Raw genomic sequence first — 57,671 nt, forward strand, 5'->3', positions numbered from 1 at the left:
TCATCTTTGGCTTTTCCCATAACTGAATCCTCTCCCTTATTTCCATTGTAAATCCTTGTAGGGGAGGACTCCAGTTTATTTAGGGGGCCTTAGGGCTTTTGCATTTGATCCCACGAAAAAGCCGGTTTTCCACACAATTGAAATGTACTTTTGCAGTTAGAACATCAATTTTAGAAAGCACAGGCATTAATGCCGCTCGAGCCGGCCTTCTTTTTGGTCCTCCAACGCCATGTTTCTGACGATAAAATGACGCTTTTTCCCCGTTGCCGTATACGGCAGCTCATCGATAAATCGATAGAAGCGGGGCCGCTTGTAAGCCGCCAACATTGGATGCTCGCTGCAATATTTATGCAATTCTTTGGCGGTTAGCGATTCGTCGTTTTTAATCACGTAGGCGACGACGGATTCGCCGCGCAGCTCATCCGGCACGCCGACAACCACCGTTTCTTTCACCTTCGGATGCTGGTTGAGAACATCCTCAATTTGCACCGGGTGAATATTTTCGCCAGACGACACGATCATATCGTTTTTGCGGCCGGCGATGGTGACAAACTCGTTTTCGTCCCATGTTCCCATATCGCCGATATAGATCCAGCCTTTGTAGAAGACCTTCTCGCTTTCACCGGGATTATTGATGTAGGAGTACGTTGTTTTCCCGGGGGCTTTCACGATAATTTCGCCCACTTCGGTGCCATCCTTGGCGACATGTTCATGCGGCTCTGCTCGGCGGTCCGGGAACACTTTCACCACGGCGACTTCGTCGTCGGTGCAGGCGCGTCCGGCAGAACCGGCCATTTCCGGCAAGTCGTAAGGGCGCAGGAACGTATTCCAGAACGCTTCCGAAGTACCGTAGCCGTTAAAGATGTTCTTCGTCAGCACCTGCTGATATTTAATGCAATCCGCCCCGGACAACGGCGCCCCCATCGTGACAATGCCTTTGAGCCCGGACAGATCGGCATTCTCTTTCAGTTGCGTATCATGCAGCATCTTCAGCATTGGCGGTGCCCCGATCAGGAAGGTCAGTCCGTATTTGGCCACGTACTCCAGCACCGTTTTCGGATGGAAGTAGCGGAGAATGACCATTTCGCCCCCGACATACAGCGTTGGTGTTGGTCCGCCGGAATGCAGGCCGCCGCGGTGGAACCACGGGCTCATATTCATCGTTTTGTCGACCGGGCTGAGTGGAAAGTGCATCGCGACATCATGAGCCGAGAGCACTTCGTTGATATTGTTCATCGGTACGCCCTTTGGCATCCCCGTCGTCCCGGAGGTATACAAGCGGGTGACCTCATCATAAATATGCGAAGGCCGTTCGATCGGCGGATTTTCCACAGGCTGCTGCTTCACGTAATCCGAATATAAAATATGACCCTGCGGCGCTGTTTTCGTGCCGGTATAATCGACCATGATAATCCGGCGCGGCCGATGGCGGGCCATTTCCAGCGCCCGTTCGGCGGTTTCTTGAATTTCTGCGTCATAGATATATACTTGAGGTTTGCTGTCATCGAGGATATGGGCAGTTTCGCCGGGGGACAGTTTAAAGTTGATCGGGCAATTGATCGCGCCCAGCTTTTGCGGAGCCAGATAGCTGAACACGAATTCCGCTGAATTCAACAGCTGATACAAGACCACATCGTTTTTGCCGATGCCGTCCCCGATCAGCGCATGGGCGAGACGATTGACCTCCTCGTTCAGCTCTGTATAAGTCCAGGTCCGTTCTCGCAGCGGACAAGTTAATGCCGGACGGGTCGCGAACCGGTGCACGTTCCGCATAAAACCGTTGATATAAGTGAACTCATGTTCAAACGTATCTTTAAACATCCGTACATCGTACGTAAATTGGTTGATCGTCTCCATCGATGGATCCTCCCTATCTTCGTGGATTTGCACTTCCGTTATATTCGCCCACAATGAGCGACGAGTTCTGGCCGCCAAAACCAAAGGCGTTCGACATCGCCATCCGTACCCGGGCGGCTCGTGGCCGGTTCGGAACATAATCAAGATCGCATTCCGGATCCGGATGCTCGTAATTTAACGTTGGCGGCACGATACCTTCCCGAATCGCACCGATGCAAGCAATCAGCTCCGTCACTCCGCCGGCGCCCATTAGATGCCCGGTCGCTCCCTTGGTCGAACTAACAGGAATTTGTCCAGCGTGTTCACCAAAGACTGCCTTCAACGATTCCGTTTCAATCCGATCACCGAGTGGAGTTGAAGTGCCATGCGCGTTGATGTAATCGATATCGGTTGCGCCGACTCCGGCCTGATCCAGCGCCATGCGCAAACAACGAATTTGTCCGCTGCCGCTTGGTTCCGGCGAGGTGACATGGTAAGCATCTGAACTGTTGGCGTAGCCGAGCAGCTCGGCTTGAATCTCAGCGTCCCGCGCTTCGGCATGCTCCAGCGTCTCCAGCAGCACCGCGCCGGCGCCTTCGCCCATCACGAACCCGTCACGGTCCCGCTCGAATGGTCGGCTGGCCCGAGACGGCTCTTCATTCCGTGTAGACAACGCCCGTGCTGCGGACAAGCCCGCCCCCATCAGCGCGGACAAAATCGACTCCGCACCAACAGCCAGCACGGCATCAGCTTGTCCCGAGAGCAGCAGCATCCGCGCCATACCAATCGCGTCTGCCCCGGAGGAGCAGGCGGTGTTGACGGTGAGGCTTGGCCCTTGGATGCCATGCATGATGGAGATGTGCGCCGCCGCAATATTGCCCAATATCTTCGGCACCAGATGAGGCGACACCCGATAGCTGCCGCTGCTAGTGATATGCTCCTGCGCCTGCGCCGCCGAGGAAATGCCGCCCAGCGCCGTACCTACCACGATGCCAATCCGTTCGGGGCGCGCCTTCAGCCGGCTGTTTTCCAGCGCTTCTTGCGCCGCAGCAAAGGCAAACTGCATAAAAATATCCGATTGTCCGACCAGCTTCCGCGGCATAAAGTCGGCCGGGTTAAAATCCTTCACTTCTGCGGCAATTTTCACGGGCATCGCTTCCGCGTCATATCGCGTAATCGCTGCCACGCCGCTTACTCCCGCAAGCAGTCCTTGCCAGTAGGCCGGAACGCCGATACCCACCGGCGTCACCGCGCCAGAGCCGGTAATCACTACTCTGCCGCTACGCATGGGTCGACCCTCCGCCCTCACGAACTTGTTCACTGCGTTGCCGGTGGGTTTCGGTTAACTGATTCCACAGCTCCGGATGCCGCTTCTCCAGGTTGACGGGCTGCCCATGCTCGTCCACATACGCATGGGTCGTCATCCCCTCAGCAGCCAGCACCCCGCCTTCCTTATACAGCTGATAGGAAAAAGCCATTCGACTTCGGGTCAATGAGCTGATCCAAGTGCTGAGCGTCACTCTTTCTTCGGGACGCAGCATTTTCTTATATTGGCAATCTGCCGTCAAGCAGACAAGCGAAATCCCTTGATGGTGAAAGGCGCTCATATAAGGCAGCCCATAAGACTCGAGCAATCTCATGCGTCCATTCGTAAACCAGTCAAAATTTTTCGCGTAATAGGAAATCCCCGCCGCATCGCAATCTCCCCAGGTCACAATCATGTCCAGGTCGTATCGCGCCTCTGTGCGAATCATTGTCATCCCTTCTTCCTAACGAAAAGTAAGTTAACCACCATAATTCTACTCCCATCGAACAAAGTTGAAAATATTAAAAAAATGTATTCCTTCCATATCCTTGAATCCTTGGATTCAACTCCATTCCTCGCACCTAAGAAAAAAGAACCTGAGGTTCTCACCTCAAGCTCTCGGTTAACTCACGGTACGCGGTCGCTCCAATCGGCTGATGCCGGGGATATGCAACGTGGCCCACTCTGGCTGCATATGGTCGATATTCGCCACAACTACGGTCATATCATCATGAATGACGTTCTTCTGATACCGGATAACGGACTCCAGCAGACAATCGGCGATCTCTTGCGGATCCTCGGCCTGGATCTCTTGGATCAGCCGCTTGATCCACAGCTCCTTGTTCACCGCAGGGCCCGGCGCATCGTAGATGCCGTCCGTCATCATGATCAAGGTATCTTCCGGATAGAGCTGAACGGACACCAGATCAACCTCGATATCCTGGATGATGCCGATCGGCAGGTTGCTGGCCGTCACCGGGATGACCTCTGAACCTCGCTTGATGAAGCTAGGGGAGGAGCCGATCTTCATAAACGTTGTCCGCGCCGTATATTGATCAATCAGCGCCATGTCCACCGTCGCGTACACCTCATCGGGCGAACGCAGCATGAGAATTGAGTTCACCGATTTAATTGCCAGCGTCTCCTCCATGCCGGACTGCAACAGCTGCTCGAGGATGTTCAGCGCCGTACTGCTCTCCAGCCGCGCTCGCTCCCCGTTGCCCATCCCATCGCTGATCGCCACAGCGAACGTGCCGTTGCCCAGCTCCTTGGCGCTAAAGCTGTCACCGGAGAGCATGTCCCCGCCTTTCGCGGTGCCGGCAACCCCGGTCGTGATCTCAAATGCTTTCGCCGAGCCGAAGGTGACGGTCGCCAGGCCTTCTCTGCCTCCATGATGAATTTCATTCATGACTGCGATATGCTCGCCGAGGATATCGGACAGCAGCGGAGCAATAATCTTCCGGCATTCATCAAAACCTCGGGTGTACGCATGTACAATTTCGATCTCCACATTCCCGTGATCCAGACTCACAATGTCGATGCTATGAATAGACAAGCCCATTTTCTCTAACGCTTCGCGGATTTGCTCTTCTTGCTTGTACATGGCTTGTCCTTCCCGTTGGATCTCCCGGGCCAGGTCCTCCATCACCTGCGAGACGCCCGAGAGTTGCTCGGCCACCAACTGGCGACTGTCGTAGATTTGCCGTTTCCAATGCAAATCGTGCTGATACAGATCGTACTCGTGTTTCATAATGTCCAACACCTGGTCGGTTTTCGCGCACATCTTCAACCATCTGGCCGGCAGCTCGTCCGGGGTAATGTCTGGCTTCTCCTCAATCGCGGTCATCATCTCCGTCATCAGCTTGTACGTCTGATAGAATCGACCCTCCCAGCAAGTATTCTTGCGGAAGCAAGTCGCGCAAGCGCCCTGGGTCACCGCGTTCATGAAATGGTCAATCTCCTCGCCGCGCTTTGCGATTTCCCCAGTGCTGGATACTTGTCCGAAGCTGCGCGCCAGCTGCTTGAAGACTTGGGAGAACTGCGCCACCCGGCCAGCTGTGATATCGCGTACCCGTTTGGCGTATTCATGCTGCGTTTTAGCATGCTCCTGTGTGCCGGGCACGTATTTGGCAATCACTTGAACCGTCTTTTTGGGGGTCAGCAGGAAGAACAGAACTGCGACGCAGCTCTCCCAAGTGGAGGACATCACATCCGCCGGGCCGGCAATATAGATGGACAGAATGGACGAACCGAGCAGCATGCCGAATCCGACCGCCCATTTCCGTCCTTCCCGGAGCATCCCGGCCAGCATCCCGGAGAACGCCAGCAAGCTCATTTGGTACAAGGCCGATGTATCAGCAAGGCTGAGAATCAAGCCGGTGATGACGCCAACCGAAGCGCCTAAAGGGGCACCGCCTGCCAAGGCGAACAGCAGGATCAGGTACCTCGACAACACGTGCTCCGCCGATAATCCTTGAATCTCCCATCCAACCGTACCGGTCATCACGGAAGCCAGCAGAATCACGAGGCACAAAATTTCCTCCCCGCGCAGTTGGTAATGCTTCTTCCGGTAAGTAAACACCGGGACCGCCTGAATGAAGACCAGCGTCAGTACGAAGCTGAGCAGCGCATCCATTACGGTCATCGCAAGTGCGTACCAAGTCAGGGAAGGGCCAATCACCGCCCCGAACATCCCAACGAAGAACGTACTCGTAAATACCATAATCGGCGCATAGGAGAGATCCGCCCGTTCAAAAGACTCCAGTCCCTTTTGTAACAAGGCGAAGATCAACAGCTCCACGGCGATTTCTATCGCATGAAGATGAGCCCCCGGCGTCAACAACGCTCCGCCGACCATCGCCGCCCCCGCGAACCACGCGATATCCCGCCGCATGAAGCGAATCACCGCAAAGAAAGCGACGGCAAAAGGAGCCAGCTCGTCCAAGATCGTCGCCCGGCCCAGCAGGAAGCTCATCGCTAGAAGCAGTCCGGTCCACTTGTTGACTGCGAACAGCCGCCCAGCCCGCTGGATGATTGGCTGGTCTAGCAGCATCTTCCGCATCGCTCCCTTGTCCCATGCCTTCGCCTTTCTCATCCCTGGAAACAGGGTGACATTCCACTTATTCAACATCCTGGCACCGCCTTTTCCAAATTAGTAAGGTATGTCCCATTATAGGAGGCTAGAACCGGAAAGTTTGTCAGATACCGGAGCCGGTGCCAAAGAAATTTCCGACAAATTGAGAGAGAACGCCGACACCGCGCGAATCCAGGCCCCCCATAGCGATGGACCGCATCAGGGGTTTCTATGTTCGCATGGGAAATCCCAGGCTGTGTCTATGAACAAAGGCTATTTGAACGCGCTCCTCGTAAAAAACCGTAAGAACCTGTCGGCAAAAAGCCCAGAGGCGACAAAACCTGTTTAATCGCATAGGCAAAAGTCAACTTATGAAGATTGGGGCACGAAAGCAAACAAAAAACCGCAGGCGAGCGATTCGCCTACGGTGGGTTTGAGTAGTTAAATTTTCAGGGATTACATTCGTTTGGCTCCGCGACCTCCGCGTTTGCCTTCCGTATTCTTCTTCAACGAAGAAATGCGCTCCTCGCTGTCCTTCAGGAAACGAGAAACTTTGTCTTCGAATGAGGATTTGCTGGCTGGGGGCTTAAAAGAGCGTCCTCCCCGGTCCCGGTTAAATCCGCCGCCAGGACGGTCACCTCCGATTGGCCGGTCCGTTCTCGGTGCACGAGGCGGTCTGGCTTCGGCCGGTTTGTCAACAGCCTGCTTGATGGAAAGTCCGATCTTACCGTCCTTATCGACATTGATTACCTTAACGGTAACCGTATCGCCGATTTTCAGATGATCGTTAACGTCTTTCACGTAATTATCGGCGATCTCCGAAATATGAACGAGACCCGTGACACCTCCTGACAGATCCACAAATGCTCCGAAATGCGTGATGCCTGTCACTTTTCCTTCTAACTTGGTGCCCACTTCAATTGCCATAAAATAAAATGATCCTCCCTTAAAAATATACAGCCAGGCCTCGAAATCTTGACTGCGGTGATTTGATTATACCGAATGACTGAAACAAGGTCAACAGACGGATGTCCCGTCAACCCGCATGGGGTCAGTCATTTCCGGCTTCGGACTCGGATACCCGGACAGGGATTTCACCCGGTTTGTACAGACCATATTTCTTCATGGCAATTTGTCCAATGTATTCGGGGTCATTCAAACGGTCAATCTCATATTTGAGCTGGTTCAAGCTCTGCTCACTGGCTGCCTTGGCGGCTTGCCGCTCCGCCAGCTCTTGCGATTTGCTGCCGATCTCCCCGGCTTGCGAGATGTACGTATATCCGGCCCAGCTTAAAAACAGGACCATAAATCCCATCCAGATCCGCAACCTGCGCTTAGCGAAAGCAGATCCGTTTCCGGAAGATGAAGTTTTGTTCGATGGTTTCGGATTTGTCGACACTTCGCGCACCAAGGCACACCTCCCAGCCTTATTCCTTGTAGAACCAGCGTAATAGACGCAAAATGCGCTCTCGCCACACGACCGCTGAGCGCCGAATCTTGTCCACCCCTTGCGGAATCCGAAGTCTTGTCCATATAGGTCTAAGCACCCATACGAGCAGCTTCCAAATCGGCAACAAGGTGATCCGGCCTAGGAACAGCAGCACGATCCAAACGAATCCGAGCAGAACGCGGATCATTTTGACCAACCATTGTAACGGAGCGATGATGAAAATCTCGATCGTTCGTACGATAAACCGATAAAATTTGTTAGCTATCCTCATTAACATTAACACAAAACGCTCGGTGAGAGAACTAAGGAACAAAAAATAAATCCAAATACCTAAAAAAAGTCCTAAAAAAACATAGAACCTTAGTTCTCCATGGTTGCTGTGATACAACGTACGAAAGACGAATAAGGCGGCAGCCAACCAGTAGAGCAAATCGAGGGCATGGACACTCCAGCGGGGAAACCGGAGTTGTCCCGAGACGACGCGATAGCTGTCAAAGGCGATGCCCATGATCCCCCCGGATGCCAGCATCCAGAGCAGGGTCGCCCATTGTGTCTCCAAATTCATCGGAACAGCTTGCCGAGCAGGCCCTTACTGGACGAATTGGACCCCGGGTCCAAATACGAAAGCGAGTTCACCGTACCTTCGATGCTGACCAGTCCCTGCTCCAGGTTCAGGTTTTTGATATGTAAATTATGCCCTCGGATCGTCATCGCACCAAGTTCGGTTTGAAGTAAAAACTCCTCGCTGTCGAAGCTCTCCACATTGAGGACCCCTGTAATATCCAGCAGCTTGCGATTCAGCAAGTGCAGCTCCTGATGCTTGGCTTTATTTGGTTCGACCATGGCATGTACCCCTCCTTCTTATCCCTAGCTTATGGACGAAAAACCGTCTTTAGAACAAGTTCCTTCTAGGCTTTAGCGTGATCTTCTTTACTGTTTTCCGAAATCGCTTTCAACTACGATGGAGAGGAAGAGATTGACATTTGTCGGAGGCGAACCCCAATGCGTCAACCATTCTCAAATGAACCCGATTCGGATCCAAAATATCGCATGGAGACCGACGCGCTAGGCCCCAAAGCGATCCCGGCAGAAGTCTATTACGGCATTCATACGGCGCGAGCGATCGAGAATTTTCCGGTCAGCGGGCGGCCCGTCCATCCCCGGCTGATCGAAGCGATCGCCGTGGTCAAGAAAGCGGCGGCGCGAGTGAACGGCCGGCTCGGCTTGATCCCGGCTGATGTGGCTTCGGCGATTGAGTGGGCATGCGACAAGATTGCGGGCGGTGCCTTGGCCGATCAATTCGTCGTGGATGCCCTGCAGGGCGGCGCGGGCACGTCCACGCATATGAACGTCAACGAGGTGGTCGCCAATTTAGCGATTGAACGGCTGGGCGGGACCAAAGGCGACTACCACCTGGTCCATCCGTTGGACCACGTCAACCGATGTCAATCGACCAACGACGTGTACCCCACCGCGCTCCGAATCGCGGCGATCCGGCTGCTGCGCCCGCTCAGCGACGCGTACGCCTCCCTGCAGGAGGCACTGCAGGAGAAGGAGCGGGAATTCGCGGATGTGCTGAAGCTCGGGCGCACGCAGCTGATGGATGCCCTGCCGATGATGGCCGGCCAGGGGTTTGGCGCATACGCCAAGGCGGTCGCCCGCGACCGATGGCGGCTGTACAAAGCCGAAGAGCGGCTGCGCGAGATTCATCTCGGCGGCACAGCGATCGGCACGGGACTCGACGCTCCGCGCGCTTACATTTTCCAGGTCACCGACACGCTGCAGGAGTTGACCGGGCTGGGCCTGGCGCGCAGCGAATTTCCGATGGACGGGACGCAGAATATGGACGTCTTCGTCGAGGTGTCCGGGCTGCTGAAAGCGGCAGCCGTGACGCTGTTCAAGATCGCCGGCGACCTGCGGTTGCTGGCGTCCGGCCCCGCCGGGGGCATCGGCGAGTACACGCTGCCCGCCGTCCAGGCCGGCTCGTCGATCATGCCGGGGAAGGTGAACCCCGTCATGGCGGAAATGGCCGGCCAAGCGGCCATGCGCGTGATCGCGAACGATGCTGCGATCACTTGGGCCGCCGCGGGCGGCCAGCTCGAACTGAACGCGTACGGCCCGCTGATCGCCGATTCCCTGCTGGAATCGCTGGAGATTCTGGGGCGGGCCATGCCGCTGTTCGAGCAGCGCTGCATTCGCGGCATCGCCGTCAACGAGGGCGTATGCCGCGAGCATCTGCGGCGCTCCACCGTGCTCGCCACCGCGCTGGTCCCGCATCTCGGCTACGAGGCGGCTGCCGAGATTGCCGGGATCGCCCGGCGCGAGGGGCTGTCGGTGGAGCAGGTCGCTGTGAGCGGCGGCTGGCTGACCGCCGAACGCGCCGCGGACATCCTGAATCCGCTGCAAGTCACGAAGCCGGGCATCCCCGGCGAATAAAAGGGGGATGGTTTAGATGAGCCTGAACGCAACACCGCGCGGGGAGCGAATCCATATCGCCGTCTTCGGCCGAACGAATGTGGGGAAATCGAGTGTGGTGAACGCTTTGACGGGCCAGGAGACAGCGGTCGTCTCGCCGGTGCGGGGGACGACTACCGACCCGGTGTACAAAGCGATGGAGCTGCTGCCGCTGGGACCGGTGGTGCTGATCGATACCGCTGGCTTAGACGACGAAGGCGCGTTAGGTGAGCTGCGCAAGCGAAAAACACGAGAGCTGATCCACCGCGCCGACCTTGCCTTGCTGGTAATCGATGCGTTGGCGGGTCCCGATGATTTTTATCGGGGGCTACTGGCCGAGCTGAGGCAACGGAAGATCCCTGTCGTCGGCGTGGTGAATAAAGTCGACGCGCTGCTGGATGACGACGCGAGATCGGCTGCACTTAGCGATGTGAAGGTTATGCTCGGCCTTGAATGTGTTGCGTTCAGCGCGTTGAGTGGCCGCGGCGTGCCAGAGCTGAAGCGGGCCATCGTTGCGGCGCTGCCGCACGAAGAGGAACGCTTCCGGCTCGTCGGCGACCTCGTGGCGCCGGGTGATCTGGTCGTGCTGGTCGTGCCGATCGACAAAGCCGCGCCCAAAGGCCGGCTGATCTTGCCGCAGCAGCAGACGATCCGCGACCTGCTCGAGAGCGATGCCATCGCCGTCGTGACGAAGGAGCACGAGCTCCGGACGACACTGGATCGGCTCGGGTCCAAGCCGCGGCTCGTCATCACCGACTCGCAGGTCTTCCTCAAGGTCGCCGCCGATACGCCGCGGGACGTGCCGCTGACCTCGTTCTCCATCTTGTTCGCCCGCCATAAAGGCGACCTTAACGAGCTCGTCCGGGGCGCACGGGCCGTGGAGAACCTCCGGGACGGCGACCGGGTGCTGATCGCAGAGGCCTGTACGCACCATCAGCAGTCCGACGACATCGGCACCGTCAAAATCCCACGCTGGCTCCTCCAAATTACGGGCAAGCAGCTGCAGATTGAGCACGTCTCCGGCTACAGCTATCCGCCGGATCTGTCCCGCTACGCGCTGATCGTGCATTGCGGAGCCTGCATGCTCAACCGCCGCGCTATGCTGCACCGCCTCAGCGAAGCCAAAGCTGCCGGCGTCCCGATCGTCAACTACGGCGTGCTGATCGCCTACCTGCACGGCGTGTTCCCTCGCGCGATTGAGCTCTTCCCCTCCGCCATGATGGCGTGGGAGGAGGCAGCTCGGGAGACGTAGGCGCGGTAAGCAAATCGCGGTTGTGGTGAACGAGTCACTGTAACGGGGAGGGTGCCTCAGCTTCGCTGCCAGTGAAGGCCCGTGGTCGCTGTTGAAGCCAAGCTGGGTTTCTAACACTTGCCAGCAACGCTTTTGGGCTCAACCACGGTCCCGGAACTCTAACGCTTGTCAGCAACGCTATTGGGTAACCACGCCACAGCGCGCCACCTCTAACGCTTACCAGCAACACTATTTCGCCCAAAACGGGGGATTTGAGAATCTAACGCTTATGCGAGAGCTTATTTGCCCGATTCGCCCTCGAAATGAGGTCATTTTACACAAATAAGCTTCCTGACAAGCGTTAGAATTGAAATTTCCCTCTTTTCGCCCTAATAAGCGCTCTGGCAAGCGTTAGCCAAGGGGAGCAGCAGACGAAAGCAAGCGAACAAGCAAAATAGTTACTCCGAAAGCAAGATATGCAGGAGCCCCAGACGTCGCAGCTCTGTAATGTGTATTAGGAGTTAGGTAGAGTTAGGCAGAGTTAGGCACATTAGGCGCAGTTTGGACCGGTTTAGCATGATTGGTGACGCAAGTAAGAGGAAACAGAAGCTTGGAGCAGTTATTAGTAGTTTCTGGACTCTGGAAGTTAGTGTCTTTTAGGCGCGCAATTAGGAGCAGCTAGACGCATTTAGGAGGAAATCGAACCAATAAGAGCAGTCGGGCACAGTTAGGAGCAGTTAGGAGCAGTTGCAGCTAGTAGTAGTTGTAATTAGTAATAGTTATCCGTAGTAATTAGTATCTGCAAAAAGTAACTTACGCGACGTCGGCGTCAATCATTGGCATAGAGAAATTCGCGGAGTAACTACAGAGTAACTACATTAGCATTAGCAACAACAGGGACACACGGGAAGAGCAACGGTAGAAACAGCAGCAATGACAGTAGTAACAGCGGTGGTGAAGGTAGAGACTATAGTGAGGGTAACTAGTGTAACGAATTTGGAGTCCGTTAGCGACAGTAGTAGCGAAATAGCAACAACGGTAGCGACAACAGAAGCACCAAAGCAGAGACAACAGCACCATAGACAGCGGGCGGGTCACTAACAACCACGGCCCCGGAACTCTAACGCTTGTCAGCAACGCTATTGGGGTAACCACAGCGCACCTCACCTCTAACGCTTACCAGCAACGCTATTTCGCCCAAAACAAGGGATTTGAGAATCTAACGCTTGTGAGAGTGCTTATTTGCCGGTCTCGCCCTCGAAATGAGGTCATTTGACGCAAATAAGCTTCCTGACAAGCGTTAGAATTGAAATTTCCCTCTTTTCTCCCAAATAAGCGTTCTAACAAGCGTTAGCCAGGGGAGAGCCCGGCGCAATAAACGTGTCAACCGTGAGCAACAGGCGGAAGGCGTTCGCCGCACGCTGTCAGCTGCTTCTAGCGTTAGCTGAAAGGCAGCAGGCGATAGCCACTAACGCCCGCCCACTAGCAGCACACCTCATAAAGCATCAGCCGGGGCTCTTACGCAGCTGATCCGCCCTTAGCGCCAAAAAACCTTCAACGCCATCCGCTAAGGTGGCATTGAAGGTTTTGGTTTTCCTAAAGGCCGAGCAGCTAGAAGTACAAATCCCGCTCGCCTTCCTTAAGGCGTTGCAGGCGGTTGAGGGTCGCATCGCGGGCGGAGGTTTTAGGGATGCGGCGAAGATTGTTTTTGATGAGCGTTGCGCCCATCTCCCGGGCCTCATCATCGCCGTAATCCAGCAAATACTCCTGCAAGGTGAGCAGTGCGTTCGGATGGCAGATGTTGTGAATTTGGCCCGATTTGGCCAGTCGCATGAAACGGTCGCCCGTCCGCCCTTCCCGATAACAAGCGGTGCAGTAGCTCGGAATATAGCCATCCCGGCACAGCGACTTGATCATCTCCAGCGGCGAGCGGTGATCGCCCACCTCGAACTGGGCGGTATCGCCGCATGTCCTTCCTTGGCCCTCGCCGCCGTACGTGCTCGTATAGCCGCCGACGCCAGTGCACGAGCCTGCGCTGATCTGGGAGATGCCCAGCTTAATGACTTCGTCGCGGAATTTCGAATCCTCGCGGGTAGACAAGATCATGCCGGCATAAGGCACCGCGAGCCGTAACACAGCCACGATCTTCTTGAACTCATGATCGCTCACCAGATACGGGAAGCTGTTCAGATCTACGCCCTCCGCCGCCCGCAGGCGAGGGACAGAAACCGTGTGAGGCCCGCAGCCATACGTGGCTTCCAGATGCTCGGCATGCATCAACATCGCGATCGTCTCGTATTTGTAATCATACAGCCCGTACAGTACTCCAACGCCAACATCATCGATCCCAGCTTGCATCGCGCGGTCCATCGCCGTCGTGTGCCAGTCGTAGTCGCGTTTTGGCCCTTTGGGGTGCATGCGGCTGTAGGTTGGACGGTGGTACGTCTCCTGGAATAGGATATACGTGCCGATTCCGACGTTCGCCAGCTTGCGATAATTCTCCACCGTCGTCGCGGCGATATTGACATTAACTCGGCGAATACTCCCGTTATCGACTTTCACGGAGTAGATCGTTTCAATACATTCCAGGATGTAATCGATAGGGCAATGCTCCGGATCCTCCCCGGCCTCCAGCGCCAGCCGCTTATGCCCCAGTTGCTGCAGCACTTCGACTTCCCGAATCAGCTCCTCCCGGTTTAACCGCCGCCGAACCATATCCTTATTCGACTGCTTATAGCCGCAATACTCGCAGTTATTGACGCAATAGTTGCTGACGTATAAAGGAGCGAACAAGACGATCCGATTCCCGTAAATGCGTTCCTTCACCTCACGAGCCGCATGGTAGATCTCCTCTAGCAACACATCGTCCTCTACATTTAACAGCACAGCGGCTTCGTCCGCGCAGATGCCTTTGGCAGTCCGGGCACGCTCCAGAATCGCCAGCACCTTCTTACGGTCGCGGGCTAGCCTTGACCCGTATGCGAGCGCTGACACAATGGTCTCATCCCGGATGAAGTCCGCCGCCTGTTTTTGCTCTGACCTGCTCATCCCCATCCCTCCCTGTAAGATGCCAAAATCACTTCTGAATCCCTTAATAACGGGAGCGCACCAAATAGTGCGTGTGCAAATACTGATGGCTCTTGTGACTGTTCGGCTCCTCCAAAAACTCCCGATAAATCTGCTGGATATACGGGTTCTTATGCGATTTGCGCACCGTGGACGCTTCGTCCTCATCATAAATCGCCTTGGCACGGGCAGCCTTCACGTCGAGAGTATCCCGCAGGCTCGCGCCAACGATCGGCTGCCCGCCGCCGCAGATACAACCGCCCGGACAAGCCATCACTTCGATAAATTCGTATTGGCGCTGACCGGACTGGATCATCGACATCAGCTTGCGGGCATTGCCAAGCCCGTGCACTACCGCCGTGCGGATCATCCGCCCGTCCGGCAGCTCCACTGTCGCCTCCTTAATGCCGTCCATCCCGCGCACAGCGGTATATTCCACCGTCTCCAGCTCTTCGCCGGCAATCAGCTCGAACACGGTGCGAAGCGCCGCTTCGGCCACCCCGCCGGTGGCACCGAAGATCACGCCAGCTCCCGAGGCTTCGCCAAACGGATTGTCGAATGTTTCACCCTTCAGGTTCACAAAATCGATCCCCGCCTCTTTGATCATCCGCGCAAGCTCCCGGGTTGTCAGCACGTAATCGACGTCCGGGAACGACTCGTGAGCCAGCTCCTCGCGCTGCGCCTCGAACTTCTTCGCCGTACACGGCATGATCGACACCACCACGAGGTTCCCCGGATCGATCCCCATCATTTGGGCGAAATAGCTCTTGATCATTGCCCCTTCCATCTCATGCGGCGATTTGCAGCTCGAGAGGTTCTCCCTCATATCCGGAAAGAAATGCTCCACAAATTTCACCCAGCCTGGGCAACAGGAGGTCATCAGCGGCAAGTTCTCCCCGGTGGCCAACCGATGCATCAGCTCGGTGCCCTCCTCCATAATCGTTAAGTCGGCTGCAAAATCGGTATCAAACACCTTATTGAAGCCCAGCCGGCGCAATGCGGCGACCATCTTGCCTGTCACCCGCGTGCCGATCGGCATCCCAAACTCCTCGCCCAAGGCAACGCGTACCGCCGGCGCCGTCTGCACAACGACGAATTTATGCGGATCAGCAATCGCCTGCCATACATCGCCCACATTCTCCCGTTCCTGCAACGCGCCAACCGGACAAGCCATGATGCATTGACCGCAGTTGACGCAGACCGATTCGCCGATCGGCCGCCCCAAAGCCGGCCCAATCACCGTATTGAACCCGCGGTTCATGAATCCGATGGCCCCCACAGTCTGCACCTCGCTGCACACCGAGACGCACCGGCCGCACAGCAAGCATTTGGATGTGTCGCGCACGATCGACGGCGACGAGAAATCAACCGTCGACCGTGCTTGGCCTCCCGCATATCGCACATCACGCACCCCAATCTGATTCGCCACCTCCTGCAGCTCGCAGGTTCCGCTGCGCAGGCAGGTGAGGCATTCCCGATGGTGATCCGACAGAATCAGCTCAACCGTCGTTTTGCGGGCTTTCCGCACCCGCGGTGTATTCGTCCGAATCCGCATGCCGTCCTCGGCCACCAGCGTACACGAAGCGATCAGGCGGGGGCCCGATTCCACCAAGCAGACGCGGCAACTGGACGGATGGTTCATGCCCTGCAGATGACAAAGGGTAGGAATATGAATGCCTAATCCGCGGGCAGCTTGAAGCACCGTCGTGCCCTTCGGCACTTCCGTTTCAATATCGTCAATCCACAATTTCACCGTATCCATGCTCGAACTCTCCCCCTTTCAGCTCTTATAGATCGCTTCAAATTTGCAGCTGTCGAAGCAAATTCCGCATTTGATGCACAGCTGCGGATCGATGACATGCGGCTCTTTCATCTCGCCCGAGATCGCTTCCGCTGGACATTTCCGGGCGCAGAGGGTGCAGCCGCGGCACTTCTCCTCATCGATTGTGTACGTAATCAGCGAGCGGCACACACCGGCAGGGCACTTCTTATCGACCACATGGGCAAGATATTCCTCGCGAAAATACTTCAGCGTGGACAGCACCGGATTCGGCGCCGTTTGGCCAAGCCCGCACAGCGAAGCCGCCTTAATTTGCTCGGACAGGTCCTCTAACGCATCCAGATCCTCACTCGTCCCTTTGCCCTCTGTGATTTTCTCCAAAATCTCCAGCAGGCGTTTGGTGCCAATCCGACAAGGCGCGCACTTCCCACACGATTCGTCCCGCGTAAAATCAAGGTAATATCGGGCCACGTCGACCATACACGTCTCTTCGTCCATCACGAGCATGCCGCCCGAGCCCATCATCGACCCCAAGCTCAGCAGCGTATCGTAATCGATCGGCCGATCGAGATGCTCGCTCGTTAAGCAACCGCCGGACGGCCCCCCGGTCTGCACCGCCTTAAACGCTTTGCCGCCGGGAATCCCCCCGCCGATTTCGTAAATCACATCGCGCAGCGTAACTCCCATCGGCACCTCTACCAGCCCGGTGTTGACGACTTTGCCGCCCAAGGCGAAGACCTTGGTGCCTTTGCTTTTTTCCGTCCCGATGCTCGCATACCACGAAGCGCCCTCGAGCAGAATGATCGGCACGTTGGCTAGCGTCTCCACATTGTTGATCACCGTTGGCTGCCCCCATAACCCGCTGACGGCCGGAAACGGCGGTTTTGGATTTGGCATACCTCGCTTGCCTTCGACGGAGTTCATCAGCGCGGTCTCTTCCCCGCAGACAAACGCCCCGGCTCCCAGACGAACGCTAATGTCGAAAGAAAAGCCGCTTCCAAACAAGTCATCGCCCAGCAACCCGTAATCCCGGGCCTGCTTAATCGCCGCCTGCACCCGGCGCACGGCGATCGGATATTCCGCCCGGACGTAGATGAAGCCATGATTCGCCCCGATGGCGTAGCCGGCGATCGCCATGCCCTCCAGCACAGAGTGCGGATCGCCCTCCAGGATCGAGCGGTCCATAAACGCGCCCGGGTCGCCTTCGTCGGCGTTGCAGATCACATATTTTTGCCCCGTTCGCTGCTTCGCCGCCGTCTCCCACTTCACCCCGGTCGGAAACCCGCCGCCCCCGCGTCCGCGAAGCCCAGCTTCCTTCACCTCGGCCACGACCTCTACCGGCTCCATGGTCGTCAGAACCTTATGCAGCGCCTTATATCCATTCATGGCGATATATTCATCAATGTCCTCCGGATCAATCGTCCCGCAGTTCCGCAGCGCAATCCGCTGCTGTTTGCGGAAGAAATCAACCTCATGCAATGGTTTGATCCGCCCGTCTTTCTCCAACGACTGTGAGTACACAAGGCGATTGACGATTTTGCCCTGAAGCAGATGCTTGTCGACGATCTCTGCCACATCCTTCACCTTCACCCGGTTGTAGAACACCTCCTCCGGGTAAATGATCACGACCGGCCCCAGCTCGCACAGCCCAAAGCAGCCCGTCCGGACAATCTCAATTTTGTCCTGAATCCCTTGGGCAGCCACCGCTTGCTCGAAGGCTTCCGCGATGAACATCGAGTCCGAAGAGGTACAGCCGGTGCCGCCGCATATCATAACGGAACGCTCGGCAACGCCTCCGTCGACCGCCTCAACCTTCCCAAGCTTCCGTCGCACCAGGCGGTGAAGCTGCGCCGTTCGAATGCCTTCGAGATCCAACAACGTTTTCATCGTTCCACCATCCCTTCTAATGCGTCTGTACAGGCGTGCGCATTTGCTTCAGTATTTTCGGTATTTCGTTGGGGGCCAGCCGGCCATGCACCTTCTCTCCGATGGTCATGACCGGGGCTAAACCGCAAGCTCCCAGACAACGGGTGGCTTCCAACGTGAATTTTCCGTCGGCCGTTGTCCCTTGAACCGGAACGTTCAACTCCTGACTCAGGCGATCCAGTACGCCTTGTGCGCCCTTAATGTAACAAGCTGTCCCCATGCAGACGCGGATGATATGCTCTCCCTTGGGCTCCAGCGAGAAAAACGAGTAAAACGTCGCCACCCCGTAAATCTCAGCCATCGACATGCCCAGCTCCCGCGATACGATCTGCAGCGCTTCCTCCGGCAGATAGCCGTACATATCCTGAATCTCATGGAGCACCGGAATCAACGCACCCGGCAGCTGGCGGAACTGATTGATGATTTCCTCCACCCGTTGCAGCCGCTCCTCGTCCTTCGCACAACGACAAGTCTCTTCCATCCTCGCTTACTCTCCCTTCATCAAACGAATGCTGACCTTAAAGCAGCGGGCTTTCGTGCTTCAGCTTAAGCCGTTCCCAACGCCGGTTAACCTCTTCCTCAAAGGCATCGAGCAGCTCCTGGTCATGCAGCATGTGCTTCGTTTTGCCCATCAGCTTCAACCATTCCTGCGGTGAGATCCGCTTGTTCTTCGCCTCCGGATTGTAGGTAATGTTCGTAACGCCATGCTCGATTTCGTACAGCGGGAAGAAGCAGGAGTCTACCGCCGTTTGCAGGATTTTCGTCCCGAGCTGATCTTCAGACCGCCAGTTGAGCGGGCAGGTACTGAGCACTTTTCCATAAACCAAGCCTTCATGTTGTGCATACCACTGCGCCTTGGCTGCCTTCATAATCAAGTCCTGCGGGAAGGCTTCCGCCCCGGTGAACACGTACGGGATATTGGTCGCCGCCATGATCTGCGGAGTGTCTTTGTGATGGAACGCTTTCCCTTTCTGTGCCTTGCCTACGCCGGACGTGCTGGTCTGATGCCCCAGCGGCGTGGAGTAGGAGAGCTGCGAGCCCGTATTCATGTACCCTTCATTGTCGTATTCCAAAATAATCATCTTGTGGTTCCGCAGCGCCGAGCCGATCGCCGGCCCCATACCGATGTCCATCCCGCCGTCACCGGTCACCATGACGAAGGTCACGTTATCCGAAACATCGATCTCCCCGCGGCGCTTCCGCTCCCAGAACGCCTCTACGACGCCAGCCACGGTGGCAGCCCCGTTCTGGAACAGGTTGTGGATGAACGTTTGCTTATGCGAGGTATAAGGATAGCCAGCCGTCACAACGTACGAGCAACCGGTCTGGAACAACGTAACGACATCGCCTTCAATCCCTTTGAAAAACAGCTCCAACGAAGAGATCGCGCTGCAACCCGGACATGCCCCATGGCCCGGCGCCAGCCGCTTCGGCTTCGCTGTCAGACTGCGCAGCGGCGGCACCTTCACCTTCAGCTTGCCGGTCGCCTCATCCGGCGTCACTTGAATCAGCCCGCTGTTAAAGGCATCGCCATGCTGCGGCGTCAAGATCGGTCTGAGTTCGTGCACCGGATCGCCGGGGACCTGCCCGAAATAATCAAACGGTACCGCGGCTTCGCCTCGGTTCATCGCCTCCATAGCCAGGTTGAAGAACGCTTCCGCTTCATCCGGATAGAAGTCTTTGCCGCCCAGACCAAACACGCGGGACAACACAATCGTTTGATTCGCCGGATCCAACTTCAGCGCGGAGCGGATTTCATGCGTCATATTGCCGCCTTTACCGCCGTAGGAATCAGCGCGTTCGCCCACCAGCAGCGCTTTGACGCCCCGCAGCGCGGTGCGGATCTCCTCCGCCGGGAAGGGCCGAATGACGTTGGGCCGAATGAGCCCCGCCTTAACCCCCTGCGCCCGCAGCTTGTCAACGATCATCTTGGCCGTTTCCGCCGCCGAGTTCAGCAGAAATAAAGCGACCTCCGCATCTTCCATTTGATACAGTTCGAGCACCGGGTAGTCACGTCCCGACATCGCCTTAAATTCAGCAGCGATTTGTTGATACACTTCGGCCGCCCGCTCCTGAGCCAAGTGCAGCTGGTAGTGGTTATTCAACAGGTCGTCGCCGTTCATATGCGCACCAACCGAAATCGGCTGCGCCGGATCAACGACGTGATCAAATCCAACCGGCGGTGTATCCCCTACGAACGCCCGAACCGTCTTGGCGTCTTTGAAATAACTTAATTTCCGTTTCTGATGGGACGTAAAGAACCCGTCATAGGCAACGATCACTGGCAGCCGAACCTCTGGATGTTCCGACCACTTCAGCGCCATGATGTTCATGTCGTAGGCTGCTTGCGGGGTGCTCGCCGTCAGGATCAACCAGCCGGTGTTCAGCGCAAAATACAAATCGGAGTGGTCACCGCGAATGTCCAGCGGACCGCTGATCGAACGCGTCACCAAGTTCAGCACCATCGGGAACCGCGTTCCGGACTGGACCGGCAGCTGTTCGAGCATGTACATGAACCCGTTGGCGCTGGTCGCATTGAGCACCCGAGCCCCAGCGAGCGCGGCCCCATAACAGATCCCCGCCGAGCCGTGCTCCCCATCCGCCGCAATCAGTTGGATATCATGCAAGCCTTGCGCCTTTTTCTGGTCTAGAATTTGGGCAATCTCCGTGGACGGGGTGATCGGAAAATACCCCATCACATGGTAGTTGATCTGAGCCGCCGCCATAGCTGCCGCCTCATTGCCTGATTCGAAGGCCGTCGTTTGTTCCGCCAGCGTCATTTTTGTGATTTTCTCTTCGGTTATAGACATCGATAAAGTCCTCCTTTAGGCTCTTCTGCGAGTTCCATACACCTTGACCTTGGAAAAAACTCTACTGAAAGACGTGAGCAACGCGGTGGCTGTCGGCATATCCCGGCTCCTCCCGACGCATGCTAAGCGCCCCCGTTGGGCAGATTTCCACGCATTTCAGACAACCTTTGCAATATTGATAGTCGATGCCGCTCAAGAACATTTGCGGACGCCCCTTCTTGTCCTCCCCGGTCTCCCACACGAAACACAGATCAGGACAAACCGAGTCGCAGTTGGCACAATGGATGCAGCTGTCTGGATCCAACTCCGGTACAAACCCCTGCCGGGACCCGCTCAAATCCTTCAGCAGACTATTGCCTTGCGCCCGAATGATGCCGCCCAGAGCCTGCGTCTTATAACCGAGCAGCGGCTGCGGCCGTTCGAATTGCATCCCTTGTACCCCTTCGGGAGCCGGGATCGTCTGGAAACGCACTTCATGATATCCCCGGTCAAATGTGCGCAAATTGGGTTCCACCAAGTGCGGGTATTTTTTCTGGAACGTATGCTTAATCACTTCGCGCATCGAATCCGGATCGAGAAAATCGCATATCCGGAACAACGCCCCCAGCATTGAGGTGTTCACCTTCGTATGTTCGTCGATGGCGATCCCCATTGCGTCCACCACCGCCAGTGTCCCGTAAGGAAACTTCAGATCGCGCCGTATTTCCTCAAAATCGCGGGTCGAGTTCACCAGCGCGATCCCGTCAGGCTTTAAGCCGCTTAGAACATTGACCGTCTTGTGCAGCGCTTCATGGAACACGCCAATGACGTGGGGTTCCTCGATCGGGCTGTGATCATGAATCTCCACGTCCGGCTCACAGAAGCGGATGAAGCTCTTCACCGGGGAACCCTTCTTCTCCGAACCATAGGACGAGAAGCTGGCACCGTTGAGGCCAAGCCCCAGCACCCCGGATTCCGCCAGCATCTTCCCAGCCAGGTTGGCGCCGAGCCCGCCGATGGATTCCAGCCGAATTTCAAAAAAGCCAAGGTCATTGGTTTTAGTCAAAATGCTCATTCGCCACGTCTCCTCTACGTTTTGTTGTGAAATATTTCACGAATAATAACAAAATGAAACTGCCGCCTTTCTTTGACTCAATCGACTGCTTGGCAAACGATGGACTACGCATGATGGCGGCTTGCCAGCGCCTTCAAGCTGTCCCCCCTTCCCATATCTACGGAAAAGCCTGCGGCTTCAATCCGCAGCTCAAGGCAATGCCTGCACTGGGCGGATTCATCCCCCGTGCAGATTTTGTTGTTGTACAAGGCGTATTTCTTGCGGACGGCAACGGGTGACAGATTGGGCATGACCACATTGGCCCCGGCCTTCAGCGCCAACTCCCTGCCTTGCGGGTGTAACGTACCGAGCGCAGTCGTCGCGGGTATTAAGGCTTCGGGAAGGAATAGGCGGGCCAGCGCGACCATCACCAGCGTATCCTCCAGCGACCCGGCCTTCGCCTGAGCAAGCGGCGTCTTGTCATGGGGAATAAACGGGCCGATGCCAATCATGTCCGGGTTGAGCGCTAGGAGATAGATTAAGTCCTCCGCTAAATCCTCCGCCGTCTGGCCGGGCAATCCGACCATAAAGCCTGCACCCACTTGATAGCCGATCGATTGCAGTGTCTCCAAACATTGGCGCCGGTGATCAAAGGACATCGAAGGATGCAGTTCCTGGTACAACCTCCGGGAAGCGGTTTCATGACGCATCAAAAAGCGATCCGCCCCCGCTTCATACAGCAATCGGTAGGTGTCCGCCTCCCGCTCGCCGATGGATAAGGTGATGGCTGCATCCGGAAATTCGCCCTTGATGTCCCGAATTAAGGATGCCAGCAGATCGGCTGTATACCAGGGGTCTTCCCCGCTCTGGAGCACAAACGTGCGAAAGCCCAGCTCGTATCCTTCCCGGCAGCACTCGAGAATCTCTTCTGGGCTGAGCCGATAACGTTCCGCCTCACGATTCCCCGCCCGCAGTCCGCAATACAAGCAGTTCCGCCGACAGTAGCTCGAAAATTCAATCAAACCGCGCAAATACACCTTGTCCCCATAAGCCTGTTCCCGCCTGAGGCGGGCCAAGCGGAAGAGCTCGTTGCGCGTTTCCACATCCATATGCTCCAGTAGATCGACGAGCTCCACCTTGGAGAGCTCCCCCCGCGCATAGAGCTTGTGCACGAGCTGTTTCATCAGGCAATCATCCTTTGGAAAGACTGGATTATGGACCTTGGTATACCCTATGGCTGTCGTGAAAAATGATGAACGAAATAATTGTGAATATTTTCACTTTGTAAGCGTTTTAAATTGTCTTCGTTGATTGAATCACCCCGATTTCTTCATAGTGAGCTGCGACCTTAAGCGACGATAGGTCTGTTGTTAAGTGGGATGGTTACAGCGTCTGTTGGTGGCTTGATGATCCGAAGATGGTTAGTTCGATGGTTCGTTCAATGGAAAGTTGCTTGATCGTTAGGTGCGATTGTGATTCGTGGATGTGTGCCGCGTGCGCAGCGTCGATGATTTCGACATGAGGTTGACACAGAGGAGTTTTCTAAGAAGTGTATTTACTATATTACCATGAATTCACAGTTTGACTAGGACTTTTTTTACACTCTTGTGAGGTAAAAAAAAGAGCATGCCCCGAAGAAACGGAGCACGCTCTGAGCGTCACTATGTCAGGACCAGTCCAGACCGGTCTCTTTGGCGATCGGCTCTTCCTTGATTAAGGTATACATCGAAGCAGCTTCTTCCTTACGAGTCGTTTCGACCAGACGTTCGACGCGCACGGTCACCAGCTTCTGGCCGAATTGAACCGTAATTTCGTCGCCCACCTTCACCGTACTGCTCGGTTTGGATTCGCGCCCGTTGATCAGAACTCTGCCTTGTTCGGAGACGTCCTTCGCCACGGTGCGCCGCTTGATCAACCGCGATACCTTCAGGAATTTATCGAGACGCATTATTTTACAGCTTCTTTAAGTTTGTTGCCTGCTTTGAATGCTGGAACAGTGGAAGCTGGGATTTCGATTGTTTTGCCGGTTTGCGGGTTACGGCCCGTACGACCGGAGCGTTTGCGAGTTTCGAACGTACCGAAGCCGATCAGTTGAACTTTGTCACCGCTAGCCAGTGCATCGGTAATTTCACCGAGAAAACCATTCAATACGGATTCAACGTCTTTTTTCGTCAAACCGCTTTTGCTGGAAATGTTGTTGATCAGATCTGTTTTGTTCATTAATAATGCCTCCCAATAATTAAAGAAATAGGTGATACCTTGGCACTATAGGCTTCAGGCCTGCCTTCAAGCCTACCAAGCACCAGATGGTTATCTTTGTAAGAGTATTCTTGCTTGATTTGAAAAATCCTGCACTCTCAGGGAACTTTTTTTGCTTTTTTCGCAAAAAAACTGAAATTTAGTCCTTTTCTCCCATCATTCCCGTTCTTTCGACTTAGCTTCGTCCCATAATTTGTCCATTTCAGCTAATGTGCTGTCGCCAGGTGTTTTGCCCAGATCACGAAGCCGATCCTCCACATAATGGAACCGCTCCGTGAATTTGCGGATCGTCCGCGAGAGGGCTTGCTCCGGATCCACCCCGATATAGCGAGCCACATTCACCACCGAGAACAATACGTCGCCCAATTCCATCTCCTGCGCCTCGGCATCTTGCTTCTGCGCGACGGCTTCCCTCAGCTCGCGGATCTCTTCCTCCAGCTTAGACCATACCCCGTCGATGTCCTCCCAGTCGAATCCGGCCTTGGCCGCCTTCTTCTGAAGCTTGTACGCCTTCATCAAAGCCGGCAAATCGCGCGGCACCCCGCTGATGACTGATTGGCGTTCCGGCTGGATGCCTTTGCGTTTCTTCTCCTCGGCCTTCATCGCTTCCCAGTTGTTTAGCGCTGCCTCAGCATCCTCGGCACTCAAATTGCCGAAGACATGCGGATGACGGTAAATGAGCTTCTCATTTAGCTCCTGGATGACGTCATACACCGTAAAGGTGCCCGTCTCCTCCTCCATCTGAGAGTGGAGCATAATTTGCAGCAGCAGATCGCCAAGCTCCTCGCGCATGTGGTCGGGATCGTCGTCGTCGATCGTCTCCAGCACCTCGTAGGTTTCTTCGATGAGATTTTTGCGGATCGATTCATGCGTCTGCTCGCGATCCCATGGGCATCCGCCCGGGCTGCGCAATATCGACACGATCTCATGAAGCCGCTGGAAGCTGCGGTTACGCAGCGTATCGTCCTCGCTGGCTGGGACATAGACCAGGGACAGGTTCCCGTAACCCGTAATCCGATCCAGCTCAAACAGCGGAACGCGCTCGATCCGCTCTTGGCCCGCTACCCCAAGGGCATGTCCCACAACGACCGGATAATCGTCAGGCAGCAGCTCCATCAGCCCCAGCTTGACTTCTGAAGCGGTGATCTGGTCATAGACTTGTCCAATTAGCGTATGCCGTCTTGGGTCAATCGCTTCCCCTCGAACCTCCGAGGCGTCTACCAGGAGGAATCCTTCGATCGGATCAAAGCCCAGGCGAACAAAAGCCTCGTCCAGAAAGCTCTCCCCGCCGATGATATCGAGCGAGATTCCCTGCTCCGGACAGCGCTCCCGCAACAGCTTCACCGTCGCTTCGGCCACCTGGGGATGCCCGGGAACGGCGTACACGATATGCTCTCCCTCCTGACCTGCTTTGGCCCGCGCCAACAGTCTGGAGGCAATCTCCTCATAAACGGAAGGAAAATCGTCCTTCGCTTCGTACACCTCGTCAAACGAAGTAAAATGAACGCCCGTCTCCTCCAGCCAATCCACCACCGGATGGTCCTTCGTCCGGACGTAACGTTCTCCCGCCTCCTGCAGCCGCTTCAGGCTGCCTAAGGTCAGCCGGTCGGGATCTCCCGAGCCGAGGCCGACTACCGTAATGGTTGCGCTCATGTTATGCCTTTCACTCCCTGTCCGTTCAGCATGTTATTACTATACCATTGCTGGCGGTCAAACTGAAATTTTCTGCGCCACATCCGCGAAGTTCAACTTCGTACGGCCCTTGCGCCAAGGCGAAGCGCTATGGCAGCAGCCGCAGCTTTCGAAGCAGCGTCAGCAGCTTCGGGCCAACCCGCGGCAGGGCGCTCAGCTCTGCCGCGCTCAGCAGCCGGGTGCGCAGCACGGCTGCGACGAACACCGCTGCGCCAAGCAGCACGCCGAGCAGGCTCACCGCCGCGGCAACCCCGCGGCCCATCGGCAGCTCGGCGGCGGCGAGGCGCAGCGCCAGCACCGCGGCGGCCATCGCCAGCGCGGCCGCCGCCGGGCGCCCCAGCGCGTCCCGCAGGCGCGGACGCAGCTGGACCCGGCGCAGCAGCAGCGCGGCGTTCAACGCCGCTGCTGCGCCGTACGCGGCGACGCCGGCGATGGCGGCGCCGGTGATGCCAAGCTGCGGCACGAGCACCGCGTTGAACGCGGTCTTGAGCAATGCCGCAGCGAGCAGGTGCAGCGCCGGGGCGCGCACGTGGCCGAGGCCCTGGAGCAGGGCACTCGTCGCCGCGACCAGCGCGCCGGGCGCCGCCGTCCAGGCCACCCAAGCCAGGGTGGCCGATCCCGCCGCATCCTCGTACAGCATGACGTTGATAGGCGCTGCCAGCAAGGCCAGGCCCAGCGAAGCCGCAAGGCCGATCAGCCAGAACCAGCGCAAAGCCAGCTGCACCTGACGCCGAATCGCTTCGGTGTCTCCCTTCATCTGCAGCTCAGCCATCGCAGGCACAAACAACACCGACAGCGACGTCGCCAACATCGTGACGAGCTGAACCAACGGGATACCGCGGTTGTATATCCCGACCTGGGCCATGATCCGCAGCTCTTCCCCATGGGCGGAGAGCAGCCGCGGCAGCGTGAACGTATCCACCAGGCTGATCAGCGGCACCCCCAGCGAAGCCAAGCTGATCGGCAGCCCAACCTTGAGGAGCTTGGACCATTGCTGCCCTTTAGTCTGAGGCAACGGCGGATCGACCTCCGCCGAGGATTCAGCTTGCCGCCGCTGCCGTGAAGCACGGGTATAGCCCCGCCAATACAGCAGCATCACGGCAAGCCCTGCAGCTGCCCCTGCGGAGGAGCCGGCCAGTGCCCCGCCGGCAAGATCCGCATCAGCGGCTCCCACCCGGCTTAACGCCAGCAACAGGACGATCATCACCGTGACCCGAATGGCTTGCTCCACCACCTGAGAGACCGCCGTTGGCGTCATATTTTGATGTCCCTGAAAATATCCACGCAGCGCCGCAGCCACCGGAATGAGCAGCAGCGCGGGCGCCGCTCCGCGAAAAGCCGGAATCAACAAGCTGCTTCCGATGAGCTGCGATAAGATCGGAGCGCCAAAATAAAGCAACACCGCAAAGGCAACCCCCAACCCCAGCATCGTTGCCGATGCCAGTCGCAGCACCTCATTACGCTCCCTTTCCCATCCAGGGGCCTGGCGTTCCGCGATAAATTTGGCTACCGCCGCCTGAAATCCCGAGGTCGTGAGCGTAACTAACAGCGTGTACAAAGGGTAAACCGTATTATAAATGCCAAATACGCCGTCTCCCCCGATATTTTGCAGCGGGATCTTCTGCAGCATTCCAAGCAGCTTGGTAATCAGCGCCGCCGCGCTCAGAACGGCCGCTCCCTTGAGCAGCTTGGAGGATAGGCTTTCCTTCATTTCCATCATGGCAACCTACTTTGCTTTAACAGTCATCAGCATGTTTTAAAGCTAACAGGTTCCATTATAAGACGAAACGGAGGCTATCGCCATTTCCTAAGTTCAACACAAAAAAACTTACACATCCCTCTACGTTTCGGACGGACGGCGTCCGCCCCAAACAGCGGTGTGTGTAAGTTCCTCCATGCGTCTTGCAAATATTTTGCGTTCTTTCTACTGCTCCATCTGTTTTGCGAGAAAACCGGCAGCGGTCTCTGCCATTTTCGATTCCAAATCGGACATTTTTACAGCATCGTCCTTGTTCACAAGCACCACCGTCCCAATTGGGTCCCCGCCGGCAATAATTGGCGCTATTACAAACGAAGAGATGTTCTCTGGATGATCCTTCGTAATTTCGTACGACCCCGACTCGGTTTCCATGATAATCTTGCGGCCATCCATACTGCTTTCCAGCAAAGAGCTGATCTGCTTGTCCAGGTACTCCTTCTTGGAAGCGCCTGCGACAGCAATGATGGTATCCCGGTCAGAGATTAAGGTAATATGGCTGGTGCTCTCATACAGCGACTCCGCATATTCCTTGGCAAAATCGCCCAATTCTCCAATTGGCGAATATTTCTTCAAAATCACTTCTCCATCCCGGTCCACGAAAATTTCGAGCGGATCTCCTTCCCGAATCCGCAACGTCCGGCGGATTTCCTTAGGAATAACAACACGGCCTAAATCATCGATACGGCGTACAATACCAGTAGCTTTCATTTCACTTGATGCCCCGCTTTCTTAGAAGTTTTGAACTACGGCTTGATTTTTTAAAGCTTCACCTAATCGGACTTTATACGTAATCTGCGGCTTACGCAGATGTATGCGCCATAAGCTTCGCCAAAACGAGCGGCCGAAGGTGGGGACAGGGATGGCTTGTTCTGTGATTCTGACCATAGTATTCATCCCGGGCGAACACCTTATTCATCATAATGAACCATGATTTTTAACCGTTGGATGTGTATAAGGAGCCGCAAGGCCGTCCGCACAAAGAAGCAGCACGGACCTCCCCGCGCTGCTTCTAAGCTCTGCTTTATTTGCTCGTATTCCCGCTATTGGAACCGGCATTGTTGGCAGCTCCGTTGCTGTCCGTTCCGGCATTCGTACCTTCATTCGTTCCTGCATTGGTGCCATTGCCCGCATTGGTGTCTGTTCCCGCGCCATTTTCGCCGGTATTCGTCTCCACTTTAGGCAATTCGATCTTCTTGATGATCTTCTTCTCCAGATCCCCTGCCATGAACTCGTCCAATTTGTTCGAAGCCAGCGTCGTTTGGATCATGTCCTTCTCTTCTTGGGTCAGATCCTCGAATTTCTTCTCGGTCCGAGATTCCACGCGGATGATGTGGTACCCGTATTCGGTCTTCACAGGATCGCCGATTTCGTTCAGCGGTTGGGTCAAAGCCGCTTGTTTGAAAGCTTCTACCCAGTTGCTCACTTCCACGTTCTCGTACAATCCGCCGTTATCCTTGGAGCCTGGATCTTCGGAGTACTGTTTCGCCAACGCAGCGAAATCTTCACCCTTGTCCAGTTTCGCTTTGACTTCCTTCGCCAGCTTGAGCGTTTCCTCTTCCGTCCGCTCTTTGCCGTCTGGATCAGTGAAGTTAATCAGGATATGACGAACGGAAGCCGTCGTATAATCCTGTTTCGTCGCTTCGAATTCCTTCTTCACGTCATCTTCAGAGATCTTCTGCATTTCGCCTTCCATCACGGTATAAATCCGAACCATGTAGTCCTTGAATTCGGCCTCGGATACCTTCTGGGCGTCCAGCATTTTCTTAAAGTTATCTTCGCCGTAGGACGATTTCATCAAATCAAATTGCTCCTCGGCTTTCTTCTTACCGGCTTCCTTCGTCTTCGCGTCGGCTTTGGCTTCAAGATACTCATAGGCGATCTCTTGCTTCACCAAATATTGACGGAAGTCTTCCATCTGCATGAATTGTTCCATTTGCGGCTGAAGGGCAAGCACGATCCGCTGCTCGCGGTCGAATTCGTTCTCCGTAATTTCGCCGCCATCGTACGTCGCAATCACCTTACTCGTATCGTTTCCTCCCGAGCTTGCATCCTTCTTGCCGCATCCCGCCATAACGGAAAAAGCCAATACCGCTACAAGCCCAATCAGCAGCATTCTCCATGAGCGCCTTTTACTTTGAAACATTCTGTAGTTCCCCTTTCGCTTTGAACGCATCCTTCAGGGCGCCGAGAAACTGCTCCAGCAAGCCCATCATTTCTTTGTCGTCCATTCCCTTGGTATTTATCCGGATAAGCATCACGGATCCTTGACTAAATTGTACACGTCTTCCGAACAGATTGCCAACTTCGGCAAGCTTGCTTGGAACGATGGCTTGTTCCTGACCCTCGTAGAACTTGATCGTCACTTCTTCGCCCCGCAGTGTCATCGACTCGATGCCATACTGCTTGCCATACAGCTTGACGCGGGCAACCGCCAGGAGATTCTGCACGGCGTCCGGCAGTTCCCCGAACCGGTCGAGCAACTCGTCCTCCAACTCGGCCACGTCGTCAAACGTCTGCACCGAGGCGGTCTTCTTGTAGATCTCGATCTTCTGAATGCTGTCGTAGATGTAATCCGACGGCAAATACGCGTCGATGCCCAAATCGATCGTGGTGTTCCAAGTCGCCTCTGCCGGCGGCGTCTCTCCGAGCATCGTAATTTTCCGCTTCTGAATTTCTTCCGCCAGCATCTGCGAATACAGATCAAAACCGACAGAAGCGATGAAGCCGTGCTGTTCCGCACCCAGCAAGTTCCCGGCACCGCGGATGGCTAAGTCGCGCATCGCAATTTTGAAGCCGGAACCGAGCTCCGTAAATTCCTTAATCGATTGCAGCCGCTTCTCCGCTACTTCCGTTAAGGACTTATCCTTTTGATAAGTAAAATAAGCATAAGCGATCCGGTTGGACCGTCCGACACGGCCGCGCAGCTGATACAGCTGGGACAAGCCCATCTTGTCAGCATCATGCACGATCAGCGTATTGACGTTCGGAATGTCCACCCCGGTTTCTATGATACTGGTGCTGACCAAGACATCGTATTCCCCGTCAAGAAAATCGAGAATCGTCTTCTCCAGCTCCTGCTCCGACATCTGACCATGACCCACAACCACTCGCGCTTCCGGCACGAGCATCGAGATTTGGGCAGCAATTTCATGAATCCCCTGCACGCGGTTATACAGGTAATAAATCTGGCCGCCCCGCGCCATCTCCCGTTCGATCGCTTCGCGCACGAGCGATTGACTGTGCTCGACGACATACGTCTGCACCGGGAACCGGTTTTCCGGCGGTGTTTCAATTACCGACAGATCCCGTACGCCCAGCATGGACATATGCAGCGTTCTCGGAATCGGAGTTGCCGTCAGCGTCAGCACGTCCACGTTGGTTTTCAGTTTCTTTAACTTCTCTTTATGGGTAACGCCAAACCGTTGCTCTTCGTCCACGATCAGCAGTCCCAAGTCTTTAAAGACCAGATCCTGCGACAAAATGCGGTGGGTTCCGATGACGATATCCACCGTGCCTTGACGAATCCCTTTGATGGTTTCGTTCTGCTCCTTGCGGCTGCGGAAACGGCTAAGCGTCTGAATGTTGATCGGATAGCCGGCAAACCGCTCCCGGAACGTCTCATAGTGCTGCTGTGCCAGAATCGTCGTTGGGACAAGCACCGCAACCTGCTTGCCTTCAATCGCTGCCTTAAAGGCCGCGCGAATGGCAACTTCGGTCTTGCCATAACCAACGTCACCGCACAGCAGACGGTCCATCGGACGGCTTTGCTCCATATCTTTCTTGATTTCCTGAATGGCTCGCAGCTGGTCTGGAGTCTCCTCATATGGGAACATCGCTTCGAATTCCTGTTGCTCCGGCGTGTCCTTCTCAAAAGCATACCCCGGAGCTGCTTGCCGTTCTGCATACAGCTTAATCAAATCGTCGGCAATATTTTGGACGGAGGAACGGACTTTGTTCTTGACGCGATTCCATTCGTTACCGCCCAGCTTGTAGATCTTCGGTTCCTTGTCCTCAGAACCTACATATTTCTGAATCATGTCGATCTGTTCGATCGGCACCGACAGCTTGTCACCGCCGGCATAGAGGATATGCATGTAATCCTTGTGAATGCCGCCGACCTCCAGCGTACCGATGCCCATGTATTTCCCGATCCCGTGGTTCTGGTGAACGACGTAATCGCCAACCTTCAGCTCGGTATAGCTCTTGATCCGTTCGGCATTGTCCATGCTCTTGACGACACGGCGCGCTTTGCGCTGCTTCTGGGAGAACATCTCGCCTTCAGTTATCACAACGAGGTGTACCGAAGGCAGTTCGAAGCCGGACTGCAGGTTGCCTTGCAGCAATTGAGGTTCTTCAATGCCGTAATCCTGCAGTACCCGCCGCATCCGATCCATGCGCTCTTCGGTGCTGGCCAGCATGATGACATGAGCACCGCTCTTTTTCCAACGCTCCATCTCCGCCTTCAGGACATTCATTTGCCCATGGAAATCCTGCATCGCCCGCGTCACGAAATTCACGATATTCTGCGGCTGGGAATGCGGGACTTGACGCAGGAACAGCGACAAGAACAACGTCTGGAACGGACGATGGTAGATCAGATGATCTACGTCCACCGCAAGCGGCAGGTCAGGCAGACTCTTCCCGTTTTGGTATAGGTGCAGATTCCATTCCGCCTCATCGCGTTCCAGCTGCTTGGCCGTCTCCAGCAGGCGCGACGGTTCGTCCAGCAGAAGCAGCGTATCTTCTGGCATGTAGTCATACAACGTTTTTCGCTCTGGATAGATCAAAGAAATATATTTATAAATTTCCGAAAAATAAACATGCTCGCGCAGCATTTCGATTTCTTTGTACATCTCTTCGCGGAGACGGTTCTTGGCCTGGCGATCGGTCATCTTGTCCAGCTGGATCTCCAGCTTCTCCGAGAGCGCCTGCGCTGCCTGGCTCATCCGTTCCTTCGTTGCAATCAGTTCCTTGCAAGGTGGAATGAACACTTCCTTAATCTGGTCCACCGATCGCTGATCCGCCGGATCAAAGGTCCGGATCGAATCCACTTCATCATCAAACAGCTCCACCCGGTAAGCCATGGACGCTGTGAGCGGATAGAAGTCGATAATCCCCCCGCGCAGGCTCATTTCGCCGCGGGATTCCACCCGTTCGACCCGCTCATAGCCTAGCTCGACCATTTGCGTCATGAACCGCTCCAGTTCCAGCGTGCCTCCGAGCCGGACGGTCAGTCCTGCTTCGGCCATAGCTTCCGGCGTAGGGATATAGCGGCGAATACCGGAATAAGGCACCACCACAATGCCTCGGAATCCCCGGGAGCATTGCAGCAGCACCTCGATCCGCTGGGCCAGCGTTTCCGGGCTGGATACCGCCGATTCGGCAGCAACCAGCTCATTCGCCGGGTACATCAGCACCTGATCCGGTGATAGCGCTTCCTGTAAATCTTCATACATTTTCTGTGCGGAGAACATATTGTGGGTCACGACGAGAAGCGGTCGCTTCGTTTCCTGATGCAGCGCGGCTAGCATCACTTGCCTGGATGAACCCGACAAGCCGGAAATCAACTGCTCCTTCATGCCCGACTGAATGCCCGCAACCGTTGAAGCAAAATCGGTATCGCGTGAAAAAGCTTGAATAAGTGCTTGTAGCAAATGAGGCACCTCTCTTACTGCTGATGGATAGAAATCTATGGCTAGACGAAAAAGGGTAAGTCCAGCTTACCCGAACCAAAAAGGAGCCTCAGCAACGTGCCAAGGCTCTATAACCGTATATTCCGGTAAATTTGTCCGTGTTCCTCGTAGCTTGTAATTTACTGCAAAGGATTCGTGAGCAGCATCAGTTCCGGGTTATGATCAAAGGCTTCCTTGCAATAGTCGCAAGTCACCCGGACCGTCATTTCGCCATTTGAATCATACGCTATTATATCTCTCCGCTCATCGGGGGTCAAGGAATGCAAGCCTAATTGGGCTTCTGTGACTTGAGGCGATTCGATTCTACCAATCACCGTCCGGCAGTGCCGACAAACATAGTTTACAGCCATCTATATGCCTCCTGAAGATTCTTTATGTCTCCAGTATGCCCAAGCAGACGGCTTTTAGCCTATCGGCCTTTGAAAGATTAACCCCTTTAGCCGTTGAACTTCGCCATCGTTTGTTCGAACGTATGATCCAGGCTGTATTCCAACGCATCGCAGGCCGCTTGAATGGACTGATCGAGCAGCGGCTTATCTTTCTTCGCAAAAGGCGACAGGACATAGTCCACGATCGCATACCCGGGTTCCGGCCGCGAAATGCCCATCCGGATTCGGTTAAACGTCTGCGTGCCGATATGTTGAATGATCGACTTGATGCCGTTATGCCCGCCGGCACTGCCTTGATATCTCAGACGATTGCGTCCCAACTCAGTATCGAGGTCGTCGTACACCACGATCAGATCTTCGATCGACGCCTTATAGTAGTCCATATAAGCGCGCACCGCTTCGCCGGATAAATTCATGTAAGTCATCGGCTTAATCAGCACGACTTTCCCGCCTGGCAGCATCCCTTCTCCAATCAAAGCCTTGCATTTACTCTGCTTGATCTCGATGCCATGCCGGCGCGCCAGCTCATCCACGGCCATAAAGCCGATATTGTGCCGGGTTTTCTCATATTGGGCTCCCGGATTGCCGAGCCCTACGATCCACTTCATGGGTCATGTCCCTCCAAACTCCAACATATCTATAACAATAGACCGCTTCTGGTGCTTGATTGTTCATAAAACTAATTATACTTTAAGAAAGATGCGAATTAGCTGGAAAAAGTACCGTTAATTTCGACGTAAACTGGCTTTTTGAGCAACTAACGGTAAAACCTGCCGTTAATTTCAGCGTAATTGCTGCTTTAGCTGAAAATCCCCAAAATTAACTATACATTTTCACCTGAAACCTTCGTTTCCGCCAAAATTAACGGTAGAAATTCCAGTTAGTTTGTATTTTTCGACGGGGAGTGCCCCTAAAGGGGAAGCGTCGCCCTCGTAAGAACATTTCTACACGGATGCTTGCTTTCGCCCAACGCTAACGCTCAACCAAGTCCGCGCAACTCCGTTTTCCCCAGCTTCTCCATCGGCCCGCCAATACACCGATAGGGGTTACGTCCCCGATTGGGAGGACGCAACCCCTGGTGTGGCAGTGACCATTTTATTCGATCTCGAACAGCTTGCTGATCGACAGCTCCTCGTGCACGCGAATAATCGCTTCGCCCATCAGCGGAGCGACAGACAGCACTTTGAGCTTGCTTGTCGGATTCGGATGTGTGATCGGGATCGTATCGGTCACGATCACTTCCTTCAGCGGAGAGTTTTCCAGACGTTCCATCGCCGGACCGGACAAGACAGGGTGCGTACAGCAAGCGTACACTTCTTCTACCCCGCCTTCCTTGAGCGCGTTGGCACCAAGGACAATCGTACCGGCGGTATCGATGATGTCGTCGACGAGAATCGCAGTTTTCCCTTCGATGTTCCCGATAATGTTCATGACTTCGCTGACATTCGGTTCTGGACGGCGCTTGTCGATGATCGCCAGCGGAGCGTTCAGGAAATCCGCCAGCTTACGGGCACGTACCACCCCGCCATGGTCAGGCGAGACGACAACCGGATTCGCGATATGCTTGGAACGGAAATACTGGGCCAAGATCGGCACGCCTAGCATATGATCCACCGGGATATCGAAGAAGCCTTGGATCTGCATCGCATGAAGGTCCATCGTAATGACCCGATGTGCGCCGGCTTTCTCGATCAGATTGGCAACCAGCTTCGCCGTGATCGGATCGCGCGAACGGGCTTTCCGGTCTTGGCGGGCGTAACCGTAATACGGGATAACGACATTAATGCTCTTGGCCGAAGCTCTTTTCAAAGCATCCACCATCACGAGGAGCTCCATCAAGTTATCGTTGACAGGTGCGCAAGTCGATTGCACCACATAGACGTGGCAGCCCCGAACGCTTTCGGACAGCTTGACCTGTATTTCGCCGTCACTAAAGCTCGTCGTCTCCGATTCGCCCATCGGAATGCCGATATAGTCAGCGATTTGATGAGCCAATTTCGGATTGGAGTTACAGGTGAATATCTTTAATTTAGAATCACAATAAGTCATAAAATTAAAACCCTCCGTGCTGTGTAGATAGCGTCAGGGAGTCTCTTAAACAACCCGCCTTCACAGCTACCCCGTCTATTCAAATGGTCACTGCAGATCACTGCATTTGAAATTAAGATTGTTGCTGTCTTTCCTTCTTCGCTTTCGCCCGGGCACGAATCTTCTCGGCATAGCCGGGTTTATTCTCCTGCCGGGTTCTGGCAATAGCAAGATCATTGTCCGGAACCGATTGCGTAATCGTGGATCCGGCAACGACATAAGCGCCTTTGCCCACCTTCACCGGAGCGATCAAGTTGACGTTACTGCCGACAAAGGCATCGTCCTCAATCTCCGTAATGGACTTATTATAACCATCATAGTTCACTGTTATCGCGCCGCAGCCAATATTCACGTTCTTACCAACCTTCGCATCGCCGATATAGCTGAGGTGCGAGACTTTGGAGCCTTCATCGAGGGTTGCATTTTTGATTTCAACAAAATCGCCAACCTTCACATGTGCTCCGAGCTTCGCCCCTGGACGCAAATAAGCGAAAGGACCAACTGTCGTCTCCTGGCCGACTTCCGCCTGGCTCAGCACCGACTGTTTCACCTTCGCGCCGTTTTGGATCACGCTATCTTCGATTTCTGCAGCTGGCCCAATCACGCAATCTTCGCCGATGGATGTTTTCCCGGATAGAACGGTACCTGGATAAATTACGGTATCCGCTCCAATGGTAACATCGGCCCCGATGTACGTAGAAGCTGGATCAATCACCGTTACACCGTTCAGCATATGGCCCCGCACGATGCGTTCCCGCATGACGGCTTCGGCCTCCGCCAAGGCCACTCGGTCATTGACGCCAATCGATTCGCGTACGTCAGCTACCGCATAACCTTCGACGACTTCGTTCGCCTGCACCAAAATGCCGATCACATCGGTAAGATAATACTCCTGCTGCGCGTTGTTGTTCGTTACTTTCTCCAGTGCAGCAAACAATTTGGCATTATCAAAGCAATAAGTGCCTGTGTTAATTTCCTGCACGGCGGCTTCCTCCGGCGAGCAGTCCTTCTGTTCGACGATCCGTTCAACCGTTCCGTTAGCTCCGCGGATTACTCGACCGTAACCATACGGTTGTTCCATCACCGCTGTCAGTACGGTTGCTGCCGCTCCCTTACGTTGATGAAGTTCGAAAAGAGCTTCCAGTGTTTCCGCCGTAACCAAAGGGGTATCGCCACAAATAACCAGTGTGACTCCTTCTTCTCCCGCCAATAATGGCCCGGCCTGCTTGACGGCATGTCCGGTTCCCAGCTGTTGCTCCTGCAACACGTATTCCGCCGATGAACCCAAATAGGATTTTACAGCTTCAGCTCCATGGCCTACAACGACGATGCTGCGTTCGCAACCTGCTTCTTGAACCGCATTCAGTACATGCCCAACCATCGGTTTGCCGCAAACGGGGTGAAGCACCTTATAGAGCTTGGACTTCATCCGTTTCCCTTGGCCTGCGGCAAGAACGATCGCTAATCTCTTCAAGTCCCCGGCCTCCTTCTCACTTTTAAAAAAAAGAAGTATTTCTCTCTCTCTCATTAAAACTCATTACTGAATATATCTCATTTAGGGCAAAAAGAAAAGGGAGCCATGCGGACATGGCTCCCTTTTCCTCGAACCCCAATTGATCGATAAATCAAATAAATGCGACTTACGCCCCTTCTTCAATCGCTTCCTCTTGTTCGGCGGCACGCTCGTACTCAGCCAGAACTGCGGCTTGAATCTTCTCGCGAGTACCGGAGGAAATCGGATGAGCGATATCCCGGAACTCCCCGTCCGGCGTGCGCTTGCTAGGCATTGCTACGAACATCCCATTGTTCCCATCGATGACGCGAATGTCATGAACAACAAATTCGTTATCGATGGTAATGGATGCGATGGCCTTCATTCTGCCCTCAGAGCTGACTCGGCGGAGTCTTACATCCGTAATTTGCATATGTGTTCACCACCTTTTTCCATCAGAGACTTGGTGTATTATTCCACATAGCAAACCGAAATCCTTTTTTTTTGATCAACAAAATGGCCTAAAATCACGATTTTTTTTGATAAAACGGGGTTTTCGACATGTTTCGTCGAGAATTCTTACAATTTGAGGAGATCTCGACATAGTTCTTATTGTTCAAATTTCGAAAAATAATTCCCAGGTTCTACTGAAATCTCCTTCTCCTTGGGATCAACCGCCCGAAGTGTAGCCAGGGAAACGTAATCATGTAACAGACGCTGTTCGCTGGCAACTTCACCTGATTCAACCAGAACCCCGACTCCGGCAACCTCCGCGTTAAACTCAGCCAGCAGGTCAACCATCCCTTGAATCGTACCTCCCGCCTTCATAAAGTCATCGACGATCAAGACGCGAGAGTGTTCCTTCAATGCCCGGCGCGACAGCGTCATCGTATGCAGGCTCTTGTGAGAGCCCGATACGTAATTAATGCTAACGGCGGAGCCTTCCGTCACCTGATGGTCGCGACGAACCAGGACGACGGGCAAATTCAGTTCCGCCCCCGTTGCATAAGCGAGAGGGATCCCCTTCGTTTCCACGGTCATGATGCAGTCGATCTCCAAATCACCGAACACGGTGGCAAACAACTTGCCCGCCTCATTCATCAACGCCGGTTGTCCCAAGAGATCCGACATATACAAATATCCGCCCGGTAAAATTCGGTCTGGCTGCGCCAGCTTCTCACAGAGCTGCTGGATAAAAGCGTTCGCTTGCTCCCGTCCGACCCGGGGAATGTATTTCACGCCGCCGGCCGCCCCGGCAAGCGTCAGCAATTCCCCCATGCCTTCACCTTCAAACACTTCTTTAATAATCCCCAGATCCTCGCTGATGGACGACTTGGCCGCCCCATACCGTTGCGCAAAGGTAGTCAGCGGGATTAAATGGTGTGGTCTAGACAACAGATAATGGGTCATCTCCACCAAACGAGCGCTTCTTTTTAATTTCTTCACGAAGTACCCCTCGCTAAATCCGAATATTTTAATGAAACTATAACACTTTTGTACGGATTTGTCCAAGCCTTGGAACGAGGAAGGAGTACCCGGCTCCAGTTCCGCAGCCGAGCTTCAAGTCAACAGCCGTACGGCGTAAACCTCTTTGCAGAACCCGCGCAATCCGTTATAGATGCGGGACACCTTCGATTCTTTCGAGACGAGCCCAAATACCGTAGGCCCGCTGCCCGACATTAACACGCCGTCCGCGCCAAGACGCAGCATCGCCTCTTTCAGTTGCGCTACCTCTGGATGAAACTCCAGCGTCACCTGCTCCAGCACGTTACCGAGCGCTTGGCATACCTCCGTGAATGAGCGTCTCTCCAGCGCCTCCCGCATCCGGATTGCCGACGGATGATCGGTAATTTGCTCCGCCTTCAGGCGCCCATACACCTCGGCCGTCGACACGTTGATCGGAGGCTTCGCTAACACCACCCAGCATTGCGGCGGATTCACCAGCGGCGTCAGCACTTCGCCTCGCCCTGTCGCCAGCGCCGTCCCGCCCGTCACGCAAAACGGCACATCTGAACCCAGCTCCGCCCCCAGCTCCTTGAGCTCCTCTTCGGGAATGCCAAGCTCCCATAAACGGTTTAAGCCCCGCAGCGTCGCCGCAGCGTCGCTGCTGCCGCCGGCAAGGCCAGCAGCGACCGGTATTTTCTTATCGAGGTGGATATAAACCCCGCTCCGCACGTTGTAGCGTTCCTTGATCAGCTTCGCCGCCTGAAACGCCAAGTTCTTCTCATCCAGCGGAATATATCCGGCCTGGCTCGAAATAATGATTGTATCCCGCGGAAGAGCGCTCATTTCCAAACGGTCCGCCAGATCCACCATCGTCATGATCATCTCGACCTCATGGTATCCGTCGGGACGTTTATGTAACACGTCGAGCATTAAGTTAATTTTGGCCGGTGCTTTTTCGTAAATTTTCATGCCGCTTCCCCACCTCAGCAATTCCGTGGAATATCCGCATCCATCCGGTCTTATTAGCACATTCTTTTATTCTAAAAAAACGTTGCCTCCACGTCTATGTATGAAAGACATTTTTTTCTCCCTCTATCTTACTTCATCCAACGAAAAAAACGAAGCTCCCTGAAAGGGACGCTTCGCTGTGGCAGAGGTTATTGCTGTTTCGCGGCTGCCTTCTCGGCAAGCTCAATCGCCCGCTTCACCATATTGCCCGCATCTTTGGCCTTGATGCCGCCCCAGCCCTCCTGCTGGACGGTATCGTAAAATCCCAGATCCTTCGCTAATTCGACCTTCAAGTTCTCCGACATCACGCTGCGTCTTCTTCGCGACATGGTCAGTCTCCTCCTTTTGGCCATGGATATAGGAACGATGGTTAGTATACGCGAGCACCGATGCGAGCATACACCGAGATTTTGTCCATCTAAAGTGAACACCGGCAACCTTGGTGGATGAACCCATTACCCGTAAAAAAGAAAAAAACGGCCTCACCCGAAGGCGAGAACCGTTTGCGGTTTGATTCATGATGTTCACGGTTTAATATACGAAATCCGCATCCCATCGTTGTCGTCATAAACCATGACTTCAACAGATTCGGTCAGTATATCGGCATAACTGTAAGACACACGCTTAAAGGTTTGCTGCTCTTGATCCAGCTTCACAATGAAGACCGAAGGATAGGTCTCCTCTAACACTCCAGTGCGTTCGACGGTCTTCCGGCGACCACCGTTAGCCCGGAGCATAATTTTCTGTCCTACATGGGCGTCGAGACTATGCTTTATTTCCGACAGCGCATTTTTAGCCATTGCCTGTGACCACCTTCTTTCTTTGTCCATTATACAGGAAAGTCACAAACTTGTCAAATCGAAATAAATAATTATATCAGCAGCAAAAAAGATGTGTCAACGATTATTTTTCGACATTTTCTTTTGCCTGGTGGCTCAAGAGCTAAATGCTAAAAAAATAACCGAAAGGTCCTGGGACACTAGCCTCAGTTCCTTCCGGCAACCTTTCACATGGACGGCACCACTTTGAGCGTCGACAAGTCCTTCAGTTTAGGCAACCCGATTCGGTAACTGCCACGAGTCTCGATCCCGCCAACCCCCTGGGCGCCGCTGATCGTATGATTCAGCACGTCAGTAATCTGGATCGTATCCCGAATCGAGGTGAGCGACGCTTTCGCAGCGATATACACCGGATCCAGCGCATGGATCAGCACCCGGCCGGGTGAACTCGCAAAATTAGCCCCCGCCTGCAGCAACGCCTCAAAATGCGACTGGCAAGCGCCGGCCACAATCGTTAACGTATCGAAATTCCGTTCGTATTGCCGAGCCATTTGAATGGCCTCCACGAAATACTTGGAATTTTTATAGCTGGTCAAATTATAAAGGTCGCTGGTGGGACGCGATTTCAACACGCCGTCATGACCGGTAATCACAACGATATCCGGCTTGACCACAGGCAGCAGACGGTACAGCGCACTCGCCATTTGCGATTCCGTGACATAGTATCCCTGAACCGGAACACGCAGCTTCTGATACAGGCTTAGGCTCTTTTGTAAATAGCGTTCATCCCCATCTAAATGCAGGACCTTCCCTGGGACCTCAAAATAGGCCGTCTCTCCTTGCCCATACAGATCCCGTCCAATCACCATTCGATTGCGTTCTGCCAATTCCTTGCGGTCTTGCGTTAACCGCTTCAGCGATTCCGTCGCCTTAATGCGGGCCCGCTGCGTCGTCTCTCCTGGGGAAGCCGGGTCTACCCTGACCAAATCGGTTAAGGGCGCATCCGCCAGCAGCCGGAATTCCGTTCCTTTAATAATCGCTTCACTCCGCACAATCTGTTCGATTCGGAACGTAACATCTCCACCGTATGATTTGCGGACGACCAAGTCTCCCAAATTCGCCAAATCCATCACCTCTATCCCATCGTATGGGCGATAAGAGGGAATGGTTACACGCGGAGTTCCTTCACGCCGGCATTCAGCAGCGTATCGCTCAGCTTGGCGAACTCCTCCAGGCTTAAGGTCTCCGCTCGCCGGGAAGGCTGAATCCCGGCTTCCTCCAGCAGTTGCTCCAGTCTCTCGCGCCCTTCCTTCGGGAAGAAGCGGCTTTTCAGATTGTTGGAAATCGTCTTGCGTCTCTGGGCAAAAGAGGCCTGTACCACCTCGAAGAAAAAGGCCTCATCCTGAACCGCCACCGCTGGCGTCTCCCGCACGGTTAAGCGAATCACGGCAGACTCTACATTCGGCTGCGGAATAAACACGCTGTGCGGCACCGTACAGATCATCTCCGGGATGCTGTAGTACTGCACGGCGATGCTGAGGCTGCCGTAATCCTTGCCGCCAGGAGCCGCGGCCATACGCTCAGCCACTTCCTTCTGGATCATGACGACGATATTTCTCAGCGGGAGCTTCTCTTCCAGCAGCTTCATCATGATGGGAGTCGTCACGTAGTAAGGCAGATTGGCAACGACGCTGACGCCGCTCACTTCACTGAACTCAGCCGCAAATAAAGCCTGCAGGTCCAGCTTTAACACGTCGCCATGGATCACATGGACGTGCGGGTACGGCTCCAGCACCTCCTGCAGAATCGGGATCAGTCGCTGGTCGATCTCGACCGCGGCCACCTTGCCCGCCTCCTGCGCCAGCTTCTCCGTTAACGCGCCGATTCCGGGTCCGATTTCGAGTGCCCCCTGGCTCTCGTCCAATTCGGCGGCGGCAACGATTTTACCGAGGATGTTCTGGTCGATCAGAAAGTTTTGCCCCAGGCTCTTTTTGAACGAAAAACCGTGCCGCTGGATGATCTCCTTCGTCCGGCGCGGTGTGGATACGTCTTCCCTTATGCTCATGGTTCTTAAACTCCTTTGCTTTCCAACTCGGCTAACGCAGCTGCAAACTCCTCGCGGCTGATCCGGAACACGGTTAACCGCTTGTAGAGCTGCTTTCCGTTACAATATCCGATACCCAGCAGCTCGCCCAGCGCTTTTCGCCGCGCCGCCGCTTGCGGGTGCACGATTAACCCTGCGTTTATCAAGTCTTCCCAGGTGATCGCGGCCTCTACTCCAGGCGCTTCGCTGCGAACCCGGGATAACGCGGCGCGAATCGCCTCCGGCGAGGCGTTCTCCACCCCGATGTCGCCTCGCTTCGTCGCCTCCGCCTCCGGCAGGAAAGCGTGCTTGCAGCCCGGCACCCGCGCAGCCACAATCTTGCGAATCCGCTCCCCGGCATGGTCGGGATCCGTAAAAATAATCACGCCCCGGCGTTCCTGCGCCAAAGCGATTTTCTTGAGCACGGCTTCGCCGATCGCCGAACCTCCGGTCTCGATTGTATCCGCCTCTACGGCGCGCTTTATGGCCACGGTGTCGTCTCGACCCTCCACCACGATGACCTCTTTGATCATGAATCTGTCTTCCTTCCTGTTCTTGCTTGTCTCCACCAGAATAACAAAAAGAAGAGGATCATATCATCCTCTTCTAATCCACTGTCTTATTCATCATCCTAATACTATCTTATTCCCTTCGCATTGTAAAACGAAAGAGAACGAGAACTTAGTTCAATTCCGGCTTCGTCGGACCGATCACGTAGACGGTGCGGCCCTTCTTGCGGCCGAATTTCTTCGCATCCTTCAAACTATCAAAATACACATCCATCTTATGGCCATCGATGGCCCCGCCGGTATCCTCTGCCTTACGGAAGCCGATTCCTTCGATGTATACCCACCAACCAAGCGGAACGACGTCTTTATCCACCGCAATCGTTCTGCCTTCTGTCACGCGGGTACCCGAAGCCGTGCGGGTGCCAATTCCGTCTTCTTCCGCCGAATACGCGGTTAACGTAACATTTTTCAAGACTTTTTTATATTTGAATGAGACGCCACCTTTGGTCGTCGTTCCGCTGATGTTCACCGTATTTCCCTTACGGCTGATGCTGGCCGACAGAACCTCGGTAGGTTTCTTCGTACCGACTGCGATCACCTTCGGCTGAGCTTCCTTGGAGACCTCTTTGCCGAGCCAACGCTTCGCCACGAATTTTCCGTCTTCGTAAGTTTTCTCAATGTTGTGAATGACCAGACCTTCGGAACCTTCCTGGATCACTTTCGTGGTGCCTTTCAGCAGCTTGTCGTCCGACGTTTTGACCACGCTAAAGGGCACGGCCTCCTTCGTCTGCACCGTTTGCTTGCTGACCCGAACGACCTTCACATTCAGGTTCTCGGTAACTTTACTGTCCAATGTCGGTGTCACCTTGTCGTCTTCACCCAAAGTGATGCCGAGCTCGGACAATACGCCCTCGACTTTGCTTTGCGTCGTGAAGTGGACTTTCGTATTGCCGTCCGCAGTCACATTGACCGGCTTCGCGCGTACTATGACAATGCGGTCACCGTTCTTCAGCGAGCTTTCCAGCGGGAGGGATACTGAATCCTTCGCACTGAGCTTAATCGATTGTTCCTCCAGCAGATGAGCTACACTGGATTGGGTTGTCTCCACAGACTGGACATTCCCGTCCACAATCAGGGATACTTCCTTCTGTGCCTGGCTATACAGCCAGATTAGGATGATGATGATTCCCGCGATGGCCAGAACGCCGACGAGCGCTATCTGACGTAAATTCTCATGCTTCCATCGCATTGCGTAAGACATGCTGGATGAGCGTGATTCATGGGTCTCCTCTTTGCGGAAAATGCCCATTTCTTCCGTCCTCCTTCATAGTCCCGCCGTCTAGGTCGATGCATGATAACGATTGACGCGACTACAGTTACTTTTTACAAAACGCGCAGCGGCTTGCTTAAATTTCAAATCTAAAAGTGTGGTTCATAAGATGACTTCTTGACTACCTTAGCGCGTTTTGCATCCTTGACCAGTCTCTCCTGCTTGTCGTCACCTCCTGTTTTCCAACAGTATGACGACCCTATTACTTTTATTCAAAACAAAAGAAGCCGGGAGAAAGAGTTAGAGGAACTCCTTCGTGGCTTCTTGAATGTCTTGGGTGTAATAGCTGCACGAGTGACCTCTCTTATTCGCTTACGAGGTTAGCTGTCGGGTTCGGGCGAAAGAGAGCCGCCCTTTCTCAGTACATTCGCTCATGGCGCAATGACCTTGAATTCACCCCATAGACCCTGGAAAGAAATCGAATACGAACGCATACAGGCTATCGCCAACTGCAATCCGTATTGGTTCCCCCGTTCTCCGTCATAGGAGATTCAGCGAGACTGGTTCATGGAACCAAGCATCGTACGGTTCAAAACGAACCGAATCGATACTGAAAAGATTCTATCCTGTTTCGATGCAGGTTGTAAAGGACGAATCAACCACGTTTTTTTAAAAAAATGGTTAAAAAAATGTAATGACCTTGTTTTTGAGGGTTAAAAAGCATTAATCTTTCCGAAATCCTCTTTATTTCATCCGTTTTGCTCTCAAATACTCGGGATTCCAAATCGTTCCAATGCGTTTCGGGTGGTAATTTCCGCGATTTCCTCAAAAGTGACCCCTTTGAGCTCGGCTGCCATTTCTGCAACCAAGCGGACATGAGCGGACTCATTCCGTTTACCACGATATGGATGCGGCGTTAAATAAGGGGAATCCGTTTCGATCAGCAATCGATCCATCGGCGTCTTGGCCAACACTTCTTTTGGCTGTTTTGCATTTTTAAACGTAATCGGCCCGCCAAACGACAAATGAAATCCCAAATCTAGACACATTTTGGCAATTTCCCAACTGCCGGAGAAGGAGTGCATCACACCTCCAACCTCGTGGGCTTTCTCTTCCCGAAGGATGCGCACCACGTCTTCGTGAGCGTCCCGATTATGAATGGAAATCGGCATGCCTAAGCTGCGAGCCAGTCCAATTTGCTGGCGAAAAACCTTATGTTGAACGTCCTTAGGGGACGTATCCCAATAATAATCCAGCCCAATTTCTCCGATGGCGACGACCTTCTCATGCTTGCACAATTCTGCAATCCAGTCCAAATCGCCCTCTTGCATCGTAATCGCGTCTTGCGGATGCCATCCGACCGCGGCATAAATGAAGTCATAGGTCTCTGCCAGCTTCATGGTCGAAGGGATTGTCTCACGGTTAAATCCGATGTTGATCATCCGCGTAACCCCTTGTTCCACAGCGCGCGCGATCACTTTCTCGCGGTCCTCGTCAAATTGGGGAGCATCCAAATGCGTATGCGTATCAAATAACATAAACTTGTCATCCTCCTATTTCCGTTGCTCGAAAATGCGGGCTACCGGGCGAGGCAGCCGATCCATTACAGCACACAATTTATTATCCGGATAGTACAAATGCGTCTTCCCGCGGTGTAATCCGCTGATTGATCGTACGATATCCGAGACTTCCGAAATTTCCCGCAGCCGCTCCTGCCGGTCCAACAACAAAATTTGCTTCTGCCGAACCCCGCCGTCCGGACGGAACACATCATACGGCAGATCCGTCGGAAAATCAATTTCCATGTCGTATTCAGGTTCAAGCCCGACTTGTCTGAAGGCGTTCCGAATCTCGTCCAGCATTTCCAGCTCCGGTGAATCTAATTCTACATATTTATACAGCTTACGATTCAAAAACCGAGAACATAAATCGCTTAACCGCTCGTCGTCTTCTCTCGTCCACTGCATGAAGGTCGTTTGCATCAGCGCCTCGTCCAGCTGCAAATAATCGGTTACGCTGATATCCCCATGAAATAAGTTCGGCAACGGATGCGGCAAGAAGCAAAAAGAATGCCCACTTCGGTATAATTCCTTAGCCCGACGCAAAATTTGCCGAAGAATGATCTCCGAGCTCCGCGTCACCGGGTGGAAATAGACCTGCCAATACATCTGATACCGCGACATCAAATAGTCTTCCACCGCATGCATCCCTGATTCTTTGACCACAACCCGCCCTTGAAATGGTCGAAGCATCCGCAAAATCCGGTCCATGTCAATCGTCCCGTAGTTTACACCGGTAAAATAAGCATCCCGCAGCAAATAATCCATCCGATCCGCATCCAGCGGGCTAGACACCAAATTCACCACAATCGGATTGTCATAATCCTTCCGGATCACCGCAGCCACCTTGTCTGGAAAATCCGGTGAAATCTCGCGCAGGACGTTCCCCACCTCAGTTTCTCCCAATAGGATTTTGCAGGTCCAATCCTCGTGATGCATTTGAAAAGCTTCTTCTATAGAATGGGAAAACGGACCATGCCCGAGGTCATGCAGCAGCGCCGCACACAAGGCGACCATTTTCTCGCTGCGAGGCCAATCCGTGTAGCCGCTTCGCTCAAATTGCGAAATAATCCGCCGCGTAATCTCGTAAACGCCAAGCGAATGGGAAAAACGGCTGTGCTCGGCACCATGAAAGGTCAAATAGGAAGTCCCGAGCTGTCGAATCCGGCGAAGCCGCTGAAATTCCGGCGTATTAATGAGCGACCAGATCACTTCGTCCTGTACATGAATATAATTATGTACGGGGTCTTTGAACACTTTCTCTTCGCTAAGCCGACGATGCATGAACCAACACTCCCTTTTTCATAAAATTTGGTGGGTTACCGCGTAGATACGACAAGAAATGTCGAATTATGTCGCAAAATGACTGGATGACGATTTCCAAAATGTCGAAATATAGATTATTGTGAACTTACTAGATTCCGTAAAGGTTCTCGGTGTCAAGTATCCGAATTTATTAGAAATAATGTTGAACTATACCATAAATAGGTTGACTAATCTGGCAATGGTTGGTATTATAAAAATCAGAAAAGATAGAATGATGTCGAATAATGACAATTCCAAAATTATAGCGAGAGGGGCAATCATCCTATGATGAAATCCACTGGTATTGTAAGAAAAGTAGACGAATTAGGCCGTGTTGTTATTCCAATTGAATTGCGCCGCACTCTGGGGATCGGAGAAAAAGATGCGCTCGAAATTTATGTAGATGGTGAACGGATTATGCTCAAGAAATATGAGCCGGCTTGCATCTTCTGCGGTAATGCAGAGAACGTAACTTACTTCAAAGGCAAAATTGTTTGCCATGAATGCATTACGGAGCTTCCTACCCCTGTGACAAATTAAGAAATATAGTATATAATAGATTTACTGAAACTGTTAATTCTAACCTTTTTCATATCTCCTTGGCGCCTTCCTAGGCTTGAACCCGGCCTAGCGAAGGCCCCTTTTTTGGCTGGATTGGATAATATTTCATGATTTCGGAGAGAAGTGGGGCTACAATAATTGATTGTAGATATCCCGCTTAGCAACCCCCCGGTCGGCCGCGGTTTTTTTCATGGCTTCCTTCCGCGACAACCCTTCTTCCGTTTCGTAATGTCGGACATGCTCCTCCACCGTTAGCGCTTGCCACCAAGCATCCCGCTTCTCCTTCACCTGGTCGGGATGGGCTCCTTCCACCACGAGGCAATATTCGCCCAGCGGCGGATGCTCCTGCAGCCAAGCCAAGCAATCATGAATCGTCCCCCGAGCCATTTCCTCATAACGCTTCGTTAACTCTCTCGCTAGTACAATACGCCGGTCTCCCCAAACCTCGAGCAGAGACTCCAACGTTTTGATCAATCGATGCGGTGATTCGTACAGCAACATCGTTCCCTCTTGATCCTCAAGCGCCTTCAACAACCGTTCCCGATCTTTATGATCTCTTGGCAAAAATCCTAGGAACGTAAATCGATCCGTGGGCAAACCGGAAACGATGAGCGCCGATAACGCCGCGTTGGCTCCCGGCACGGGAACGACTGCAATCCCTGCCTCCAGCGCCAGCTTCACAAGATCACTCCCGGGGTCGGAAATCGCCGGCAGACCGGCATCGCTGACTAACGCTAAATTTTTTCCTTCTATTATAAAACGAATTAATTCTGGGCCACTGGCGGCCTTATTATGTTCGTGATAGCTTAGCAATTTGCCCGGAGAAATGTCGAAATGCGTTAACAGCTTACGTGTCTGCCGTGTATCCTCCGCCGCGATAATGTCCACCTCTTGCAAGGTACGCACGGCCCGGTAGGTCATATCCTCCAAATTCCCGATGGGCGTCCCCACCAGGAACAACTTGCCGCTGCCCACCGCTGTATTTTCAAAGCTCTTCTGTACTTGAACGTTCATGCTCTACCCTCTTTTGGCCCGTAATAGATATTCATGATTTCTTCGCAGTATTCCCCGTTTTCATTATATACGATCAATGGCGGCAGTACCCGCACATCCGGCTTGCCGTCCCGCAGCGCCTCGATCAGCACCATGTTCGCTTCCGCTCCCGCTCTTGGATGCACAAACCGGATCACCTTCGGCTCTAGTCGATATTGGCGCAGCAACGTCATAATTTCCCCTAATCGCTGCGGTCTGTGAACCATCGACACCTTGCCTCCGGGCCGAACCAGCCGCATCGACGCAGCCGCCACTTCCTCCAAACTGCAGTGAATCTCATGCCGAGCGATCGCCTGATACGAATTCAGCTTCGCCTCGCCGCTGGTCACCGGCATATACGGCGGGTTTACCGTAATGGCATCGTACGCCCCGTGCCCCGTCACCTTCACCAGCTCCCGTAAATCCCCTTCGCGAATTTCGATCCGGTGTGTCAGCCCGTTCATTTCTACACTGCGGCGAGCCATATCAGCAAGCCGCGGCTGGATCTCGATCCCCTCGATCTTCGCTTCCGTCCGCGTGGAGAGCAGCAACGGGATTACCCCATTGCCGGTGCATAGATCGAGGATTTTACCGTATTTCGGCACTGGTGCGAACCGTGCCAACAACACGGCATCCATCGAGAAGCTAAACACCTCGTCGCTTTGAATGATATGTAAATCATGGGTCAGCAGGTCGTCAATCCGTTCCTGCTCATAAATAGGTACTTGGTTCATTGATTTGGAACTCCATCCTTTTTGTAGCCTAAATTTAAAAAAAACCGCAGGGACACCCCCACGGTTCATTATTTATTCAAAAACGACAAGCAGAACAGGCAGTCACCTTCGGTGCGCAGATGCCCGTAATAAACATTGCAAATATGAAAGCCCTCATGATAAAGACGTGCTAAGTTATCGTAGCCTTCACCGACGACGTCAATCGCTTCTTTGCCAGCCGGAACCGGACTATCGGTTCTGACCGACGCCGGCATGGGCAGCGGCCCTTCGGTGCTCTCCCGCTTTAATATTTTGCGCAGCTGTTCATTCTCAAGGCGAAGCCGCTGGTTCTCTTCCACCAGCTTCTTGACCTCCAACATGAGGCTGCTCAAATCGCCGTGTACTTTTCCCATTTGCGTTTCCAGCGCCTGCATACTTGTGAAAATGTCCTTGTTCTCCAAGTTCCCACCCCAGAGTCATCTCTAGAATCTATCTTGAAAAAGATCTTCTTTTATTTCAGGACGACATCGTCCAGCGGAAGCTCCTTCACTTTCCCAATTTCGAACAACTGTACATGTACGGTTCGGCTACCGGCGTTGAGTCCAACGACCTTACCGTCACCCAGCGAAGTAACGACGATTTTGCCTACGGATGGAAGTTCTTCTTTGGTGCTTTCGTAGTTGTCATGCTCGAACTTCAGACAGCACATCAGACGACCGCATAATCCTGAGATTTTCGTAGGGTTCAGCGACAAGCTTTGGTCCTTCGCCATCTTGATCGATACCGGCTCAAAATCCCCCAACCAGGAGGAACAGCAGAGCACGCGTCCGCAGGGGCCGATCCCGCCAAGCATCTTGGCTTCGTCCCGCACGCCGATCTGTCTAAGCTCAATCCGTGTCCGGAAGATACTGGCCAGATCCTTCACCAACTCGCGAAAATCCACACGGCCTTCTGCCGTAAAGTAGAAGATAATTTTATTGCGGTCAAACGTAAATTCCACGTCGACCAGCTTCATTTTCAAATCATGATCTTTAATTTTATTTAAACATGTGACAAAGGCATTCTTTGCCGCAAGCTTGTTCTCCTCGACAACTCGGGCGTCGGCTTCATCGGCGATCCGAATTACCTTCTTCAGCGGAAGGACGACATCGGATTCTCCAACCTTCTTCTTGCCGACCACCACTTTCCCATATTCGATCCCCCGAGCAGTCTCAACAATAACGTGTTGATCTTTCTCTACCGGGAGGTCCAACGGATCGAAATAATAGATTTTGCCCGCCTTCTTAAAGCGGACGCCCACTACAGTATACAAAAACTAACCCCCTCGTATAGCTCTACAAGACTGGCGAACCGCAGCTCACGAAAGCAGCGCGATTCAAAGAAACTATTACATTCCCTGCTCTTTCAGGGGAGAAAGTTTCATGCGAAGTCATAACGACCTGGTGTCTCATCTAGGTGCAGGTCTTACCGTTGTCCATCCACAGCAATCAAAAACTGCTCTACGCAGAGATTGGCATTCATATGCTGCCGCAGCTTCTTCTTGCTCTCTGCAGCCAGCGCCATGGCCTCAATCCACTGTTCTGCACTGCGGCTGGTACAATATTGATTGATAAACTGAAGCTCATCTATGAAAACGATTTGATCATGTTTATGATAGAGCGCATGGATCATATCTTTGAACCACAAATGGAAAAGGCTGAACAGCATGTCCAAATGATCGGTCAACCCGGATTTGAACAATACCTGCTGCGCCGTAATTAATGGAGAGCCGCCACGGCCTGCGATCTCCTTTCCTAATTGTAACACTACGTTTCGAACTTCTGCAAACCAATTCTGCTGGATTAAATCACGGCATGGACCCAGTCCTGCCGCGAGATGAACGGCACTGCGAGCCAAGGTTGTCGAAAATCCCTCGTTCGCCAATATCTGGAGCATCGTCTCCGGATTCACCGGAGAGAATGGAACCCATTGGGCGCGTGATTGAATTGTAGGGAGCAAAGCTCGTCCATTATCCGACAGCAGAATTGCTACGGCCGGAGATGGCGGTTCCTCCAGAAATTTGAGCAAGCTGTTAGCCGCTTGCACTGTCATTTTTTCGGCTTCGTCAATAATATAAGCCTTAGGATTCCCGCTCTCCGAACGGTAAGAGAAAATCCGCTGCAGATCGCGGATTTGTTCGATCTTAATCGTTGCCCCGTCAGGCTTGATTGTAAACAAATCGGGATGATTGCCATGCAGCACCTTCCGGCACTCCAGACACTCCCCGCAAGCATCGTCTCCGCCCCGTGTACAGAACAACGCCTGGACGAAGGCCATGGCCATTTCCATCTGCCCGCTTCCAGGCGGTCCACTAAATATATAGGCATGGGAGATTTCCTGGCGCCGCAGACTGCTTTGCAGCAATTGTTTGGCCGTCTCCTGCCCAATGATCTCTTGAAATGACATCTCTTCTGCCTCGTCCTTTCAATGCTAGAAAACCAGATTAATCAGCATGCCGCGGATCTCGCCGATCTTTTGCAACAGCTCGATCTTGCCTTGCTCCGTCTCCAGCAGTTCGTCTGCCATCGCCAGCAGCGCAGCATCCACTTCATCAAGAAGCTTATAACGTTTCCCACGGCCGCGGCGGTCCCAGCCTCTGGATTCTTTGATGCCCACCCCCCGCCGAACCGTATCCTCGAGAAACCGCTTGACCATCATCCGGTACGCCTTCAGCTCCCGAACGGTCATGGACCGGGCAAGCCGGTCCCCTTGCATTTGAATCTCCTTAAATCTCCGGTTCAATTCTTCTTGGGTCGCCTGCTGCCCATGCCGCTGCATGACGTCGGCGAAGCTTTTCGACTGTACCGGCTTGGCAGGGCTGTCGCTCACCCCCAAGCCGCTTTTGAGCGGCCGGTATCCCGGATCAATTTTCAAAGCGTCCACCGCCTATAATTGAATAGATAGAATGAATGTACGATAACATCGAAGCCTCGACTCGGCTTCTAGTAATCCCTTCGTGATGGGAAGATCACTTTTTTGATTTCTTTATGATGAAGATTAAAATGTTGGCTTTTCAGCACCGAAGCTTATGCTTCCGACGTGCGTTTTTTCAAAACGCTTTAGTTGGACGAAACTAGGGACGTAAGTAGCGCAGCGTACTTAGGGAGTACGTGAGCAACTCCAATGTTTCCGTAGGAAACATACTTCGAAAGCATATGCTTAGCCCGGCCTACGTTCAAGATTCGACGTCGCCCCCTCCTCCTGCTGATACATCGTGATCAAAAGCCGACTTTTTAATTACCTAGTCTAATGTAGATCAAAAAAGTGAGGTTTTCAGCACCGAGAAGGTTGAATGAAGCTGGGATTGAGTAGCGCAGCGTAGGCAAACCTACGTGAGCAACGGAAAGACCAGCTGAATTCAAGATTCGACGCCGAAATTACTTCAACGATTCCCTTCGTGATGGGAAGATCACTTTTTTGATTTCATCTATTAGAAGTGTTCGAAACGGTCTACTGGAAGCACAAACACCGTCGCCCCGCCCACTTGCACTTCCACGGGCAACGGCAAATACGAATCGGTAGTACCGCTCATCGGGGTAACCGGGGTTACTAATTGTTCCCGCACTTTACAACTGTTACGGATCACTTTCAATACGTCATCCACTTGATGGTCGTCTACACCGATCATAAATGTGGTGTTCCCCGCCCGAAGAAACCCTCCGGTACTCGCCAGCTTGGTTGCCCGATAGTTTTCTTTCACGAGCGCGCTGGATAGCCGGTTGCTGTCTTTATCTTGGATAATCGCAACAATCAGTTTCATTTGCAGTACCTCCTTATTTTATAAAAATGTACCATACTAACCTATTTGACACCTAGGCTAGGATCTCCTTTATTGCCGCATAAAGATGCCCGCGGATCTCCGCTGCAACCTCTTCTTGACTGCGAGAAGCATCTATCGTTTTGATCCGATCCGGATACATCCCGGCGAGGATGTGGTATCCTTCCCGAACCTTTTGATGAAAATGCAGGCTTTCCATATCCAGTCGGTTCACTTCACGTCCGGCACCTGCAGCGATCCGGGCCAACCCCACTTCCGGCTCAATGTCGAGATAGAAAGTGAGATCCGGAAACCTCCCCTTAGTGGCAAAAAGATTAATCTTCAGCACTTCCTCGATCCCGAGCCCACGAGCATACCCCTGATAGGCCAGGCTGCTATCTATAAAGCGATCGCAGAGAACTGTAATTCCACGCTCCAGGGAGGGCTCCACCTTCTCCGCCAGATGCTGTCGCCTTGATGCGGCGTATAACAGTGCCTCGGTCCGTGCATCCATCGCCGTGTGCTGCGGATTTAAGATCACCTCACGGATCTTCTCCGCAATTTCGATGCCGCCAGGTTCCCTCGTAGAAATAAAGTCCACACCTTGTTCCTTAAGCAACTGTTCCATTTCCCGCATGACCGTCGTTTTGCCGGAGCCATCCCCCCCTTCAAGCGTAATAAATAATCCCTTGGCTTGATGGTTCATCTAGTTCGTTCCCTGCTTTCTTCTCCAAAAATCATGTACAAGTATATGCTTAGGTTTACCCTTTCTTGACTTGAATTGTATGCAACCGCGGGTCGGCCGGCCCCTGACACTTGGCTCCTGAATCCCTCAGCAGCCGCAGCCGCTGCCTTACCGTTTCGGTAATGATCTCCCCGGGGTAGAGCAACGGGATGCCCGGAGGATACGGAATGATCATTTCCGCCGCTTGCCGACCGAGACTTTCCTCAACAGGGATCGCTTCGATCTCCCCTGGAATCAGCGGCGTAAGGCTAAACGGTACAGGCCCAGACACCTCCGACAAATGCCCTCCGTGAACTGAATTGTTCCACGTGGAAAGTTCATCGGCCGAACCTGTTGGGGAAACGAGACCACCTCTCACCGTTTTCTCCAGTGAATCGGCTTCGGCATTAGCGATGTGATCCAGCGCTTGCAGCAGCCGATCGGCATCTTCCATCGTTGTTCCCGGACCTAGCGCTAGGACCACAAAGCGGTCATCGCTCATCTCCGGCACGCAGCCTTCGGCTTCGAGCCGCTCTTGCAGTTCATACCCGGAGAGAGCTGCGGATGCATCGAATATCACAAGCTTCAAAGGATCTTGGATAGTATATGCAGCAGCCTCTCCGCTGGCGCCCGGCGGTTTCACGACGCCGAAGCGCGATTGCTTGGCCAGGCCGCGCCGCATATGCGCGGCCGCGGCGAGCCCGCCCTCGAAGAAGGCGGGGCCCTGTGCCCCCAGCAGGCTTCGGCTCAGATCGAGCGAAGCCATGATGGGGTACGACGGGCTGGAGCTCTGCAGCATCGCCAGCCGCTGGCGCAGCAGCGTGCGGTCGAGCAGCCCGCCCTGCACGTGCAGCATCGCGCCCATCGTGAGCGCGGTCAGCATCTTGTGCGTCGACTGCACGACGCCATCGGCCCCCGCGGCCAGCGCGCTCTCCGGCAGCGCCGGGTGCTGACCGAAGTGGGCGCCATGCGCCTCGTCGATGAGCAGCGGCACCCCGTGCGCGTGGCACAGCTCCGCCAGCGGCTGCAATGGCGCCCCCATCCCATAGTAGCTCGGGTGCGTGAGCAGCACCCCCTTCGCGCCGGGATACCGGCGCAGGGCTTCACGCACCGTTGCTTCGCTCGGGATGGTAGCCAGGCCGCTGCCCGCATCCAGCTGCGGCGCCAAAAACACCGCGTGCGCGCCCGCCAGCATTAATCCGTGGATGACGGATTTATGCACGTTCCGCTGCACGAGCAGCACATCCCCTGGAGCGGTACACACGCTCAGGATCAAGGCCAGGTTGCCAGCCGTACTACCGCCAACCAGAAAAAAGGTCTCTTCCGCCCCAAACTGGGCGGCAGCCAGCTGCTGCGCCTCGCGGATGACGCCCTCGGGATGATGGAGATCATCCGTCCCGGTAATTTCCGTCACGTCGATTTCCATCACGCGGGCCAATTCCTCTATCCCCTTCGCATGACCGCGCAAAGCCTGTCCATTTTTATGCCCCGGGACATGAAAGGAAGCATCCTTTTTCACCTGATACTGCTGCAAAGCCTCAACCAAAGGGGCTCTTCCGTAATGTTCCTCTGCCATTTCGATTCCTTCCAACACTGGGTTAACCTGATCTTTATGTGATTGCATTCATTGCTTCATTTCATTTTACCGTTAGTTCACCCACTAGAGCAATATAAAAGGACCTGCTCCCCAAAATGAACAGGTCCTTTTATCCGGCAGTGTTATGCATTTTTTTGCACCCAGATCTGCTTCATTTGATGAACAAAGAAGTGGTATTTCTCCTCCTGCACGTCGGTGCGCACCATTTCAGCTTCGCAAGCATCGCAGATAAATTCAGAAACGATATGAATACCCTCCGTCTTCGGCTCTCCACATATAATGCAGGTGCTAACCCGCGACTCATCCATGTCCGATCCCACCTTGTCTTTTTTACTATCAGTATGACACAGATTCTACTATTTTAAACCTTTTCATAGTTCGCTTCCTACTTTATCTTATGCCGACAGCCAGAGCCCCGTGTTTGTACGCGCCGTCTTAATTATTCTTGGATTCTTCCGATATATTAAGAAGAGCTAGTCCGCGATGTGCGGAGCTGATGAAAAATGGGAGGAGGAGCAAACGCTTGAAGTCCGCTGAAACCGAAAGCCAAGCGACCTTTTATCACTACACCTTGCTCAAAAAGAAGGTTTTACCGAAGTCGCTCATCTACAGCTTAGCCATACTCCCCGTCATATGGCTGGCAGCCGAGACGGTATTCATATCCTGGACCAGTATCTTCTTCTTCCTATTAGCCCTACCGGTCATCTTATGGATCCAATATGTCATTTCCCGCTCCGTACTGATGATCGTCAGCCACTCCTATCGCAAGCGCTGGCGGTTTTCCCGACAAATGCCATGGATTGGTTATTCACCTGATCAATACGTCTCTTATCCCGATTATCGCCGAGTCCATCTTCATTCCGCTTGGATCGGTTGCTGTATTATCGTGATTCTCATCCCTTGGTCGCCGGTCTCCTTTGTGCTCTCTTTAGTGTTCTGGCACCTCTGGCTGATGATCCCGCGATCGATCGTGCTTGCTACCCTGCGTGGACAACGTAAAGACGGGATGATCAAGATCACTGGTCTCGAAATTGCTTACTATAGGCAATAATGAAGTTCATATACTCAATGTGAAAAAAGCCTGCTCCTGCGCAAATGCAGAGATCAGGCCTTTTATTTTCTTTAGCACATTCCATTACCGGGCTTGTCCGGTAGAGGGGCAGTTGCCTTTTCATATCCGAATTCTGATGCTATGGGCTGCTGCTTTCCAACCCTTGAATGACGGTTTTCGATTCTTTTTTCGGGACTAATACAGTAAAAGAGTTATCATGAAGCGTCAATTGAACAATTTGCTTCCCCTTCTCGTACACCCGAGTTGAACCAGTACTTTCCTCTTTCTTCTCCTTCCATCCCCACTCCTCGATTACCTTCTGATAGGCCTCAGGGATCTCACTGCTTTCCTTAAGTCCGGTTAGTCTATAATTAACATAGTCCATCTTCGAATTATTAAGAGCCGTATCCGTTTGGTTGGCCTCTTTAGGAACAGGGAAATTCTTCTCAACCGTTGCTCCTACATAATCTGTCCACGAAGGCTCGGAAGACGCACAGCCTGCGATGACTACCATCATCATCAAGACTCCCCACATGAAGCATAAGGAAATTCTAACTCCTCTTCGCTGCATGATCCATTCCTCCTTACCCTGCCTATATACTGAAAAATACTTCCTGTTGTCATTCTGATATAGATTCCGGATAGGCTAAATGCCCTAGATGCTAATTTACCAATCTAATTATAACGGGTGACGTCCCCCTGTCGGTAACAAAAAGGTTACATTCCATTTGGTAGAAACTGAAAATAATACAGTTAATTTTCTGAAAAAGGTAATGAATGCGTTATGTTTACGTTAGGTTATATAACATTTTAGATATATTTATGATATTTTTTAATGGGAGAAAACCTAAGTAATCCTTTGATTTATTGTGATATCCCTTGATGTATACGTTTTATTAGA

The 57,671-nt window shown here is 53.6% G+C and carries 52 protein-coding genes and 1 riboswitch; of the genes, 4 read left to right on the forward strand and 48 right to left on the reverse strand.

Annotated elements, in window-relative coordinates; translation table 11 throughout:
• Positions 1–186: 186 nt before the first annotated feature.
• The 8 genes from C812_RS21165 to yabP form a co-directional block, all read right to left on the reverse strand.
• Entirely contained in the window at positions 187–1,857 is a 1,671-nt protein-coding gene (locus C812_RS21165) for a class I adenylate-forming enzyme family protein (protein WP_016314680.1), read from the reverse strand.
• Between the two features lie 13 nt (positions 1,858–1,870).
• On the reverse strand, positions 1,871–3,124 hold the full coding sequence (gene fabF, locus C812_RS21170) for a beta-ketoacyl-ACP synthase II (protein ID WP_016314681.1): 1,254 nt from the start codon (positions 3,122–3,124) through the stop codon (positions 1,871–1,873).
• Complete coding sequence (locus C812_RS21175) at positions 3,117–3,596, reverse strand: acyl-CoA thioesterase (RefSeq protein ID WP_084770920.1); 480 nt, start codon at positions 3,594–3,596, stop codon at positions 3,117–3,119. The genes fabF and C812_RS21175 overlap by 8 nt, the downstream gene beginning before the upstream one ends.
• 168 nt (positions 3,597–3,764) lie before the next feature.
• Positions 3,765–6,272, reverse strand: coding sequence for a stage II sporulation protein E (spoIIE, locus tag C812_RS21180; protein ID WP_016314683.1), 2,508 nt, complete (start codon positions 6,270–6,272; stop codon positions 3,765–3,767).
• 399 nt (positions 6,273–6,671) lie between these two features.
• Entirely contained in the window at positions 6,672–7,142 is a 471-nt protein-coding gene (locus tag C812_RS21190; protein WP_016314684.1) for a S1 domain-containing RNA-binding protein, read from the reverse strand.
• 124 nt (positions 7,143–7,266) lie between these two features.
• Entirely contained in the window at positions 7,267–7,530 is a 264-nt protein-coding gene (locus C812_RS21195) for an FtsB family cell division protein (protein ID WP_244268384.1), read from the reverse strand.
• Between the two features lie 112 nt (positions 7,531–7,642).
• A complete protein-coding gene (yabQ, locus tag C812_RS21200; protein ID WP_016314686.1) occupies positions 7,643–8,230 on the reverse strand; it encodes a spore cortex biosynthesis protein YabQ in 588 nt (195 codons plus the stop codon).
• The gene (gene yabP / locus C812_RS21205; protein WP_009226328.1) at positions 8,227–8,508 is read right to left on the reverse strand and encodes a sporulation protein YabP; all 282 of its coding nucleotides are present in this window, start codon (positions 8,506–8,508) and stop codon (positions 8,227–8,229) included. The genes yabQ and yabP overlap by 4 nt, the downstream gene beginning before the upstream one ends.
• 159 nt (positions 8,509–8,667) lie before the next feature.
• Here yabP and C812_RS21210 point away from each other — a divergent pair, with 159 nt between their 5' ends.
• Positions 8,668–10,101: an aspartate ammonia-lyase gene (locus C812_RS21210; protein WP_016314687.1), complete on the forward strand. Its 1,434-nt coding sequence runs from the start codon at positions 8,668–8,670 to the stop codon at positions 10,099–10,101.
• 16 nt (positions 10,102–10,117) lie between these two features.
• A complete protein-coding gene (gene hydF / locus C812_RS21215; protein ID WP_016314688.1) occupies positions 10,118–11,371 on the forward strand; it encodes a [FeFe] hydrogenase H-cluster maturation GTPase HydF in 1,254 nt (417 codons plus the stop codon).
• Positions 11,372–12,961: 1,590 nt separating this feature from the next.
• On the opposite strand, the gene hydG is transcribed toward hydF, so the two are convergent.
• The 29 genes from hydG to C812_RS21360 all read right to left on the reverse strand — a co-directional run bounded on the left by hydG (position 12,962) and on the right by C812_RS21360 (position 47,275).
• Positions 12,962–14,398: a [FeFe] hydrogenase H-cluster radical SAM maturase HydG gene (gene hydG / locus C812_RS21220; RefSeq protein WP_016314689.1), complete on the reverse strand. Its 1,437-nt coding sequence runs from the start codon at positions 14,396–14,398 to the stop codon at positions 12,962–12,964.
• Positions 14,399–14,441: 43 nt separating this feature from the next.
• Positions 14,442–16,178, reverse strand: a complete 1,737-nt coding sequence (locus C812_RS21225; protein ID WP_016314690.1) for an NADH-dependent [FeFe] hydrogenase, group A6 — start codon at positions 16,176–16,178, stop codon at positions 14,442–14,444.
• 18 nt (positions 16,179–16,196) lie between these two features.
• Positions 16,197–18,083 (reverse strand): NADH-quinone oxidoreductase subunit NuoF, encoded by a 1,887-nt coding sequence (gene nuoF, locus C812_RS21230; RefSeq protein ID WP_016314691.1) that lies wholly within the window; start codon positions 18,081–18,083, stop codon positions 16,197–16,199.
• Positions 18,084–18,099: 16 nt separating this feature from the next.
• The gene (gene nuoE / locus C812_RS21235; protein WP_016314692.1) at positions 18,100–18,603 is read right to left on the reverse strand and encodes an NADH-quinone oxidoreductase subunit NuoE; all 504 of its coding nucleotides are present in this window, start codon (positions 18,601–18,603) and stop codon (positions 18,100–18,102) included.
• A gap of 37 nt (positions 18,604–18,640) precedes the next feature.
• On the reverse strand, positions 18,641–20,932 hold the full coding sequence (locus tag C812_RS21240) for a thiamine pyrophosphate-dependent enzyme (protein ID WP_016314693.1): 2,292 nt from the start codon (positions 20,930–20,932) through the stop codon (positions 18,641–18,643).
• A 61-nt stretch (positions 20,933–20,993) separates the two neighbouring features.
• A complete protein-coding gene (locus C812_RS21245) occupies positions 20,994–21,986 on the reverse strand; it encodes a 2-oxoacid:acceptor oxidoreductase family protein (RefSeq protein ID WP_016314694.1) in 993 nt (330 codons plus the stop codon).
• 104 nt (positions 21,987–22,090) lie between these two features.
• Positions 22,091–23,149 carry a [FeFe] hydrogenase H-cluster radical SAM maturase HydE gene (gene hydE / locus C812_RS21250; protein ID WP_016314695.1) on the reverse strand — a complete coding sequence of 353 codons (1,059 nt, stop codon included), beginning with the start codon at positions 23,147–23,149 and terminating at the stop codon, positions 22,091–22,093.
• Between the two features lie 482 nt (positions 23,150–23,631).
• Positions 23,632–23,913 (reverse strand): RNA-binding S4 domain-containing protein, encoded by a 282-nt coding sequence (locus C812_RS21255; RefSeq protein WP_016314696.1) that lies wholly within the window; start codon positions 23,911–23,913, stop codon positions 23,632–23,634.
• Positions 23,913–24,185: an HU family DNA-binding protein gene (locus tag C812_RS21260; RefSeq protein ID WP_009226339.1), complete on the reverse strand. Its 273-nt coding sequence runs from the start codon at positions 24,183–24,185 to the stop codon at positions 23,913–23,915. The genes C812_RS21255 and C812_RS21260 overlap by 1 nt, the downstream gene beginning before the upstream one ends.
• A 195-nt stretch (positions 24,186–24,380) precedes the next feature.
• Positions 24,381–25,877 (reverse strand): bifunctional methyltransferase/pyrophosphohydrolase YabN, encoded by a 1,497-nt coding sequence (gene yabN, locus C812_RS21265; protein WP_016314697.1) that lies wholly within the window; start codon positions 25,875–25,877, stop codon positions 24,381–24,383.
• Positions 25,878–26,004: 127 nt separating this feature from the next.
• Positions 26,005–27,627, reverse strand: coding sequence for a putative polysaccharide biosynthesis protein (locus C812_RS21270; protein ID WP_036626343.1), 1,623 nt, complete (start codon positions 27,625–27,627; stop codon positions 26,005–26,007).
• Positions 27,628–27,840: 213 nt separating this feature from the next.
• A complete protein-coding gene (spoVT, locus tag C812_RS21275; RefSeq protein WP_016314699.1) occupies positions 27,841–28,383 on the reverse strand; it encodes a stage V sporulation protein T in 543 nt (180 codons plus the stop codon).
• Positions 28,384–28,696: 313 nt separating this feature from the next.
• The gene (locus tag C812_RS21280; protein WP_036626302.1) at positions 28,697–29,818 is read right to left on the reverse strand and encodes a peptidylprolyl isomerase; all 1,122 of its coding nucleotides are present in this window, start codon (positions 29,816–29,818) and stop codon (positions 28,697–28,699) included.
• A complete protein-coding gene (gene mfd, locus C812_RS21285) occupies positions 29,805–33,329 on the reverse strand; it encodes a transcription-repair coupling factor (RefSeq protein WP_016314701.1) in 3,525 nt (1,174 codons plus the stop codon). The genes C812_RS21280 and mfd overlap by 14 nt, the downstream gene beginning before the upstream one ends.
• Before the next feature lie 158 nt (positions 33,330–33,487).
• A complete protein-coding gene (gene fin / locus C812_RS21290; RefSeq protein WP_016314702.1) occupies positions 33,488–33,718 on the reverse strand; it encodes an anti-sigma-F factor Fin in 231 nt (76 codons plus the stop codon).
• Positions 33,719–33,804: 86 nt separating this feature from the next.
• Positions 33,805–34,365 (reverse strand): aminoacyl-tRNA hydrolase, encoded by a 561-nt coding sequence (pth, locus tag C812_RS21295; protein ID WP_016314703.1) that lies wholly within the window; start codon positions 34,363–34,365, stop codon positions 33,805–33,807.
• Between the two features lie 487 nt (positions 34,366–34,852).
• The gene (locus tag C812_RS21300) at positions 34,853–35,806 is read right to left on the reverse strand and encodes a ribose-phosphate diphosphokinase (RefSeq protein WP_009226347.1); all 954 of its coding nucleotides are present in this window, start codon (positions 35,804–35,806) and stop codon (positions 34,853–34,855) included.
• A 112-nt stretch (positions 35,807–35,918) separates the two neighbouring features.
• A complete protein-coding gene (gene glmU / locus C812_RS21305; protein WP_016314704.1) occupies positions 35,919–37,319 on the reverse strand; it encodes a bifunctional UDP-N-acetylglucosamine diphosphorylase/glucosamine-1-phosphate N-acetyltransferase GlmU in 1,401 nt (466 codons plus the stop codon).
• 166 nt (positions 37,320–37,485) lie between these two features.
• Complete coding sequence (spoVG, locus tag C812_RS21310) at positions 37,486–37,770, reverse strand: septation regulator SpoVG (RefSeq protein ID WP_009226349.1); 285 nt, start codon at positions 37,768–37,770, stop codon at positions 37,486–37,488.
• Between the two features lie 176 nt (positions 37,771–37,946).
• The gene (gene purR / locus C812_RS21315) at positions 37,947–38,783 is read right to left on the reverse strand and encodes a pur operon repressor (protein WP_009226350.1); all 837 of its coding nucleotides are present in this window, start codon (positions 38,781–38,783) and stop codon (positions 37,947–37,949) included.
• Positions 38,784–38,897: 114 nt separating this feature from the next.
• Positions 38,898–39,752 (reverse strand): 4-(cytidine 5'-diphospho)-2-C-methyl-D-erythritol kinase, encoded by an 855-nt coding sequence (ispE, locus tag C812_RS21320; protein WP_016314705.1) that lies wholly within the window; start codon positions 39,750–39,752, stop codon positions 38,898–38,900.
• Between the two features lie 188 nt (positions 39,753–39,940).
• The gene (locus C812_RS21325; RefSeq protein WP_016314706.1) at positions 39,941–40,120 is read right to left on the reverse strand and encodes a small, acid-soluble spore protein, alpha/beta type; all 180 of its coding nucleotides are present in this window, start codon (positions 40,118–40,120) and stop codon (positions 39,941–39,943) included.
• A gap of 195 nt (positions 40,121–40,315) precedes the next feature.
• Entirely contained in the window at positions 40,316–40,591 is a 276-nt protein-coding gene (gene veg / locus C812_RS21330) for a biofilm formation stimulator Veg (protein ID WP_009226353.1), read from the reverse strand.
• 206 nt (positions 40,592–40,797) lie between these two features.
• Positions 40,798–41,700 carry a sporulation peptidase YabG gene (yabG, locus tag C812_RS21335; RefSeq protein ID WP_016314707.1) on the reverse strand — a complete coding sequence of 301 codons (903 nt, stop codon included), beginning with the start codon at positions 41,698–41,700 and terminating at the stop codon, positions 40,798–40,800.
• A 38-nt stretch (positions 41,701–41,738) separates the two neighbouring features.
• Positions 41,739–42,635 carry a 16S rRNA (adenine(1518)-N(6)/adenine(1519)-N(6))-dimethyltransferase RsmA gene (gene rsmA / locus C812_RS21340; protein ID WP_016314708.1) on the reverse strand — a complete coding sequence of 299 codons (897 nt, stop codon included), beginning with the start codon at positions 42,633–42,635 and terminating at the stop codon, positions 41,739–41,741.
• A 5-nt stretch (positions 42,636–42,640) separates the two neighbouring features.
• Positions 42,641–43,186, reverse strand: coding sequence for a ribonuclease M5 (gene rnmV / locus C812_RS21345; protein WP_016314709.1), 546 nt, complete (start codon positions 43,184–43,186; stop codon positions 42,641–42,643).
• A 148-nt stretch (positions 43,187–43,334) separates the two neighbouring features.
• Positions 43,335–44,471, reverse strand: coding sequence for a 3D domain-containing protein (locus tag C812_RS21350; protein ID WP_016314710.1), 1,137 nt, complete (start codon positions 44,469–44,471; stop codon positions 43,335–43,337).
• Between the two features lie 315 nt (positions 44,472–44,786).
• Positions 44,787–44,999: riboswitch (cyclic di-AMP (ydaO/yuaA leader) on the reverse strand.
• 197 nt (positions 45,000–45,196) lie between these two features.
• Positions 45,197–45,970, reverse strand: a complete 774-nt coding sequence (locus C812_RS21355) for a TatD family hydrolase (protein ID WP_016314711.1) — start codon at positions 45,968–45,970, stop codon at positions 45,197–45,199.
• 15 nt (positions 45,971–45,985) lie between these two features.
• Positions 45,986–47,275: an HD domain-containing protein gene (locus tag C812_RS21360; RefSeq protein WP_016314712.1), complete on the reverse strand. Its 1,290-nt coding sequence runs from the start codon at positions 47,273–47,275 to the stop codon at positions 45,986–45,988.
• Between the two features lie 306 nt (positions 47,276–47,581).
• Between C812_RS21360 and C812_RS21365 the strand changes: the two genes are divergently transcribed.
• A complete protein-coding gene (locus C812_RS21365; RefSeq protein WP_009226360.1) occupies positions 47,582–47,836 on the forward strand; it encodes an AbrB/MazE/SpoVT family DNA-binding domain-containing protein in 255 nt (84 codons plus the stop codon).
• 150 nt (positions 47,837–47,986) lie between these two features.
• On the opposite strand, the gene rsmI is transcribed toward C812_RS21365, so the two are convergent.
• From rsmI to C812_RS21415, 10 genes are all read right to left on the reverse strand, one after another.
• Positions 47,987–48,871, reverse strand: a complete 885-nt coding sequence (gene rsmI / locus C812_RS21370; RefSeq protein ID WP_016314713.1) for a 16S rRNA (cytidine(1402)-2'-O)-methyltransferase — start codon at positions 48,869–48,871, stop codon at positions 47,987–47,989.
• Positions 48,868–49,623, reverse strand: a complete 756-nt coding sequence (locus tag C812_RS21375) for a tRNA1(Val) (adenine(37)-N6)-methyltransferase (RefSeq protein ID WP_016314714.1) — start codon at positions 49,621–49,623, stop codon at positions 48,868–48,870. The genes rsmI and C812_RS21375 overlap by 4 nt, the downstream gene beginning before the upstream one ends.
• A 68-nt stretch (positions 49,624–49,691) precedes the next feature.
• Positions 49,692–50,063 (reverse strand): initiation-control protein YabA, encoded by a 372-nt coding sequence (locus tag C812_RS21380; protein ID WP_016314715.1) that lies wholly within the window; start codon positions 50,061–50,063, stop codon positions 49,692–49,694.
• Positions 50,064–50,113: 50 nt separating this feature from the next.
• On the reverse strand, positions 50,114–50,914 hold the full coding sequence (locus tag C812_RS21385) for a PSP1 domain-containing protein (protein ID WP_016314716.1): 801 nt from the start codon (positions 50,912–50,914) through the stop codon (positions 50,114–50,116).
• A 152-nt stretch (positions 50,915–51,066) separates the two neighbouring features.
• Positions 51,067–52,047 carry a DNA polymerase III subunit delta' gene (gene holB / locus C812_RS21390; RefSeq protein WP_016314717.1) on the reverse strand — a complete coding sequence of 327 codons (981 nt, stop codon included), beginning with the start codon at positions 52,045–52,047 and terminating at the stop codon, positions 51,067–51,069.
• A 24-nt stretch (positions 52,048–52,071) separates the two neighbouring features.
• Positions 52,072–52,515 (reverse strand): YaaR family protein, encoded by a 444-nt coding sequence (locus tag C812_RS21395; protein WP_016314718.1) that lies wholly within the window; start codon positions 52,513–52,515, stop codon positions 52,072–52,074.
• Positions 52,516–53,071: 556 nt separating this feature from the next.
• Positions 53,072–53,401 (reverse strand): cyclic-di-AMP receptor, encoded by a 330-nt coding sequence (locus C812_RS21400; protein ID WP_009226367.1) that lies wholly within the window; start codon positions 53,399–53,401, stop codon positions 53,072–53,074.
• Positions 53,402–53,453: 52 nt separating this feature from the next.
• Positions 53,454–54,104 (reverse strand): dTMP kinase, encoded by a 651-nt coding sequence (gene tmk, locus C812_RS21405; protein WP_016314719.1) that lies wholly within the window; start codon positions 54,102–54,104, stop codon positions 53,454–53,456.
• Between the two features lie 55 nt (positions 54,105–54,159).
• Positions 54,160–55,698: an aminotransferase class I/II-fold pyridoxal phosphate-dependent enzyme gene (locus C812_RS21410; protein ID WP_016314720.1), complete on the reverse strand. Its 1,539-nt coding sequence runs from the start codon at positions 55,696–55,698 to the stop codon at positions 54,160–54,162.
• 143 nt (positions 55,699–55,841) lie between these two features.
• Positions 55,842–56,027 carry a sigma factor G inhibitor Gin gene (locus C812_RS21415; protein WP_016314721.1) on the reverse strand — a complete coding sequence of 62 codons (186 nt, stop codon included), beginning with the start codon at positions 56,025–56,027 and terminating at the stop codon, positions 55,842–55,844.
• Positions 56,028–56,242: 215 nt separating this feature from the next.
• On the opposite strand from C812_RS21415, the gene C812_RS21420 reads away from it, so the two are divergent.
• Complete coding sequence (locus C812_RS21420; protein ID WP_016314722.1) at positions 56,243–56,770, forward strand: hypothetical protein; 528 nt, start codon at positions 56,243–56,245, stop codon at positions 56,768–56,770.
• 139 nt (positions 56,771–56,909) lie between these two features.
• Here the strand turns inward: C812_RS21420 and C812_RS21425 are convergent, their stop codons facing one another.
• Positions 56,910–57,341 (reverse strand): hypothetical protein, encoded by a 432-nt coding sequence (locus C812_RS21425; RefSeq protein ID WP_016314723.1) that lies wholly within the window; start codon positions 57,339–57,341, stop codon positions 56,910–56,912.
• Positions 57,342–57,671 lie beyond the last annotated feature (330 nt).

It is taken from the genome of Paenibacillus barengoltzii G22 (assembly GCF_000403375.2).
In the GTDB taxonomy this organism is placed as follows: domain Bacteria; phylum Bacillota; class Bacilli; order Paenibacillales; family Paenibacillaceae; genus Fontibacillus; species Fontibacillus barengoltzii.

What these genes read in the sequence shown, in the direction of transcription:
- C812_RS21360 (WP_016314712.1), bottom strand. Translation starts at nt 47,275, where the DNA reads ATGCATCGTCGGCTTAGCGAAGAGAAAGTGTTCAAAGACCCCGTACAT.
- C812_RS21400 (WP_009226367.1), bottom strand. Translation starts at nt 53,401, where the DNA reads ATGAAACTGATTGTTGCGATTATCCAAGATAAAGACAGCAACCGGCTA.
- C812_RS21165 (WP_016314680.1), bottom strand. Translation starts at nt 1,857, where the DNA reads ATGGAGACGATCAACCAATTTACGTACGATGTACGGATGTTTAAAGAT.
- C812_RS21190 (WP_016314684.1), bottom strand. Translation starts at nt 7,142, where the DNA reads ATGGCAATTGAAGTGGGCACCAAGTTAGAAGGAAAAGTGACAGGCATC.
- holB (WP_016314717.1), bottom strand. Translation starts at nt 52,047, where the DNA reads ATGTCATTTCAAGAGATCATTGGGCAGGAGACGGCCAAACAATTGCTG.
- yabG (WP_016314707.1), bottom strand. Translation starts at nt 41,700, where the DNA reads ATGGATTTGGCGAATTTGGGAGACTTGGTCGTCCGCAAATCATACGGT.
- C812_RS21375 (WP_016314714.1), bottom strand. Translation starts at nt 49,623, where the DNA reads ATGAACCAAGTACCTATTTATGAGCAGGAACGGATTGACGACCTGCTG.
- pth (WP_016314703.1), bottom strand. Translation starts at nt 34,365, where the DNA reads ATGAAGTGGATCGTAGGGCTCGGCAATCCGGGAGCCCAATATGAGAAA.
- C812_RS21410 (WP_016314720.1), bottom strand. Translation starts at nt 55,698, where the DNA reads ATGGCAGAGGAACATTACGGAAGAGCCCCTTTGGTTGAGGCTTTGCAG.
- fin (WP_016314702.1), bottom strand. Translation starts at nt 33,718, where the DNA reads ATGGCTGTAAACTATGTTTGTCGGCACTGCCGGACGGTGATTGGTAGA.
- hydE (WP_016314695.1), bottom strand. Translation starts at nt 23,149, where the DNA reads ATGAAACAGCTCGTGCACAAGCTCTATGCGCGGGGGGAGCTCTCCAAG.
- rsmA (WP_016314708.1), bottom strand. Translation starts at nt 42,635, where the DNA reads ATGAGCATAAGGGAAGACGTATCCACACCGCGCCGGACGAAGGAGATC.
- C812_RS21195 (WP_244268384.1), bottom strand. Translation starts at nt 7,530, where the DNA reads ATGGGATTTATGGTCCTGTTTTTAAGCTGGGCCGGATATACGTACATC.
- C812_RS21355 (WP_016314711.1), bottom strand. Translation starts at nt 45,970, where the DNA reads ATGTTATTTGATACGCATACGCATTTGGATGCTCCCCAATTTGACGAG.
- spoIIE (WP_016314683.1), bottom strand. Translation starts at nt 6,272, where the DNA reads ATGTTGAATAAGTGGAATGTCACCCTGTTTCCAGGGATGAGAAAGGCG.
- C812_RS21225 (WP_016314690.1), bottom strand. Translation starts at nt 16,178, where the DNA reads ATGGATACGGTGAAATTGTGGATTGACGATATTGAAACGGAAGTGCCG.
- C812_RS21210 (WP_016314687.1), top strand. Translation starts at nt 8,668, where the DNA reads ATGCGTCAACCATTCTCAAATGAACCCGATTCGGATCCAAAATATCGC.
- rnmV (WP_016314709.1), bottom strand. Translation starts at nt 43,186, where the DNA reads ATGATCAAAGAGGTCATCGTGGTGGAGGGTCGAGACGACACCGTGGCC.
- rsmI (WP_016314713.1), bottom strand. Translation starts at nt 48,871, where the DNA reads ATGAACGTTCAAGTACAGAAGAGCTTTGAAAATACAGCGGTGGGCAGC.
- hydG (WP_016314689.1), bottom strand. Translation starts at nt 14,398, where the DNA reads ATGAGCAGGTCAGAGCAAAAACAGGCGGCGGACTTCATCCGGGATGAG.
- C812_RS21300 (WP_009226347.1), bottom strand. Translation starts at nt 35,806, where the DNA reads ATGACTTATTGTGATTCTAAATTAAAGATATTCACCTGTAACTCCAAT.
- C812_RS21240 (WP_016314693.1), bottom strand. Translation starts at nt 20,932, where the DNA reads ATGTCTATAACCGAAGAGAAAATCACAAAAATGACGCTGGCGGAACAA.
- ispE (WP_016314705.1), bottom strand. Translation starts at nt 39,752, where the DNA reads ATGAAAATTTACGAAAAAGCACCGGCCAAAATTAACTTAATGCTCGAC.
- yabN (WP_016314697.1), bottom strand. Translation starts at nt 25,877, where the DNA reads ATGAGCGCAACCATTACGGTAGTCGGCCTCGGCTCGGGAGATCCCGAC.
- tmk (WP_016314719.1), bottom strand. Translation starts at nt 54,104, where the DNA reads ATGAACCATCAAGCCAAGGGATTATTTATTACGCTTGAAGGGGGGGAT.
- spoVT (WP_016314699.1), bottom strand. Translation starts at nt 28,383, where the DNA reads ATGAAAGCTACTGGTATTGTACGCCGTATCGATGATTTAGGCCGTGTT.
- C812_RS21350 (WP_016314710.1), bottom strand. Translation starts at nt 44,471, where the DNA reads ATGGGCATTTTCCGCAAAGAGGAGACCCATGAATCACGCTCATCCAGC.
- C812_RS21280 (WP_036626302.1), bottom strand. Translation starts at nt 29,818, where the DNA reads ATGTTTCAAAGTAAAAGGCGCTCATGGAGAATGCTGCTGATTGGGCTT.
- C812_RS21260 (WP_009226339.1), bottom strand. Translation starts at nt 24,185, where the DNA reads ATGAACAAAACAGATCTGATCAACAACATTTCCAGCAAAAGCGGTTTG.
- C812_RS21425 (WP_016314723.1), bottom strand. Translation starts at nt 57,341, where the DNA reads ATGCAGCGAAGAGGAGTTAGAATTTCCTTATGCTTCATGTGGGGAGTC.
- hydF (WP_016314688.1), top strand. Translation starts at nt 10,118, where the DNA reads ATGAGCCTGAACGCAACACCGCGCGGGGAGCGAATCCATATCGCCGTC.
- spoVG (WP_009226349.1), bottom strand. Translation starts at nt 37,770, where the DNA reads ATGCAAATTACGGATGTAAGACTCCGCCGAGTCAGCTCTGAGGGCAGA.
- C812_RS21255 (WP_016314696.1), bottom strand. Translation starts at nt 23,913, where the DNA reads ATGCGTCTCGATAAATTCCTGAAGGTATCGCGGTTGATCAAGCGGCGC.
- C812_RS21175 (WP_084770920.1), bottom strand. Translation starts at nt 3,596, where the DNA reads ATGACAATGATTCGCACAGAGGCGCGATACGACCTGGACATGATTGTG.
- C812_RS21365 (WP_009226360.1), top strand. Translation starts at nt 47,582, where the DNA reads ATGATGAAATCCACTGGTATTGTAAGAAAAGTAGACGAATTAGGCCGT.
- C812_RS21245 (WP_016314694.1), bottom strand. Translation starts at nt 21,986, where the DNA reads ATGAGCATTTTGACTAAAACCAATGACCTTGGCTTTTTTGAAATTCGG.
- fabF (WP_016314681.1), bottom strand. Translation starts at nt 3,124, where the DNA reads ATGCGTAGCGGCAGAGTAGTGATTACCGGCTCTGGCGCGGTGACGCCG.
- C812_RS21415 (WP_016314721.1), bottom strand. Translation starts at nt 56,027, where the DNA reads ATGGATGAGTCGCGGGTTAGCACCTGCATTATATGTGGAGAGCCGAAG.
- veg (WP_009226353.1), bottom strand. Translation starts at nt 40,591, where the DNA reads ATGGCTAAAAATGCGCTGTCGGAAATAAAGCATAGTCTCGACGCCCAT.
- nuoE (WP_016314692.1), bottom strand. Translation starts at nt 18,603, where the DNA reads ATGGAAGAGACTTGTCGTTGTGCGAAGGACGAGGAGCGGCTGCAACGG.
- yabQ (WP_016314686.1), bottom strand. Translation starts at nt 8,230, where the DNA reads ATGAATTTGGAGACACAATGGGCGACCCTGCTCTGGATGCTGGCATCC.
- nuoF (WP_016314691.1), bottom strand. Translation starts at nt 18,083, where the DNA reads ATGAAAACGTTGTTGGATCTCGAAGGCATTCGAACGGCGCAGCTTCAC.
- yabP (WP_009226328.1), bottom strand. Translation starts at nt 8,508, where the DNA reads ATGGTCGAACCAAATAAAGCCAAGCATCAGGAGCTGCACTTGCTGAAT.
- C812_RS21270 (WP_036626343.1), bottom strand. Translation starts at nt 27,627, where the DNA reads ATGAAGGAAAGCCTATCCTCCAAGCTGCTCAAGGGAGCGGCCGTTCTG.
- C812_RS21325 (WP_016314706.1), bottom strand. Translation starts at nt 40,120, where the DNA reads ATGTCGCGAAGAAGACGCAGCGTGATGTCGGAGAACTTGAAGGTCGAA.